Source organism: Undibacterium sp. Rencai35W, from assembly GCF_049340185.1.
In the GTDB taxonomy this organism is placed as follows: Bacteria; Pseudomonadota; Gammaproteobacteria; order Burkholderiales; family Burkholderiaceae_D; genus Undibacterium.
The window spans coordinates 115,343-172,416 of record NZ_JBMPPC010000008.1; the positions used below are offsets into that span (position 1 = coordinate 115,343).

Consider the following 57,074-nt stretch of genomic DNA (forward strand, 5'->3'; position numbering starts at 1 on the left):
GCTTTACCGCTGAACACGGAACCACCTACCAGCAGACCTGGAATACCGCGCCAGTTGAGCGCCGCATGCAGGCTCAGGTCGCGCGATTTGGCAAACTGACCTTCCTGATGAATACTGGCCAATGGGGATTCTGTGCCTTCGCTGGCGGCGGCGTCCCATTTGCTCAGATCAAAACCCGTAGTCAAACCGGCGTCCCAGCTCAGGCCATTATCATACGAACCGGACAAACCGATACCAACTTCACGCCAGGTCGTCGGGATAATCGCAGTCTCGACAAAATTGCGATGGACGCCGTAGTAAGCCGTCGGCTCATGGGTCGTATTCAGCAAACCCACTGGCATCAGGAACAGACCTGCCTTAGCGCGCAAATTGTTGTTCAGTTCGTGCTCAACATACAGTTGCTCGACTTCTGTCTCGCCCTTATCGCCGGAAGATGCAATCGCGTGCTCCCATTCAAACTCGGCCACCATTTTGGTTTTTTCATCGAAGCGATGGGTAATGCCGATCACCGCGCGCCCCACATCTGTCTGTGCTTGGTTGGTGGCATTAGTCGGACGTGAATAATTGATTTCACCATAGCTGCTGATCACGGTTTTTTGCGCCATGCTGCTGGCAGCCGAAGCCATCGTCGTACTAGCCGCAGTGGCTGCTGCCGCGTTATTAGCTACGGCGGTATTCACGGTATTGGTCAAGATTTCTTGTTTTTTCTCGACGCTATCGGTCTTCTTGCGTGTGGCAACCAGCTCAGCCTTGATGGCTTCAAGTTCTGCCGCGAGTTTTTCTATCTTTTGCAATAATTCAGCTTCACCGGCATGTGCAGGCAGCGCAACGGCACTGCCCAAAAAGGCGAGACACAGCGCTTGAGCTACTAAGGTCTTTTTCATCGTGGTCTTTCGTTTGGATAGGAATATTTTTTACAATCAGTCATACTCACGGCTTGTAGCCGTCGTTCAGGGTGCCGAGGAATTTAATCACGTCCTCGATCTCAGCCGGTGTCAGTGCAGCCGCCATACCGCGCTTACGGTTGTAGGGTACTTCGGTAACATTTACGTTACCGGTATATGCCGCGGGTAAGTCGTCAAATTTCAGGACGCTGCCATCGGCGGCGGTTGGATACCATTCTTCGGGATTGGTATCGCGACGTACATAAAAGCCGAGTGCGTCACGCAAATTTTTAAAACGTCCGTTGTGAAAAAATACTTTGCGCGTAGCGACATTACGTAATGTCGGCACTTTAAAAGCACCGCATAAATCGGTGCGTCCACTCAAATCACTACGGTCAGGTCCGCATAAGCCCAGGTCAAAATACGTCGCGTCAGCAGTCGCGGGGATCGCATAATTTCGCGGCACACCAATATTGTCGTAGGTAAAATCCGTGAACAACGGCGATGCACCGTCTGTCGATTTATTACTGCTATGGCAGGCCGCGCAATTACCTTTGGTCGGGTTATTAAACAAAGCCAATCCGCGCAATTCTGCATCATCAAGTTTGGCGCGTCCTGCCAGAAACTGGTCGTACTTGGAATCATACGGATGAAAATCCGCATCTTCTTTTTGATACGCCTGCAAAGAGAATTGAATACGATCAAAAGCGACATCGGGATTATCAAAAATCGCACTGCCAAACGCTTTTTTGAATTCTGCGACATACGCCGCGCGTTGCAGTTTGGCGACGACCTCGGCCCTGCTACCGTTCGCCATTTCGTGCGGCGCTAAAAACGGGCGTTCAGATTGTGCGGCAAGATTCAGTGCACGGCCATCGCGGTTGAAGCCGCCGGTAGGCGTGCCGTCTGCAGCAAAGAAAAAAGTCGGCGTCAGATTCAGATAGCGCAATGAAGGCACTGCACGAAAACCCGGAACATCCAGATTCGGCCCGCCCAGTTGGACACTGAGATCATTGCTTTGGGCGTGGGCATTATCGGGATTGTGGCAAGTCGCGCAGGATTGTTTGCCGGACGCAGACAGACTGACATCCCTAAAAATTTTTTCCCCCAAGGACGCTGCTGCGCTCATTCCGGCATCTGCACCGGGCGTGGTAATGGGTGAACTGCTACCTGAGCCGCCACCGCACGCAGTCAGGCTTAACGCCGCACCGAGCATCAATGCGGATAAGCTGGTTCTGCTCAAAGATAAAAAAGCCTTGCCTACGATAGCTGGTGAAGTCATCGTTTGTGAAGCCACAATTTGTAAAGCATGGTCTGGTCGACCGGCCAGAAACCGGGAGAAATGATGCGGCATTATTGGTTCCGTTGGATCGATGTGGAAAGACGCTCCAGAATCGATAATGTAAATGAGAATGATTCTAATTATAACAACGCAACCCCATGGGAACAAGAATAAGGCGAGAAAAGAAGTATTTTTGTGGTTTTATTATTAATGAGGCGGGGGAGAAATCTGCACAGCGGAATCTGAATATTGAAAGAGAACGTCTAAAAACCTCTAAATTGCAAAATCCTGTCGACAGGATTGACGTAACAACTAAGACCTCTCACCAAAGGAACACAGAGACACGGAGACACAGAGAAAAGCCGGAGTAGGTTTCCATGAAATACCAATTCAGGGGTTTTTAATAACTGTAAAAAACAAACCCGCATACTGGATGCGGGTTTCAAAGGCATTTCAGGCCAGAAGGCCCATGAAATAAGCGGGTTTGATTTAGGAATATCGAAAAACCTGTCTTATTACTGACGCGCCTTACCCAGATGCTGTAAGAAGAAGCTTTCGTATTTCTTGTGCAAGGCTTTCGGTTTCACTGCGCCGCCAAGTGCGTGTTCGCCGTCAGGGTCGAGGAAGAGATCGACCAGTCCCTCCTTACCATTTTCCAGCAAGGCACGATAGACGTTGACGGTGTCCTGATACAAGACGTTCGGGTCCTGCATGCCATGTACCAGTAACAGTGGCTTTTTCAAACCGGCGGTCAGTGGCAGCAAGGAAAAACGGCGCAATGACGCTTTGCTGCGTTCGGTCTTGCCGAGAGTACGACCGCTGTACCAGCTATTGTAATTTTCCCACTCGGTCGGTCCGGCACCGGCAATCCCTGCGGCGAAAGTATCGGGGCTGGTATACATCGTGTACTGGGTCTGGAAGCCGCCAAAACTCCAGCCAGTCAGGCCGATGCGTTTAGGATCGACGCCGAATTTTTTATCCATGTACTTGACCAGATCTTCGAGGTCTTCGGTTTGCGGTTTGCCCGGCTGTTCCCAGTTGGCATCGCTGAACTTGCGCCCGTAATTCGAATGTCCGCGGGGATCGACGGCAACCGTGACGTAGCCATGCTTTGCCGCCATGTACATGCCGAACACATAGGCGGTCTGCTGGAAGCTGTCAGTTTCGATAATGTGACGGTCATTCAGCGGGCCGCCATAGGTGTAGACAATCGCCGGACGCGTGTCTGCGGCATTCCAGTGAGGCGGCTTAAACACATAGGCTTGTATCGCATCACCATGACGGTTGAGATAACTGAAACGCTCCGGCTGCAACAGGCTGACAGCGTTCCACAGCGGATCATGGCTTTGGGTCAGGGTCTTGCGTACCGATGTTTTACCATCAGTAAGTTGCATCAGTTTCAGTTCAGGGCGACTACTCCATTGCCCTGCCACGCTGGCGACTTTGGTCCCGTCATCGGTGACCGCACTGACGCGATGGAAATCTCCCTGCAGTCCCAGCGCCGTCATCGCCCCGCTGGCAAGATCCACCCGGTACAAATTCATCGCGGCAAAATCATCCCGGTTGGCGAGCACAAACATGGATTTGCTGTCTTCGCTAAAACCCATAATGCTGTGGGCTTCAAAATCGCCCTTCAGCAGCGGGCGCGCCGTACCGGGCAGCGCAACATCGGTACTGATCACATACGGCTGACGGAAACCCTGTTCGTCCAATACCGCAATCAGGTTTTTGCCATCCGGGGTGAACTGCGGCGCGAGCACATTCACGACTTCATGCCCGACCTTGCCACGGCGCTCGAACACCAGTACTGGCTTGACGCCCTCTTCTGCTTTACCGACATAAATACGCAGTAATTCTTTTTCACGTTCCCAGGTGGAGAAGGTATAACGACTTGCGTCTTTGGCCCAGCTGACTTTACTCATCTCAAACCAGACGTCGCCTCCGGCATTGGTGAACACCGGCTCTGGCTGGCGCACATTAATATCACCGACACGACGGATGTATACAGCACTGGCCGGAACTTTACGCTTGTCGTCCGAGACTTCACGATCGACCTTCTTCGCTGTCGCAAAACGCGTGTTGTAGTTCATGATCTCTACCTGACGATCTGCTGGCGGTGCTGGCTTACCCGGCTCTGCTTTTTCTGGCGCAGTGGCAGAAATTGCCATCCATTGTTTGTTCTCGCTAAGGACGGTATCGACGATGCTGTATTTTTTCTCGGCATCATCAGGATGGATTAATTCATGGTTCAACTGGCGCACGGCGCTGCTGTCAAAGCGTGCGCTGTAAATACGTTTGTCATCCATGAACAGATAGCCGCTATCGTCAACCAGATACGAGAGAATGCGCTTGTTTTTTTCAGTCTCTGTCAGACGCTCCAGCTTGCCATCTGCGGCTTGCAGGCGGAACAAATCACCACGGTACTGGAAGATCAGTTCGTTCTTTTTTTCGGCCCAGACCAGCGCTTCTACGCCGGGATATAAATCGCTAGGTTTCAGCTTATCTTTTTCTTGTTTCTTTTTAAGCTCGTCCCGCAGCTCCCAGATTTCTTTGGCCTTGTCCTTGCTGCTGTCTTTGCTGGCCTCTTTTGCATCTGATTTGCTGTCTGACTTGTCGTCAGTACCGCTGGCTAACTTAGTGTCGCCTTTGGTGTCAGTCTTATCGGCCGTACTGTCTTTGGTGCTATCTTTTTTATCGGTATCGTTGCTGGCTTTAATGTCGCCACGTTTGATCGCTGCGGCGACGGCTGCTTTTTCTTTTGCAGCTTCGGCATCGGTTTCTTTTTTCTTTGCTGCGTCTTTGGCTTTTTTATCGGCGAGTTCTTTTTTTACGATATCGAGTGCCGCGGTTTCCCATTGCATCAGATCGACTTTTTCACCTCGCAGATAAGCGGCGTGCGCTTCTGCCTTGGCTTGACGCTCGGCATCTTCTTTGTCTTTTTGTACGGCCTTTTTATCAAATCTGTCCCAGACTTCGGGCGCATCAACACTCTTCATCACCGTAGGAGAAGTGACGCGTCTGGATTCACCGGTCTGAGTGTCATGCACATACAGATCAGAACCGTTTTCGCCGTAAGGATTCCAGACATACGCAAGGTAACGGCCATCGTGACTGAAACTGAGAAGACGGGCTGTTTGTCCAGCGTAGGGTTTGGCGCGGTACAGTTGTTCCAGCGTCAAGTCCGCAGGTTTTAGCGGCGTAACCGCAGCAGATGAACTAGCAGAGATGAGGAGTGCGGACGGCGTGGCCATCGCGACCTCTTGCGGCAGAGCCAGGGATACGGTACCCGCCCATGCCAGTGCAATGCTGGCGGAAAGTAATTTTGACGACATGATGATTCCTCTTTGCGATCTGCCCTGTTACTTGAGGACAGGAGAATAAAACTGCGATAACAATAAATATAAAAATAAGCCTGACCACAACAAAAAATGGACACCAAACGGTGTCCATTTTTGAAAATCAAGAAACTGATTTATTCGACATGCATTTCTTTAAGCAAGTTATTTGCTTTGTCGACATTCGTCATTTCCCACAAGATGTAACGCAGATCAACCTGGATATCACGGGTGTTCGCATCATTAAAATCCCAGTCAGAGATGATGGAATCCAGCGTGCCGTCAAATGCCAGACCGACTAGTTCGCCTTTTGCATTCAATGCAGCGGAACCTGAGTTACCACCAGTGATGTCGAGGGTCGCGAGGAAGTTAACCGGAACCGATTTCAGCTTAGCGTCGTAGTACTTGCTATCCGCACCGAAGTTACTCGATTTGATTGCATCGAGTTGGTTTTGCGGTGCATTGAATTCACCCGTGCCAGTCGCTTTTTTCGTAATACCATGCAAGGAAGTGAAGGCTGTCCAGCTCGTACCGTCGGCACCGTTTGGACGACCTGCAACCTTACCGAAGGTCACGCGCAGCGTGCTGTTTGCATCTGGATATACCGCCTGACCTTTGCTATTCATGAAAGCGATTTTTGCCTTCATGTAATTGGCATAGGCTTGCTGGATTTTGCCTGACATTTCTTCATCACGGGCTTCGCGTTTCAGGCTCTCGTCATACATCGCTACGGCAACTTTGATGAAGCTGTCGCCGCTTGCTTTGAAGTCGTCTGGCTTGCGTTCCAGCCAAGGCGCGCGTTCTTCTTTGGTACCAAGTTTGCTGCCTGCATACATGGTGTCCAGCAGTGCTTTGATCTCGGCTTCTTTCATACCGTCTTTGATACCAATCGCTGCATCAAAATTCGCATTGCGGTCTTTACTCGGCTGCGCTGCATACTTCGTCATGAAGTTCAGAACCAGAGCTTTATCCACGGCCTCGTCGTAGCTACGTTCAACTGCAGCAACGCCTGCTTTAAAGCGCGGTAAGTCACGTGTCTGGAAACCTGATTTACGCTCTGCATCCGGTTTGGTGGATTCATTGGCCAGACGATACAGGCTACGGGCTGAACTCAACAGACGCGGTGAAGAATATGCGAGCAAGAAATCACGGCGATTTTCTGCATCGCGTTCGGCGATGAGTTTTTCGATCGCATCGATATCAGCCGCATACATCTGCTTGCGTCCGGCATCGGCGTTGACCCAGGATTTCAACGCAGTGTGTTCTTTTTGCTTGCGTGCCAAGAAGTCGCTGCCAGCATAGCTGTCCAGCATACCCTGACGGTTTTTGTAGTAGTTATTGACGCCCGCAACCATGCCTGCGTATTTGAGTTTTTTGTCTTCGTTCCCTTTGGTCTCGCGTTCAATGATGGCGAGTTGTTCGCCTGAAGCTTTCACATAGGCAGGGTAATTCCAGTCAAATGTATTCGACACTTCTGATGGCAAACGATGACGGTTAGTACGGCCAGGATAGCCAGTGACCATCACGAAATCGCCTTCCTTGACGCCATCTTTCGCCAGACGCAGATAATGCTTTGGTTTGTAAGGCACATTGTCCTTGCTGAAATCAGCGGATTTGCCATCCTTGCTCACATACGCACGCAAGAAGCTGTAATCGCCCGTGTGACGTGGCCACATCCAGTTGTCGGTATCGCCGCCGAACTTGCCGACGCCTTCAGCCGGCGCATGCACCAGACGTACGTCCTTAATCTCTAATTGCTTGATCAGGTAGTACTCCAGACCACCATAGTAGGGATAGACATTGCAACGGTGACCAGCGTCTTTTTCGCATTCGGCAACCAAGGCTTTTTCATTTTTTTCGATCGCATCTACCCGTGCTTTGCCTACCAGTTTGGCGACTTCAGGTGAAATGATTTTGGTGCTGACGTTATTCACGTCCGTCGTGACAAAAACGCGGCTGCCTGGCTGGGCCGGCAATTCTTCTACCAGTGTTTTTGCCAAAAATCCGTTCGCCAGATAATTTTTTTCCGGTGTGGAGTTTTGCGCGATGCTGCCATAGGCGCAATGATGGTTCGTGATGACCAGACCCTGATCGGATACGAATGACGCAGAGCAGCCACCGAGGCTGACGATCGCACCCATCGGGAATTCAGTCAGTTTCGTCAGGGTTTTCGGATCCAGCTTCAAACCAGCCGCTTTTAATTGCGTAGCGACTGCTGGCAACTGTTGTGGCATCCACATGCCTTCGTTTGCATAAGCGACGCTCATGGCGCTGCTTAATGCAGTCAGCGTAGTGACTGCCGTCATTAATACGAGTGATTTTTTCATCTGGGTCTCGACATCTTTATGGGATTGTTGTTAAACAAAGAGGTGTGAAATTGAAGGTCTCAAATTCATAACATCGCAGTATCAGTTCGCTAAACAATGAAGTCAATACAATTACTTACATTTGATTTACCTGATTTTTCATGTGGAATCGATGCAAAAACCGGGATAATGAGGCTGTTTTCTTGAATTTATTATCAGACTGGTGAGGAAACCGGTTTTTTTAGCATTTTCCGGTAATTTTTTTGAACTATTCAAAAAATAATCGCTCTTAGGCTGCCGCCAGCAAGCCAGGTCAGAACGACCTGATTCCTTCCATTTTTGTTCCCGTTTTTTTTTGCTATTCGGCGCCTCGTTATGCGTACACGGCGTTTGATTTACGCAACAATACGAGGGGGCTACCCTGCCTCAGACTGTGTCTACATGATGTCCTTAATCCGCTCATAGCCGGTCCGGCTGATCGGAATCTGTTTGCCGGAACGCATCAGCGCGACATGACTGTCCTTGGTGTAGCGCTCAATGCCTTGTAATTGCTCGATATTGATCAGGTAAGAGCGATGTACCCGCACGAATTTTGCCGGATCAAGCTGGGCTTCGAGCTCGGATAGAGCCTGGGTTTTCAGGTAGGACTTTCCTTCGCTGACGATGCTGATGTAATCATCCTGCGCTTCGACATACTCAAGTTTATCGACAGGAATTACATGTACCTGACTGCGGTCGCGGATCAAGATCCGCTCAAGCTGCTTGCTGGTATCGGTCAGCATTTGCTGGATCGCGATACTCTGCGGCGTCACCGTCTGACCGAGCGATTTACGCGCCTGTGCCAGTGCTTCGTCAAAACGACTCTGTGAAAACGGCTTGAGCAGATAATCAACCGCATGCAGGTCAAATGCTTTCAGCGCGTATTGATCATAGGCCGTGGTGAAGATCACACCGGACTGACGCCCCGTCAGCTCCAGCACTTCCAGTCCGGTCAGCTTGGGCATCTGGATATCTAAAAATACCAGATCCGGATTCAGTGCGTTGATCTGTTTTACGGCATCGAGTCCATGCTCGGCCTCACCGATCACGAGGATATCCGTATGCTTGCTCAGGTACTCGCGCACCAGGCGGCGCGCCAGCTCTTCATCATCAACGATCAGTACTTGTATTGGGTTCATCATGTTCGCTCAATTAAGACCTGTGTTCAGTTACTAGCTGCGCTCAGTTAACCGCCTGTGGTACGGCGATCTCTACCAGGAAAGTATCATTGCTGCGGGTCCAGTTGATGCGGGCTTTATCGCCGTACATAGACTGTAAACGCAGACGGCTATTTTTGAGGCCGTGTCCATTACCAACCGTATCGCCAGGCACCGGATCAACGGGATTTTCAATCGTAATATGTAGCCAGTCGCCCCTGATCAGAGCGCGCACAACAATGACACCGCCCTCGGTCAAATCGCGAATGCCATGCTTGATCGCATTCTCTATGCAGGGTTGCAATAACATCGGTGGCAACAAGGCCATCTGTGCGGCATCGGCTATCTGGATATCGCTTTGGAGTTTTTTACCAAAGCGGATTTTTTCTATCGCCAGAAAATGTTCGCATAAACGTATCTCCTCATTAAGAGAAATCAGTTCTTTCTCAGAAGACGCCAGAGTCTGGCGAAAAAACTGCGCCAGCTCCAGCGTCATATTGCGTGCAGCCGCCGGATCAAGCGAGGTTAATGCGCTGATGGAATTGAGGCTATTAAATAAAAAATGCGGATTGATCTGTGTACGTAATACCTGCAATTCCGCATCCCTGGCCTGTACCCGCGACTCGGCAGCACGACGATCTGCCAGGCGAACATTCTCAAAGGCGATCACTACATCATGCGCAAAAATTGATAACAGATAGAGACAGCTACCGGCCGCAAACAACATCACCGACATCTGCGGTGTCACCGGGATCAGATTGCCTGGCAGCGTCATACTGCCCGCAACAGGTCCGAAGCCAATCAGCTGGCGTAAGGCGAACGCCAGATAATTCCAGGCGTAACACAGTGCCAGCCACATCAAGCCTGAGATCAGGGACGCTCCGCCGAAGATCACCAGCGTCAAAAAAAACTGCCGCTTCGCCATGGGCAGCGAGCGGCAGACGTAGTAAGCAGATGCCGCTACAAATCCGTAAATCAGACTGACCGGTATCGCAAACCCGAGCCCCGCCAGCCAGCTAGTATTCGCCGTCGTCACCAGCAGCGCAGTGATCACCACCCCCACCAACAGCCATGCCATCAGATACCACATCAGCTTACGCATAGTCGAGGTCATCGGTTTCATCATGACGGTCTGGCGAGTGAGTTAAAAAAGAGTCGTTGCGCTTGTCTGTATTATCTGGTGAGTGACTGCCTGATCAGTTTTTGATCTCGACACCGCCCATGACCACATAACCTTCGATCACTAAACGCTTGGTCGGCGCCATCGGTGGTACGGTTTTATCATCGATACCACCCATGATAGGAATACCGTTGCTGACGATAGTCCAGTCTGCCGGTACTTTTAAAACAATCCCGCCCCACATGGCAAAGACCTGCAATACTGCCTCTGACTGTATCGATGCCTGACGTAAATCGATCTCGACGCCACCCATCACAGCAGTCGCCTCACCACCACGAAAATCCTGTGATACCACGCTCATATTATTACCACTCATGAAAGCGATCGCATCAATTGTGGTATCCGTCATGGCGCTCATGTCGGACAAGCCGGAGATACCAGAGCCGTTGCCGCTATGTTCTTTTTGCTTACGTACACCTTTAAACACCACGGCCAGGCCAGCAATAATGATGAACATCGGCCACCAGTCACGCATCCGGAAATACACAATCCCCAGATTTGATAAGGTCATCAGCACACCCGCGGCAACCAGAGCGCCGCCGACGAGATAGCCGGAGTCATTACGGGTTTGCGATATTTTTAAGCCGCCAAAAGCGATGAATACCATAGGCCAGAACTGAATATAGTCGCGGGCATTGAACCAGTGCAGGTTATCCACCAGTGCCAGGACACCGAAGATCACGACGATGGCACCGAACAGGACGCGACGTTGGTTATGTGAGTTAGATGAACGGCTCATGATTGTGACTCCTTGTCAGAATTTGTCGTTGATTTGTTTGTCAGGTTATAGATACCGCTGATCAAGGTACTTGCACCGAAAGCGATGAGGATGATCGGCCAACTGGTTCTGAATGTCCAGCCCCATAATTCTGTCAAGCAGACATATAACCATAAACCGATGATGGCTTGTGTGGTGCCTTTCATGACTTGCTCAAAGGTACTGGCGCTCAGCATCTTCACCAGACCAACCAAAGCGACCAGCAGCGGCCAGCAATACCACCAGCGGATTTTTTCGCCGATGTAAGGACGTAAATCCAGTACGCCGAGGTGTTCCAGAAAAAACAGGCTACCGACGGCGATCAGTGCGATACCCCAAACGATATATTCGCGCTGTTTCTCATTGCGGACATCGTTTATGGTTTGTTGTAACTTGGTTTGCGTTATATCAGAGCACATCATGATTCCTTCCTTTATCCGGGTGCGGCTCGCTGTTGGCAAGTTCCGCAGAATTGAATTATTTGTTTATTGCGTCGACAGGCTCAAGATAATCGCTGCCGAATCAAATGTCTCGCGGATTTCGGCGAGTGACGGCGGTGCCTCGGTGAGCGGCGAAAAATCGGTGAATGACGCGCTCTTGGGTAGCGGGTAACAGGTAACAGGTAACAGGTGCACATCGCCGTTGCGCCGCCGATAGACAAGCAAATCATCTTTACGTAAGCTATGCTCAACCTGGTTTTTTACCCTTGTGCCCTATGATAGAAAATATTCTGCCATTTTTAAACGTCATCTCAACTGCGGCGAAAGCGATGCAGTGGTTCCGGGATGTGAGTGCAAAAAATAAAGGTGAGGTCCGCGCACTGATCGAAGAGATCAAAGAAAACTCCCGGCTGTGTTTTCGTGTTGTGCAGGACAAGGTGCCGCCTGCCGATGTGATTCCGGCGTTCTCTACGGTGGTGTTTGACCGTCTGAATGCGAGCGGCTTTGATTTTGATTCCGTACAACGCCATGCGATTCCGGCGTATGAGGGAATAGAGAAAAGTGATCTCGCGAGCTGGGCAGGCAAACCCACGGGCAAGCTGATTGAAAATATCTACGACAAGATCAAGGATATGCGCTCATTGCACACGTTTAAAGCGCAGGACAACCGGCTGTGGAGCCGGCGCATCCTGAACATTCATAAGCGAATTTTGCTCTTGTTGCGTCATACCCGCACCTGAGTCGAACCTTAGTCAAACTTGAGTCGCACCTGAAGCATTTGCTCAGTACGCTATACACGTATTACCTATAAATAGACGCAGCGCAGAGCGCTCCGGACTTATGCGATCCAGGCACCGTCGCGATAGACCACTTCATCATCCAGCAATACCGTCTCAGTGACGGCAAAGACATCGACATGGAAACGAGAGTCTTTGCGTTTGAGCTGCGGCTTGCTGTACACGCCATGCTTGGCACCCAGCGACAGATGAATGCCGCACATGCGCTCATAGGTACCGATATCGCATACCGTGCGCTCCGCCGAAAAAGCGCGATTCAAGCCGAATCCCAGTTCGCGCAGCCAGACCTCGCCTTCCACCGCCCGGATATTTGCCAGTACCTGATCAAACTCCGGTGTGGAATCTTCGACATCCACGACGCGCCCCTGGGCCACAATCAGCGTAATCGGCTTGGCAGGTTTATTGACCAGAAAACTGGTATCGCCAAACACAAAAATCCGCACGCGACCACTGACCGCCTCCAGATCCTGCGCCTCGGTAAACACCTCACCAATCGGAAACTGTCCGCCGACATTCGTCATGCCGCTGTAGTCGCCGATATTCAGCTTGGCCGACTCCAGAGGCGAGGCGAATACCAGACGCGCACCCTCGCCGCTGTCCACCACAGCGCTCTGCGCACGATCGATCTTGTCTTTCAGTGCACGACCGACGCCGCGAAAATACGCAGGATCATAGGCCAGACTGTCGATATAAATCAGCGCCTCTTGCTGCGTCAGACGTGACAGATGCAAATGCTCAATGACTTTCAAACCACGTTTAAATAATTCGACCCGTACCCGATAAGCATCGAGACGAAAACTCGTGGTCTGCACCAATACCACCAGATCAGACGGTGCCATGGTTTCAAAAATCGCGTGTATTTCGTCAGGACTGACCTGCTCAAAATCGACATACTGCGCATCCGGTAAACAACGTCGGTACGCCTCGCTCAATGCCAGCGTCAGACCGCAGCCGCTATCAGCCACAATCAGCGCCTTGTGTCCGGGACCATGCTCGATCGCCAGGGCCAGAATGTCGGCAATATGACGGGTTGCCGTCGCAATGGCCTGCTCGGGCAAGCTGCCGTGAATATCCGTGAGGAGGTCTTGAAGGTGCATGGTCATAATGAGAAGTGGTGCCAGAAGTCGGTCTGTCATTCCATTTTTTACATCGGATATTGCCGTGGCTCTCGCCTGAACACCAATGATATGGGAATGAAAAACACTGCCAGAGCAGCGTCAATTTTGCGCTAGCGCATTGTAATCGACAATCCTGATGTCGGTGCCACGCGACGGCGTACCGTGCATAAAATCTATCGAAATACCCTTTTTTGATAGGAAAAATCCGCTAACTCCGTCCTTATTTGGGTATTTCCACTAAAACATCATTCAAGTTATCGCTAATTCTGTCGTTAGAAGTGCTAATTCTTTAAGCAATATTGCGCAACACCTTTAGTAGAGTAGTATGAAACTGTTTCCCTTCACCCGAGTTACCCAGGTTCAGCCATCGGATCAAAGAACCGCTAACGGCGATACCGCCTCGCCAGCCAACGGCGAAACACCAGTCAAACCCGGCAGTACAAACGATGCCAACGACATCATCCGCAGCCTGCGCAGCGGCGGCGACCGTCGTCAGGGTGGTGATCGCCGTCGCAATGACAGAGCGCCGTCATCAGTTGCTGTCATGTTCGATACCCGCGCCAAAACCGTCAGACGCCGGGCCTCACGCCGCAGTGAAGATGGCGAACAACTGCAACATTTTTCCATCAAGATTTAGTCGCTCATCCTAAATTTATCGCGGCGCTCAAGCTCAAATTGGCGACACCCGCACTTGCTCAGCCGTTGAATTGCGCGGCTAGAAAAATGCCCGCAAAACGCCGCGATGCACTCAAGTAGGCGTTTTTAGAAATTCCCGCTTCACGAAACTTCCCAACTGTCGCACGCTGCGAGGATAATAGCGACTTCATTGCCTTTCGAAAGTCGCTATGTCCAAGTTGATCGCCCCTGTTCCTTTTCAATCCAAACGCCTGAAACGTAAGCAATTCGCCAGCACCGGCGACGTACATGTTCAAGGCGATCTAATCATTGCGACCCAGCTTCTGGTCGGTGGCGACTTGCTGGTCGACGGCGACCTCGAAGCAGAAGAAGTCTTTTGTCTGGGCAAACTCACTGTCACTGGCAACATCCGCGTCCAGTCGCTGTACGTCGGTCAGGCGCTCGACTGCGGCGGTGATATTGAAGTCGAATTTTTATTAAAGACCGGTTGCAGCGCCGAATGGATGGCTCGCATGCTCGAACTTGATCAGGCCAAAGCCAGCAAAGACGGCAGCAGCTACATGGATAAATTTGTACATCCGGCGATCCTGCAACGCGATGCGCATCATGAGATGTTTGGCGGCTTCGGCGATATTCAGGCGCTCGGCTATCTCGCTTGTGACGTGCTTGACTGCCACGGCAGCGTGCAGCTCGACGACGTGTTCGATGTGATCGAAGTCCAGTACATCGGCGGTCACCTGAGTGCCAGCGAAATCCTGATTGCGGGCGACGGCAATTGCAAAGGCGAAGTCTTTAGCGAAACCGATATCACCGTTACCGGCAGCCTGTTTGCGGGCAACGTCACTTGTCAGGGCAATCTGGAAACCGGCGCCATCATCAGTCAGAGCGATATCAGCACCTGGGGCAGCCTGCGCGCTACAGGCGAGATCAGCAGCCTCAACGGCGAGATCCACGCCGGTCGCTGGATCGCGACCAAAGCGACCATTTACGCCGCGCGTTATATCAAAGCTGGCGAATCCGTCGTAGCAGAAAAAGGCATCACCAGCGGCGACGACTTCGGGATTCTGGCAGGCACCACCTTACGCCGCTCGCTGTGGCCGACTCAGGGTTTTGTCTCCGCACCGACCAAGCCGCGTCACTTATTGTCCGGTAAATTTGTCGAAGACAAAAAGCTCAAGCACATCGACGCCCTGGAAAAAAAGCGCGACACCGAATTAGATTGGGAAGTGGTACGCCGCCTCAAGCGAGAATCCGAACTCGCCTGAAGAAACTACTCAAAAATCGCCACGATTCATCACAAGCAAAGCTCGCCATGACAAACTCACTGCGCCGATACCTGCTCGCTTACATCATAGCGGCAGTCGTATTTTGCCTCTGTGATTTTGTCTGGCTGACGCTGCTGGCCATCGATTTTTATCGTGCGCAACTGGGGCCGCTGATGCTGGCGCAACCGAAGCTCATTCCGGCCGCCGCGTTCTATGTGCTATATCTGTTCGGCCTGCTGGTGTTCGCGATCGCTCCGGCATTGCGCACACGTCAGTGGCAACAGGCGATGCGTTTAAGCGCGCTGCTTGGCGCGGTGGCGTATGGCACTTACGACCTCAGCAACCTCGCCACGTTACAAGGCTGGTCGGTATCGCTGACAGTGGTTGATATCTTATGGGGTGCGGTTGCCAGCGCGATCGCCGGTACTGCGGGCTATGCGGCGGGTCGCCTGATCAAAGACGCAGATGCTTAGAAAAAGCCGCCAAATTCACATACTCCCCATTATTTCTCTATAAATATGCCTTAATCCGCACTGTTTTATTAGGGATTTAAAATATACATAGGGAGAGTATGTGAAACTCCATAGACAAAACAGATCCCAGCCACGCTGTACGATCTTACTTACGCACCGACCAGTCGCTTAACAGTAAGCCATACAAAGCCGAATCCGACACCACCCCATCGACAAACCAGCGCTCACGTAAAAATCCCTCACGCTGAAAACCAAGCCGCTCCAGACTACGCGCCGACGCCGTATTCCGTGGATCAATATCCGCCTCAATCCGGTTCAGGTTCAATGCGGCAAACCCATAGTCCACCAGCGCCGTCAGCGCCTCATGCATATACCCGTTCCCCCAGGTATCGTAAGCCAGTCCATAACCAATCTCAGCGCGCCGACATTGCTCAACGAAACGGAACAAGCTACAAGTCCCCAGCAATTGCTGATCAGCCGACCGCACAATCCCAAACGATAAATACTCACCAGCAGGCAAGGCCTTCAAATCCCGCTCCACCAGATTAGTCGCCGTCTCCATCGTGGTCCACGGCGGCGTACTCCAATACGTCATGATCCGTGCATCAGAAAATATTCCGAACAAAGCAGGCGCATCGCTCATGCGCAAAGGCCGCAAATGCAGGCGCTCGGTTGTTAGTTGCAGATTATTGAAAGCTGGCATGGATGTTTGGTCTCGATTAAATTTTGTAGAAGCTCTTGTTGTATGGCGATGATTGCCTGCTTTTTACAACACAGTATCACTACCAGATTTGTTCAGAACACAGGGGCGATTAGCGTAGCCTAATCGCATACATGTCACCGTTACCAGACGGTCTGTCGGACATCCGCACATCCGCGAGCCATCAGGATTTAGTCTTCTTCGTCGCTTTCGACTTACCGGAACGATTGAGAGCGACGGCTTGGCGAATGAGTGTCATGAAAGCGGACTCGTCGATTGTGTCGCCCTCATGGATATCGACCGCACGGCGTGCGTTGCCGTCGAGACTGGCATTGAAAAGACTGGCCGGATCCTCTAGTGACGCGCCTTTTATAAAGGTCAGCTTCACTTTATCCTTGTAGGACTCGCCGGTGCAGATGATGCCGTCGTGCGACCAGACTGGTGTGCCCATCCACTTCCACTCTTCAACGACATCTGGATCGGCTTGCCGTATCAGCTCGCGTATTCTGGCTAGCGTTTCACCGCGCCAGTCGCCGAGTTCGGTGATTCTTTTTGAGATGAGTTCTGATGCGGGCTGGCTGTCGCCCGGGTCTGATTTTTTCATGTTCTCCGCTTTGAAGTTCAGGATATTTCTCAGTTGTACGGTATCGTTACCGGTGCCCTAGCACAGTGTAAGCAGACCTGGCGGGCGTCTCGGTTATTGCAAAGAATTCGCTGATTCACTGGCATGCGTAAGACAAACAATTGTAGCAACTTAATCAAGTTTTTCCAGACAAAATTAACGCCTCCTTGCATGCCGGAGTCAGCAAATGCAGCTACCCATGATTAAGCGGGAGAGCAAAAGCCCGGATGGGCACCGGATGCCTCTGCCACTACGCTGCCACGTCCTCCCGAGGATATTCTGAATTCTCCTGAAAACGCTGCTTACTTCAACACAGTGATCGAATCAACCAGCTTCACCTCATGCATCATATTCAGGTAGGCATCGAAATAGGGCTTGTGCGAAGCGCCGACGATGACCAGTACCCGCGCACCCGGTTGATTGCCGAAAGCGCTGCGGATATTCGCTACCATGCGCAGATTACGTGCTTCCCACCATGCAACATATTGGCGACCATAGAGTTCTGGTGAGTGCTGTTTTAAAGCACCGCCAAAATCAGCATTGATAAATGCCCGCCCGACCTTTGGCTGATTATAAAAACGGTATAAGTCCAATACATCTTTGCTGCTTGCCAAACTGCCTTCACGCTGTTTCGTTACACGCCCTTCAGGAATATCGATCTTGCTCCATAAAGTCTGTAAGGTGTCGCCCAATTTTGGACCTGCCAAATCCTGAATACTGTCAGCGGTATGATCGTCAGTCGCATAGACCCGCTCAAGCCCCAGGCGCGCTGCCAGCATGGTACCGATCTCATAGTTTTCATTCGGTTTCGTCTTGTCACGAGTTAAGACTTTTAACAAGGCCTCATCGACACCATCGCCAATTTTGCGCTCGGCAGGATCAAGGCGCTGCCATTGCACCAGTGCCGAAAAGCGGTCATTCGCAGCCAGGAATAAGGCCGCCAGATGACGGCGCTGCGCTGGCGTCGGCGTCGCTCCTTGCTGAGCACCCGCATGTGTTGCCGGCCAGGTTTTTAACACGGTCCTGATTTCTGCTAAGGCGGCAGGTACCGTCAAGCCGGTTGCTTTTTCGGCCGCTTCGGGATCCCAGCAGTAATCGCTAAACACATCGGGATAAGTTGCTGCATAACGTTTCAGGGTATCGCACTGCTCACCGGATAAGGCCTCTATCGTAATAATGTCTGGCTTAAATGCTGCCAGTTTATCGATCAGATCTGACAGCATCGCTGGTTTAAAATGATCGCCAAAACCGCTCAGATGCGGACTCCCCAACACCATGACCTGAGTAGGTTTGCCAGCGATGTCTTTTTTCCAGTCTCGCGGATCAAAATCTGCGGTCTGCGCCAGCGCGTTACCACAGACGAACAGCGCACCTACTCCCAGAGTTTTCAGCCATGTTGTCATTCTTCGCCTCCTGATTGAAACAATAAAAACTACAGAGTAGCAGCGCTAAACTAAACGACTGTATCGAAAGAGATGAAGTGCGCAATCGGGGCAACAGGCCGCTCGGAGAATGCACTGAGCGGTGGGAACAAGGCCGGCTTTATGGGCTGATCATTGGCTGATCAAGCGCCCGATCGCCGCCTTACGCTCTTTGGTATCGGATGGAAATCTAGGCGTGTAGGAAAAGAACCGGTTAGTATTTTTAAAGTTTCTCGCCCAGCCGACCAGCGCGCCGTCGGCGTCTGCATACAAGCGTATCGTGCCACGTCCCAGACCGGTGATTTTATTCGCGGGATCGGCGAGTCGCGTATCGTCTGAGCCCAGATACTCTGCATTGGAATCAATGATCGCGACCTCGTATTGCTCGGTGCCTTCAACAAGCGGATTGCGTGGCTCGATTTTTTTGGCCACGCTGTCGAGCAACATTACATGCCCTGTCGTACCAGTCTGCGCTTTGTCACCGGCATTCAGCATCGCATGCGCCAGCACGTCGCCAGGCCGTATCAGGCGCACGTCGCTGATCTGCTGAAAACCCTTACCCGTCTCAATCGAAAAAACAAAGTCCTCAGCAACCGGCCTTTTTCTACTCGGCGTCCAGTTCAAAAAGGCAAGCTGAGTCCGCACCGGATAATGTGCCCGCTCAATCACCGCCAGCAAAAATCCCGAACAATCCGCCCGCATCACATAATCGCTGGAAAATACATCTCCGGGAAAACTGACCGATTGGCCACCCAGAATGTAATGATTATTCGCAGGCTTGATATTCTCAGCCAGTTCGCGGGCAATCAGCAGATGTCTAGGTAATGCCGTAGCAGTTTCTTCAGCATAGGAAGCTAAGCAAAAAACTGAACTCAGAAGCAGGCAGGCGAATGCTGCTTTCTTCCATCGATGGGTGAGGCGCATTAGGTGGATCTCGCTTGAGTACATGGTTTTATTTGCTAAGTTGAATTAAGCCGAACCCCGGAACGCTTGAGGCCGAGATCAATGACGATACGTCCCGGTAAACATCCACTCCGCTACCAGCAGATTTGGAACTCAGCTAAGCCAAGCGATGACGGGTTAGGCAATCTCAAAGGGGATGCCAGCGATCATCAATGACGGCAAATAGATACGTAAGGTAACTGCGGCTAGTGTAAGCGGGCGTTACGTACCACCCATTTGAGTAGTTCAACACAGTTCGTAGCAGGTCGTCACAACTCATAGTAGTGCGCGGCAAACGGCTAGGACGACGTCACTGATGCGCTTCGACATGTCTGGCAAAATTGTTCAAAATTGCCTGCCAGCCCTGGCGCTGCTGATCGATTGAATGTTCAGATTCCGTATCGAAGCTCACGCGCACGGCGACACCATTTGAAACGGGTGCGAACTCGACAATCCCCGTACGGTCCCCAAACGTATATTCAATTAATTCATTCTGCACGATCTTGGTATAGGTTCCGGCAAAATCAAAACCAAAGCTACCGTCCTTTGCCTCCATACGCGAGGAAAACACACCGCCAACGCGTAAATCAACACTGGATCTGGTTGTGTGCCAGTCCTCAGACGCCGTGTTCCACTGCTTGATGTCTTCGGGCGTTGTATACGCGCTCCAGACCTTAGCAATAGGAGCGTTGACGATGGTTTCTACAGTAATTTTCATGATGTCTTCTTATGTAGTAGTAACTAAAACAAAAGTGCCGGAATCGCTAGAAAAATCCTAGGCGCTATCAACTTGATCTTCATCTTGAGTTTACGTTTCAGACCATGAGTGCCCAAGCGTACATGCCAAGCGTGGTCAGTCCAGACAAGCGATCACGCTCCGGCATTTGCCGTGCTGTTTTGCGGCCTACTGTCCCGGAGGTGGCTGCCACAGTTCGACCTTGTTCCCCTCGGGATCCATGACCCAGCCGAACTTGCCATACTCGGAATCGTCCGCCTTCTCCAACACATTGCATCCCTCATCCCTCAACGCCTGAAGCACAGCGTCCAGGTCATCGACGCGGTAGTTGATCATGAAGGCCGACTTGCTGGGTGCGAAGTGCGCCCCATCAGCGGCACCGATAGACCACACCGTCGTCCCGTTTGTCGGATTGCCCGCGGCATCAGCCCAGGTGAACGCGGTACCACCCCAGTCCTGCACGTCAATACCCAAGTGCCGCTTGTACCAGGCGCGCAACTCGACCGGATTATTCGCGTTGAAGAAAATTCCTCCGATACCTGTGACTCTTTTCATGTAAGTCTCCTGAATGCGGTTAAGTTGAAGCAGTGGGTATTTATGAGGTACGTACTAACCTGTCAGCGGAAGTCAGGTTGATAGGATTAGGTATCAACGCGGACTGCAAAAACCTTAAGGAGAATATTGCGAAGGCTTGCCTTGATCCATTGGTCATTTTCCAATCTGTACCAGTGGTTTACAAAGGTGGACAGATACCACGGCTTATAGGACGACATATAGCGATTCGCTAGATCCTTGTCGATGTCATATTGATCGATCAAGGCAGCCCATCTCTCAAAGAATTGATAGATTGTAAAAAAGTGGAATTCCTTCGCCTCCGGGTCATCTAACGGATGCTTATCTATTGATGTATTTGGTCGACCTTCGCCGTCGATGTATGCCCGTGTGGCCAGATTCTCAAGAGTTCTGAGTGCCTGAAGATTTGACTCCCCCTTGGCTTCAATCCAGCGACTTACGAAGATTCGACTATCGCGTATATCTTTGGAATGCCATTCGAGGAAAAGTTCCTGGGCTCGCTTTCTCTTCCCGTCTCGTCTATCTTTGAGACGGCTATAGACATGGCCCAAAACGAATAGAAATCCAGATACGGCTATGGACACGTAAGTCAACTCTGCAGGCGGAATACGAAGCACATATTTGCCAACAAAATATGCACCAACGGACAGGAAAATCCCAATGCATACGACGGCTATTTCCAGAAGGTACATGTTAAGTCTTATGCGCATAATATTTTATGTCCTTATCAATTGAGTTGTGAGTCAATATAAGCGTCAGGCCAACTGAAAACATCATTAGCGTCTGACATCAAGCTTAAGCCGCAAACCTCACCGCGTAAGGCGGCAGCAGCACCATCAACAAAACCGCTTACCGGACCTCATGGCGCCTGATCTAATAATTGGTAAAGGCGTGGAGTTCGCTTGCGCCAAATACCAGACGCCAGGTCAGCGAAATGCTGATGGCAAAAGATGGACACGGCATAGACCTTATTGCGCGGATTCGTTTTCTCGATCAGGGTAAAATTTCCCTTTAGGTAAGCTTCGGTCTGCATGAGTTGCTCTCGCAGTGCAGGCTGCTTCTCGGCCATTTCAGCCCAATAGTGTTCAGCTCTCTCGATGTCGTGCGCCTCCGCCGTCTGCCACCGCTTTAGCTGACCAGCCATTTCAACAGCTTGATCCGGCAATCGTGCCGAGCACTCACGCAATAACACCTGAGCCGAAAAGACGTTGGTTTTCATCATCCCTACCGCCTGACTTGGATTATCTGCATCGGAGTAACCCAGAGTCTGGGCGACTGCTTGTGCAGGAATCTGCGCTGCGGTGACAAGAACTACCAGCGTTACCATTCGAATAAATTGCATAGGTTCTCCAAAGGTCTGGCGACGACATAAGCGGTGCCCGCCGCTCATGTTGGTTTGAGCGAGGAACAACACCGGGCGTCCGCTTGATCTCATGATAAAACGGCTGACTTAGTCGCTTTTGAAAACACGAGGAAAGCAAATAGCACTTCAATCAATCCGCCGAGTCCTGCGGCAACAACGGGCGTTATCGCTAAGAACAAAACAAGATTTGCAGTAACAATCAGGCTCACGCCCATCACCCAGAAAATTGATCTGCCATACATACTGGCAAAGATCAGGTAACGGCTTCCAATCGTTGCCATCATTGCGGGAAAAAATAATTCTGGCTTTAGCAGGAACAGACCATAGGCCATCGCGCAGCAAAGGATCAGCCAAATTGTCGACGCCATGCCAAGCTGGTTCAATGCGTTGTCTTTGCTTGTCTTCGCGGGACGCCCCATCGCCTTTGTCACAAGGAGGCTCATGGGATAAATAAATACCCCGCCGATGAGAAGAGTCCATACAGCCTTGTTTATCCCGAGCTGATAGCACACCAATGTGGCGGCAATCCACACTAAGCCAGATACCAAAACGCCAGGCGCGCCATCATAGTGGGCGTGGCGCATCTCGTGTTGCTGCTCTTCGGTGACAGATAGTTTCATTAATTTTTCCTGTGATCTGAGGTAATGGTGAACGGATGACTAGGCGTGCGTATGGCTATTCCGGCTTTTATTTCTTTGCTAGACCGAATTCTTAAAGCGACGACTCGAATATTCACAGCGAGCCCATTGCATTTTGCATTTTGTTTCCCGTAGCGCTAAATTGAATGACGGAGTGCATCAGTGCTGAAAAAGGATTAGACATCATTACCCAATAGCCTTGAAGCACGCAGTTGGTCTGGCAGGCCGTCGTGATCTCCAAGCTCTCTTGACGGTGCATCGTGCCACCAGTCGGCTGGCTTGAGGTCTGCGCGGCGCGAGGGGTTGAGTGGATAGACAATGCGATTGGTGGGCTTTGCGGGTTCTCCTCCGACCAGGAGTAACGCGTCTTTCTCGCTGTTGTTGATGAAGCAGTGGCTAATCCCCGTGCCAGCGGGGAACGCTGCCAGGTCACCCGTGCGCATGGGATGAAGTTCTCCGTCTATCCAGGCGTCGACCTCGCCATCAATGACGTAGACGAACTCTTCCTCATCTGATTCAGCATGAGGCCATGAAGAACGCTTGCCGGGTGGCAGACGCTGTAGGTTGATGCCAATGCGGACCAGGCCTGCGGCGCGGCCAACGGCACGAACAGGCGCCATCTCCTCGTCGCTTTGCGGATAGACGTGGCTACGTTCTGGCAAATCGTCAGTCGACACGATGAATGGAGGACGTGAATTCATGACTCTCTCTGGGCGCATACACATGACGCCTGACTTGTTTAAAAGTAAAAAAACCGACGTTAACATGTTGGTGCAAAATCAGCAAGACGGATGTAAGCGTCTCAAAAGCGAATGCTGATGCTTTCTTTTTGTTGTAGGCACTTGGACACACACGGTGCAACGAGATTTGTACGCCGGTGACTACGCGACCTAACTATTCCTCGTATGTTCTGATTTCTAGCAGGTGCTTGTTTGGGTCGTTGAAATACAGCGTTGGTGCGCGGCCTCGTGCGCCGGATTCTTCGCCGGGTCCGGTGTTCGTCCCGACGGCGTGGAATGTGGGACCGTAGGCGATACCGGCGGATTGGATGCGCTGGAATATGTGGGTGAAATCGTCGCGTGAGACCGCAAATGCATAGTGCTCCAGGCCGGGGGTTCCCCATGGGGCGAGCTGGATCTGAAATTCGGGGTTCACCCGGATCAGCGTGAACGGGCCGTCGGTGCCCTCGGCGGTAAATCCAAGAATCTCGGTATAGAAGGCGATGCTGCTCTGGAGGTCGTTGACCTTCATGATGATGTGATCAAGCGCTGGCATGATGCGTCTCCTCTCATTGCTGAACTGCGTTGGCATGTGCGTATGATTGAGCGGCAGCGCTTGGTTAGTGCAAGCTCGTTGCCAACTTATTGCAAACTGGTCGCAACTTCATTGGAAGCTTATTAGAAGATCACCGAGATATCGCTGCTGTGCATGGCATTCTACGCATAGCGGTTGGTGAGGTCAAAAAGGCATGATGATCATGGTATACGTAACCGGCCTCAAGCCGCACTGTTCATGCGGGTTTCCAGCCATGAGCCTGAAGACCCGCGCCAGTATTGCGCGCCAGGCCAGGTCAATTTAAAACCTGTAATTAAATATCTACCGGATCAATCTCGACCGACCATTTGACGCGGGATTTCAGGGCGCGCAGGTCGGTGATCCAGTTTTTGACGAAATATTGCAAGGCGGGACGGGACGTGGATTCGACCAGTAGCTGGGCGCGGTCGACGTTGGCGACGCGGGTCATGGTCATGGGGATGGGGTCGTTGACGGTAATGCCAGGATCGACCGCGAGGGCGGCGGCCTGATGCAGGAAGTCGAGGGCGATTTGCAGCTCTTTGGCTTCGGCACGTAGCAAGGCCTGGTAAATAAATGGCGGCATGCTGGCTTGCTCACGTTCTTCGAGCAGGTCGTTGGCGAAGCTGTCGTAGTCGTGCGCCATCAGGGCGTGGTACAGCGGGTGGTCGGGGTAGCGGGTCTGGATCAGGACTTCGCTGAGGTTGCCGCCTTCCTTACGGGCGGCACGTCCGGCGCGTCCAGCGACTTGCATGAGCTGGGCGAAGAGGCGCTCGCTGGCGCGGTAGTCTTGCGAGAACAAGGCTGAGTCGGGATTGAGCGCGGCGACCAGCGTGAGGTTTTTAAAGTCATGGCCTTTGGCGACCATTTGGGTGCCGATCAGGATGTCGACCTCGCCGCGATGCACGGTGTCGAAGGCAGCTTCGGCACTGCCTTTGAGCCGGGTTGAATCGGCGTCGATACGAAATACTCTTGCCTCAGGGAAAATTTGAGCAAGGCTTTCTTCAATTCTCTGGGTGCCGCGACCGAGCGGTTGTAAGTCAATATTGCCGCAAGTCGGGCAGGATCTTGGGATGCGTTGTTCTAAACCGCAATGATGGCAGCGCAATTTGCGATCAAGTTTGTGCATGACCAGATGCGCCGTGCAGCGGGTGCAGTTGCTGATCCAGCCGCAGGCATCGCAGGCGATGACGGGTGAATAACCACGCCGGTTAAGAAATAGTAGTGATTGCTCACCTTTCTCTAAACGCAGGCGGATAGAGGTGACTAACCGTTGCGTCAGGCCTTCGCTGGGTTTTTCGTGTTCGGTGTTGATGATCTTGACGACGGGTAATACCGCGTCTTTGACGGCACGCTCGGTCAGGCTGAGCTTGCGATAGCGCAAGGTTTTGGCGTGCAACCAGCTTTCTAAGGACGGCGTGGCGGAGCCGAGTACAACGGGAATATCGAGCTGACGCGCGCGCCAGACGGCAAGGTCGCGGGCCGAATAGCGCAGGCCTTCTTGTTGCTTGTAAGAAGGATCGTGCTCTTCGTCGATCACGATCATTTTCAGTTGTGGCAGCGATGCGAGAATCGCCAGACGGGTGCCAAGGATGATGCGCGCCTGGCCGAGATGCGCGGATAGCCAGTGACGTACGCGCTCGCCTTCGGCCATGCCGCTATGCAAAGTGGCGATCTGGATGCCCGAAAAACGCTGACGCAGGTGGTTCTCTAATTGCGGTGTGAGGTTGATTTCTGGCACCAAAATCAGGACTTGCGCATCGGGGCTTTGCGCCAGCACTTTGGCGGCTGCCTGTAAATACACTTCGGTTTTGCCGCTACCGGTAACGCCGTAGAGCAAATGCGGGGAAAACTTCCGGGCGCTGGCGATCGCATCCACCGCTAGTTGCTGCTCGGCATTGAGCGCGGGTTCTGGGTTGGGGCTGCTGTCTTGTGGCGTGGCGTCTTTGGCGACTTTTTTGAGATTGCGCTCCAGTGAGCTGACTTTGGCAGCGCGGAGGTTCTTTGGCAAGGCGGGCAAGGCAACCTCGCCCAGCGGGCGCTGGTAGTAATCGGCGGCAAAGCGGCACAGGTCCAGCCAGACAGCGGGCAAGGGCGTGAGCTGGGTGCGGACTTCGAGCGCGTCTTTGAGCTTGTTCGCGGGGACGTCGGTGTGATCGCTGATGCCGACGATCAGTCCCATGACTTCCTGGCGACCAAACGGGACCAGCACGAGCTGCCCAATTTGGGGCGTGGCTGGCGTGGCGGAGGCGCCGATATCCGCCCCAGTTTCGCGCAACGGCCATCGATAATCGAAGCTGGTGTCGAGGGGCGTGTCAAGCACGATTTGGAGGATGCAATGTTCCACGAACTTAATGTAACTCGTGAGGATGTGCGCTAACTAACGGTTTCATAAGTGCTTTTTGACATATCCACAGATTCTGTGGATAACTTTGTGGACAAAGGTGTATTGACATGGCTTTGCGCTAGGTTTTATGCGGGTTTCAATAAACTGCCCATTCTAAAAGCAAAAATAAATTCTTTTAAAATCAATGACTTGCAAAAGCACATAAAGTCTTGAAAATAAATTTTCGCGATTTTTTTATTCTCCTCATATTTGTGCATAACTAACGAAAAGTGTGCATGTAAATGAGGATTTTGTTGCGTCTATTTCATTGGTTCTGCCAGCGATAATGGGCTGGCAGGCGCATGAATAGTAGGTGTTGCATAGCACCATGACGAAATATCAAGCGATCCCGAGACTTATCATTTTGTGATGGCGAATTTACCATCCCTGATATGAGCCTGATTTGTGGATTACGCTATATTTTGGCGCTGCTGGCGGCTATATTCATGCACGGTATCGACCAGCACACTCACCGCATCCGGTGGCGTGAATTGCGAGATACCGTGCCCCAGATTAAACACATGACCATGACCTGTGCCAGGTGTGCCGTAGGCTTGCAGGCTGCTGATTACTTGCTGGCGAATCTGGTCATGATCAGCAAATAATACGGCCGGGTCGAGATTGCCTTGCAGGGCGACTTTGTCACCGATGCGGGCGCGGGCTTGTCCTAGGTTCACGGTCCAGTCAAGACCGACCGCGTCGGCACCGATGCCAGCAATCTGCTCCAGCCATAATCCGCCACCTTTGGTAAAGACAATCGCCGGAATCCGCTGACCGTCTTTTTCCCTTTGCAACTGATTGACGACGTCTTGCATGTAGTTCAGTGAAAAACGCTGATAGGCACCGTCTGCCAGCGCACCACCCCAGCTGTCGAAAATCATGACGGCTTGGGCACCGGCATCAATCTGCGCATTGAGGTAGCTGGCAACGGCGGTCGCATTGGTTTTGAGGATGTGCTCCATCAAGTCGGGGCGCTTGTACATCATGGTTTTGACGGTGTGGAACTCGCGCGAGCCCTGCCCTTCGACCATATAGCAAGCGAGTGTCCACGGGCTGCCGGAAAAGCCGATCAGGGGAACGCGGCCATTCAGGGTACGGCGGATTTGGGTGACGGCGTCAAACACATATTGCAGGCTGCCTGGCTCCGGTACTTTTAAGGCGAGGACATCTTTTTCGTCTTTGAGCGGACGTTCGAATTTAGGTCCTTCGCCTTCTTCAAAATATAAGCCGAGGCCCATGGCATCCGGCACCGTCAGAATGTCGGAGAACAGGATTGCAGCATCCAGCTCGAAACGGTCTAGCGGTTGTATCGTGACTTCGGTCGCGAAATCAGGGTTCTTTGCCAGGCTCATGAAGGATCCGGCACCTTTGCGCGTGGCACGATACTCAGGCAAGTAGCGACCCGCCTGGCGCATTAGCCATAAAGGCGTGTAGTCGGTCGGCTGGCGTAACAAGGCTTTGAGAAACGTGTCGTTCTTAAGTACGGCAAAGGGTGTGGACATAAATACTTTCGATAAAACAGATACGGGAATGCCGGGCGCAGATCGTCGCTAAAAACTAAAAAAGTCCATGCCAGATGTGCGACAGGTTTGGACTAGCGGGCAGAATTATTGCGGTAAACCGACATTATCGCCTATGCACAGGATGCTGGCATCTGATCTGACACAATCTCTTGAAAACGAGGCTGATTTTCATAGAAATTTCAGCATAGAAACTGTGGATAACTTTGTGGATAGATTTACTCAAGCTGGCCTGGCAATACCAGTAATAAAGTAAGCGGTGAATATTGCTATTTAACACCTTGTTTTTATTCACTATTTCCTTTGAACTATTGTGATAGCTTCTATTTATGAAAATAAATTACTTATTCAGAATGTGTATAAGTTTCTTCTCTCAAGGATTTCTTCCGCTATTTATTGCTCGGTTTGTCTGCGCGTTTAAATAAGCATTTGTCAATTGCAATCCCCATGCCTGTGTGCCTTTAACAGATGGATGGTAGCCGTCGTGCGCCATCAAAGTCGTATCCTGAATATCGAGATCGGTGGGTACATGTAGCAAGCCTGGTCGCTCTGTAGCAAGCTGACGAGCCACTTTATCCAGTGACCGGGCTTTAAGCCCTAGTACCATCCTCAAGGGCTGCGGCAATGCCGGGAACGCATGCATAGGCGGTACGCCGGAAATCAGGATAAGTTTGGGTGAGAGACGCTTCTCTAGTGCATCGATCAATTGCGTGAGGTTCGCGCGAAAAGCCGTATTCGATCTGAAGGCCGTCGTGTCGTTGACACCAAAGGCGATCAGCAAAATGTCAGGGCTCGGGGATGCGTCGGGCAATTGCGGTAGCAAGGTCGCGATTCCTTCGGCGATATCTGCACCATTTTTACCCAGCGCCTGCCAGGCGACATTGGTTTTTAGCTGAGCCGATAATTGCTGTGCAAATTGTCCGGTAATTGATTGCTCATAGGTATCTACGCCCACACCGGCAACCGTCGATTCGCCGATACTGATGAGCCGCAGAGTCTGGTCGTTTGCATTGTTAGCCCCGGTGAACGTGCAAAGACCGTGGGGCGATCCGCTTGCCTCGGGCAGGCGTGGTGTATTTGCTCTGGTTCGCTTGCCCTGCCAACTCAGCAACGGTAGCAGAGGTAATGCAATCAGCTCAGCCAGATAGGCACCCGGCATGGCTCAGACCACCTTGATTTTGCTTAATTCCGGATTGCCTGGCGGATAGCTTAACTTCAGGCTGACTAATTTCTCCTGCACGATATTAGCGATGGCAAGATTGCGCTGAGTTTTAGAATCTGCTGGAATCACATACCAGGGAGCATGATCGGCATCGGTTGCCATAATCACTTTTTCGTACTGACGTTGATAGCTGTCCCAAAAGCCGCGCTCGACCAGATCTTGCGGATCGAATTTCCAATTTTTAGCCGGATCAGCTAGACGCTCTTCAAGTCGTTCTTTTTGTTCTTTGGCTGAGATATGCAGAAAAAATTTGAGGATGACCGTCCCAGTTTCTGACAGCATTCTTTCAAAATCCCGAATCTGTGCGAGCCGTCGTTTGCATTCGGCATCGTCAATCCAGTCATGCACGCGAGTAATCAGCACGTCCTCATAATGACTGCGGTTGAAGATCACTATTTCTCCATTAGCCGGGACTTGCTGATGAATCCGCCATAAGTAGTCATGCTCTTTTTCTACCGTCGTCGGCGCCTTGAATGCCGCCGTACGTGCACCGAGGGGGTTAACCTGACCAAATACGCCGCGTACTGTGCCGTCTTTGCCAGAGGTGTCCATGCCTTGCAAAATAATAAGCAATTTATGCTTTTTCTCTGCGTACAGTATCTCTTGCATGACCGCGAGATCTTCCGCGATCTTTATCGTAGCGAGCTTATCGGCAGCTTTACTGTCGAGCTTGGCGTCTTTGCTGCCAGGCATCAACCTTAGTGAGGCATTGTCGTCCTGCAAAACCAATTTTTCTTTACTGCGAAATAACTGACTGACGCTCATGGAGACTCCGGTGGACTTTGATACTTATTCAGGATAACAGCATGTGGTCGATTTTGATGCAGCGATCCATGATGACCATGAGACCGGCATTGCGTGCTGTATTCGCAGCGAGATCGTTGATTATGCCTTGCTGCATCCAGACCGCTTTGGCGTTCACAAAAATCGCTTCTTCAATAATGTCGGGTATCAACTCTGCACGACGAAAGCAATCGACTATGTCGATCTGGGTAGCTGTTTTTTGTATGGCCTGGGTCAGGCTCTCATAACAGGGCAAACCTAAGATCGTGTTACCGGCTTCCAGCGGATTAATCAGCAGCAAAGTGTAATGATGACTTTGCAGATAAGCGGCAACCTGATAGCTAGGCCGTTGCGGATTGGCGGAAATACCGACAATGGCAATGACCTTGCTATGCTGTAGTAATTGCGTAATCTGTGCCTGCTCTGACATCATGTAAGCTCCGCAAAATGTGGTCTGCTCGTGATTAAGCGCAAAAGAAAACAAAAAGGCAGCCTGAGCTGCCTTTTTATTGTACTGCGTGCTGACTGAATGAGATGATTACGTCCTGTATCAATCAGCTTGCTTTAACTTTAACGCTTGGAACGCAATTTATGAATTGCCGCCAGTTGCGCTATTGCCGCTGCGAGTTCAGCCTGTGCTTGCGCATAGTCAATTTTAGAATCTTTATTGACCAAGGCTTCTTCTGCCATTTTCTTCGCTTCGTTCGCTTTTGCCTCGTCCAGATCTTTACCGCGAATCGCAGTATCGGCCAAAACGGTAACCGCATCCGGTTGCACCTCAAGCAAGCCACCGGCGACGAAGACAAACTCATCTTCTGCCTGACCTGTGATCTTGATGCGCACCGCACCTGGCTTGATGCGAGTGATCAATGGCGTGTGCTTTGGATAGATACCCAACTCACCAGCCTCACCCGGCAACGCGACGAACTCGGCTTCACCGGAGAAGATCAGCTCTTCTGCGGAAACCACGTCAACGTGAATAGTGTGTGCCATATCGGACCTTTTCATTCGATCAAAAAACGAAGGGTGTAACTCGTGGTTATGTAACTACGCAGCTTGTCACACCCTAAGGCTTATATTACGCAGCCATTTTCTTCGCTTTTTCGATTGCTTCGTCGATAGTGCCTACCATGTAGAACGCTTGTTCTGGCAGGTGATCGAGTTCACCGGAAGCGATCATTTTGAAGCCCTTGATCGTGTCTTTCAGTGACACGTATTTACCTGGGGAACCGGTAAATACTTCAGCAACGTGGAAAGGTTGAGACAGGAAACGTTGCATTTTACGTGCACGTGCTACCAACAACTTATCTTCTGGTGCCAACTCGTCCATACCCAGAATCGCGATAATGTCGCGCAATTCTTTGTAGCGCTGCAAAGTACCTTGAACAGCACGAGCTGTTTCGTAGTGCTCTGTACCAACTACTTGCGGGTCCAGCTGACGTGATGTCGAATCCAGTGGATCAACCGCTGGGTAGATACCCAGAGAAGCGATATCACGGGACAACACAACGGTGGAATCCAAGTGAGCAAACGTGGTTGCTGGAGATGGATCGGTCAAGTCATCGGCTGGAACATACACGGCCTGGATCGATGTGATCGAACCAGTTTTAGTCGATGTAATACGCTCTTGCAGACGGCCCATTTCTTCAGCCAGTGTAGGTTGATAACCCACAGCGGAAGGCATACGACCCAGCAACGCGGATACTTCAGTACCGGCCAGTGTGTAACGGTAGATGTTATCGACGAAGAACAACACGTCTTTACCTTCGTCACGGAAACCTTCAGCAATCGTCAAACCAGTCAAAGCAACGCGCAGACGGTTACCTGGTGGTTCATTCATCTGACCGTACACCATCGCTACTTTGGAGTTTTCTGGATTTTCCAGATCAACTACTTTTGCATCAGCCATTTCGTGGTAGAAGTCATTACCCTCACGAGTACGCTCACCCACACCGGCAAACACGGACAAGCCACTGTGTGCTTTAGCGATGTTATTGATCAGTTCCATCATGTTGACGGTTTTACCCACACCCGCACCACCGAACAAACCAACTTTACCGCCTTTTGCAAACGGGCAAACCAGATCAATCACCTTGATGCCGGTTTCCAGCAATTCTTGCGATGGTGACAGTTCATCGTAAGCCGGAGCTTTACGGTGAATCGATGCAGTAGTTTCACGGCTGACCGGACCACATTCATCAATTGGATTACCCAATACATCCATAATACGACCCAGCGTTGCTTTGCCGGTTGGTACCATGATAGGTTTACCAGTATTCGAAATCATCATGCCGCGACGCAGACCATCAGAAGTACCCAGAGCAATCGTACGGACAATGCCGTCACCCAATTGCTGCTGAACTTCCAATGTCAGTTCGGAGCCTTCCATTTTCAAGGCATCGTAAATCTTAGGCATCGCGTCACGTGGAAATTCAACGTCCACAACAGCGCCGATACACTGAACGATTTTGCCATTAGCCATGTTCGTTCCTTCAATAATATTAAAATTCGTTTAGACCGCTGCCGCGCCGGCGACGATCTCGGAAAGCTCTTTGGTAATCGCAGCTTGACGGGTTTTGTTGTAAACCAATTTCAGTTCACCAATCACATTACCTGCATTATCACTGGCTGATTTCATCGCTACCATACGAGCCGATTGTTCAGATGCCATGTTTTCTGCCACTGCTTGAAAAATCAGCGCTTCCACATAACGTACCAGCAATTCATCAATCACCGCGTTTGCATCTGGCTCGTAGATATAATCCCAAGTATGGGTATTTTTATCTGCTGCCAGTTTGTCGGCCGTCAGGGGCAATAATTGCTCCAGCACCGGCTCTTGCTTCATGGTGTTAATGAACTTGGTGTAAGACAGGTAGACTGCATCCAACTTACCGTCCTGATATGCATCCAGCAACAATTTCACTGGGCCAATCAGTTTATCCAGATGCGGTGTATCGCCGAGTTGCACTGCGTGCGACACGACTTTAGCGCCAATCCGGTTCAGGAAGCCGAGACCTTTATTACCAATTGCGACCGCTTCAATTTTTGAACCCTTCGCTTCGAGTTCACGCAACTTGCTAGTGACCAAACGCAATACGTTCGTATTCAGGCCACCGCACAAACCTTTGTCTGTCGTCACAACGATCAGTCCGACCTTCTTGGACTGATCTTGCTGGACCATGAAAGGATGCGTGTACTCAGGATTCGCTTGTGACAAATTCGAAGTGATATTACGAATCTTCTCACTGTAGGGACGTGCTGCACGCATCCGGTCTTGCGCTTTACGCATTTTGGATGCGGCGACCATTTCCATCGCCTTCGTGATCTTTTTCGTGTTTTCTACACTTTTGATCTTGCCACGTATCTCTTTACCTGAGGCCATCGGTTCTTACTCCTTCTGCTCGAGTTAAGAATCAATACGCGCCAGATTTTTTGAAATCAGCAACAGCTGCGGCTAAAACGGCTTCGCCATCTTTGTCGAGTTGCTTGGTTTCTTCAATCTTAGCGAGCAATGCTGCGTGGCTAGTTTTCAGGTAGTTGTGCAGACCAGCTTCGAAAGCCAATACTTTCTTCACTTCGACGTTATCCAGGTAACCTTTATTCACTGCGAACAGGGAAGCGGCCATCAGGGAGATCGACAAAGGAGCGTATTGCGCTTGTTTCAGCAATTCAGTAACGCGTGCACCACGATCCAGTTGCTTACGTGTGGACTCGTCCAGATCGGAAGCAAACTGCGCAAACGCAGCCAATTCACGATACTGCGCCAAGTCAGTACGGATACCACCGGACAGGTTTTTGATGACCTTAGTCTGAGCAGCACCACCAACACGTGATACGGAAATACCAGCGTTAATCGCAGGACGGATACCGGCGTTAAACAAGGAAGTTTCCAGGAAGATCTGACCGTCGGTAATCGAAATCACGTTGGTTGGAACGAAAGCAGAAACGTCACCTGCTTGTGTTTCAATGATAGGCAATGCTGTCAAGGAACCTGTTTTACCTTTGACTTCACCTTTAGTGAAGGCTTCAACGTAGTCAGGATTCACGCGAGCTGCGCGTTCCAGCAAACGTGAGTGGAGGTAAAACACGTCACCTGGGTATGCTTCACGACCTGGTGGGCGGCGCAGCAACAAGGACACTTGACGGTAGGCCACAGCTTGTTTGGACAGATCATCATAAATGATCAGTGCATCTTCGCCGCGATCACGGAAATATTCACCCATTGCGCAACCGGAGTAAGCGGAAACGAACTGCATCGCTGCAGATTCCGCTGCTGTCGCAGCAACAACAATGGTGTATTCCATCGCGCCGTGTGCTTCTAAAGCGCGCACAACGTTTTTCACGGAAGACGCTTTTTGACCGATCGCTACATAGATACAGGTAACGTTCTGGCCTTTTTGATTGATAACAGCGTCAATCGCTACGGCTGTCTTACCAGTCTGACGATCGCCAATGATCAATTCACGCTGACCACGACCAACCGGAACCATCGCATCAATTGATTTGATACCCGTTTGCATAGGCTCAGAAACAGATTGACGGGCAATAACGCCAGGAGCGATCTTTTCGATCGGTGCTGTCATTTTTGCGTTGATAGGACCTTTGCCGTCGATAGGTTGACCCAGTGCATTCACGACACGACCACGTAATTCCGGGCCGATAGGCACTTCCAGAATACGGCCGGTACATTTCACTGTATCGCCTTCGGAGATGTGCTCGTAGTCACCGAGAATAACGGCGCCAACGGAATCACGTTCCAGGTTCAATGCCAGACCAAATGTGTTGCCTGGGAATTCAAGCATCTCACCTTGCATCGCGTCAGACAGACCGTGAATGCGGCAGATACCGTCGGTAACGGAGATAACCGTACCTTGATTACGAACTTCAGCGCTGGTGCCAAGGCCTTGAATCCGGCTCTTGATCAGCTCACTGATTTCTGATGGGTTGAGTTGCATACTAACTCCTAAAATTGTTTCAGTACTTGCTCGTGCAATTTACGCAGCGAATTTAAGCTGTTAAGGCGACTTGCATCTGTTGCAGCTTGGCACGAACCGACGTATCCAACACTTGATCACCAACCACGATACGCACGCCACCGATCAGGGAATTATCCACTGTGACGGTCGGGTGCAATTTGCGGCCAAATTTCTTTTCCAGCGTTGTCGCCAGATCGCTTACCTGGGCTGCCGATAATTCAAATGCGCTGATAATTTGAGCATCTGCTGCGCCTTCTTGCGCATTTTTCAGAGCTTGAAATTGAGCAGCGATTTCAGGCAACAGGGTTAAGCGATCGTATTCAGTGAGCACATTGACGAAATTCTTCGCCTCGTCGTTCACCGGGGATTTCAACACGGACAAGAAAGCCTCAGCTGTTTGATTAGCGGAGACTTTTGGATTGTGAGCAAGAGCGACTACATCTGGGTGTGCTGCAGCTTGCGCCATCTCGGCAACCAGTTCCGACCAAGCGGACAGGTTACCGGACTGAGCAACACGGAACAATGCTTCTGCGTAAGGACGAGCGATCGTTGCGAGTTCGGCCATGATTACAGCTCGATTTTCAGTTGGTTCAACAAATCAGCGTGGGCTGATGCGTTGACTTCACGTTTCAGAATTTGCTCTGCGCCTTTGACTGCCAAAGTGGCAACCTGGTCGCGCAATTCTTCACGTGCTTTAGTCACTTGATTATCGGCTTCTGCTTTAGCTGCGGCAAGAATGCGTGCGGCTTCAGCGGAGGCTGTATTTTTAGCTTCTTCGACGATCAGTTGAGCGCGTTTTTCTGCGTCAACGATACGCTTTTGACCTTCATCACGAGCACCGGCCAATTCGGCTTGCACACGTTTTTCGGCTGCTTGCATCTCTGCACGACCGCGATCGGCTGCTGCTAATCCGTCCGCGATTTTTTTCATGCGCTCATCAATGGCGCCGATCACTGGGGGCCAGATGAATTTTGCAGTCACCAGAGCAAGGATGAAAAACACCCCGGCCTGATACCACATTGATAGATTAAGATTCATAGTTGTTTCCTTATCAGATCGATCGTTCCGCAGACAAAGTCTGCGGTAGGAAAAGGAAAATCAATTAGCCTTTGAACGGATTTGCAGTTGCGAAGAACATAGCGATACCAACACCGATAATGAACGCAGCATCGATCAGACCAGCCAACAACAACATTTTACCTTGCAGTTTTTCCATCAATTCTGGTTGACGAGCAGATGCTTCCAGATATTTACCACCCATCATAGCGATACCGATACATGCACCCAAAGCGCCCAAACCGATAATCAAGCCACAAGCCAAAGCAACGAAAGCGACGTTAGTCATGAGAAAACTCCTTAAAAGTTAAAAATTAAAATACCAAACCAAATAACAAAACCAAAAACGATAGAAACCTGAAACTCAAATTAATGCGCTTCGTGAGCCTGACCCATGTACACCAAAGTCAGCATCATGAAAATAAATGCCTGCAAAGGTACGATCAAAATATGAAAGACTGACCAGGCCGTACCAAGAACCAGATGACCGATACCACCAGCGATAGAATCAGAAGCACCCAGCAAAGCTGCGATCAGTAAGAACAACAATTCACCGGCAAACATATTGCCGAACAACCGCATACCGAGTGAGAAAGTTTTGGCCGCATATTCAACCAGATTCAAGGCCAGGTTGAATGGGAACAACATTGGACCAAACGGCGCACTGAACAATTCTTTGATAAAACCACCGACGCCTTTAATCTTGAAACTGTAGTACATCATCAGCGCAAATACGCCAATCGAGATGCCCAGAGTACCATTCAGATCTGCGGTTGGAACAACGCGGTGGTGAGTTTCTGAGCTGATGCCAAGCGCAGGGAACAACCATTGTGAGAATAAATCGACTGGCAAAAAGTCCAGTGAGTTCATCAAAACGACCCAGACGAATACTGACAATGCCATTGGTGCGATGAAACTGGTGTTGCCATGGACAATACTTTTTGCATTGTTATCGACCATTTCAAACAACATCTCTACAGCACATTGGAAACGTCCTGGCACACCGGATGTTGCTTTGCGAGCCGCCAGGTACATCACCACGATACCGATCAGACCACAAACTACAGACCAGACCACTGTATCAATATTGACGTAGGACATATCCCATAAAGATTCTTGAGGAATATGCGAATTCGTTAAATGTCCCAGATGATGGGATATATATTCTGACGCGGTTGGGGCGTTCTCAGTTGCGCTCATGATCAATGCCTAAAGAGTAAGATGAAATAACTTTTCAAGACCAAGATGAAGGCAGCGACGAACGCCAGCCAATTCACATCATGGTACAAGTAAACAGTTGCTGCCATGAGCGCAACTGTTGACGCAATTTTGACAAATTCACCGATGAAGAATGTCATCGGGTTCGCGCCTCCGGGCTTTTTGGCACTGGCATAAAGCCGTGCAGCAAACAAAGCATTGGGAATTGCGCAACACAAGCCGCCTAATAATGCGGATATTCCGGAGGAAGTGCCAGCGATTAACGCTGCCAGTACGGCAACCACAATCGTTGCCAGTAGTTGCAGCAGGACGATACGCGCCATGCTATTTCCTCTTTATTTTGCTGATGGTACTTGATAAGAACTAAAAAACCACCACCTCGTTTGAGCCAACGCAACTACGCGCCAACCAAAACCACGGAATTATACGTGGTAGTGCATCTTATCGTCAAACGTTTGATGCAATGCATCAAAATGAGACATTGATGCTTTTCAGTGTTTGTTAATCAGCTCGGCAAGCCAATGCTGGCCTTGCTCCCAGGCTCCTAAGCCAGAATCTCCGTTGATGTGTCCTTTTGCACCAATACAGTGAAATTCAGCATGCCAGGCTGTTGCCCAGTCTCGGGCAACAGCGAGATCACACCAGGGATCGTTGTTTGATGCAACCACCAGAACATCCAGCTTGAATGCCGTTCTGGGCATAGGAGCAAAACTTTTTGCCGGAAATTCAACACGCTCTACGTCAGGTGGCGCGACCAGAAGAGCCGCCTTAATCCGGTCCTTCTGCTCAATACCTGGCATTCCCAGACTAAGCCACCATGCAGCAAGTGCACAACCAAGACTGTGGGCAACCAGCACGACAGGTCCATCAATTTGATTAATGGCTTCAGTCAATCCGGTCAGCCATGCCTGACGGTCAGGTTGATCCCAGTTTTGTTGCTGAACCCGTATAGCTCTGGGGTATTGTTGCTCCCAGAGGCTTTGCCAATGGGATGGGCCAGAGTTGTATAAACCGGGAAGCAAGAGAATATTCATCGTTTGTGGCGATTTTATTGACCGCGAATCTTTAATATGACGCCGTCAAGACTGTCGAGATCGGCAAAATCAATGATCATTTGCCCGCGCCCTTTACTGCCCATTTTTAAAGTAACCTGTGTGGCGAGCAAATCAGACAACTCTTCTTCCAGGCGAGTGATGTCACGTGATTTTTCGGTTTTGTCGCGTGTTTTGGCTGGCGCGCTCATTTCTGCGGTGGTGCGAGTGACGAGTTTTTCAGCATCTCTCACCGACATACGTTTAGCAACCACCTGGTTGGCGAGTTGTATCTGTGTCGCTGCGTCCGTCGCTAAAAGCGCGCGCGCATGCCCCATATCGATGTCGCCCGCCATCAGCATGGTTTGAACCGGTTTTGCTAAGTTCAATAAACGCAATAAATTAGATACCGCACTGCGCGAGCGCCCTACTGCATTGGCCGCCTGCTCATGTGTAAAACTGAAATCAGTGATCAACCGATGAATGCCTTGCGCTTCTTCAAGCGGATTCAGATCTTCGCGTTGAATATTCTCAATCAAGGCCATCGCCGCAGCGGCCTGGTCATCGACATCTTTGACCAGGACAGGCACTTCGTCCAGACCGGCCATTTGCGATGCGCGGAAACGGCGTTCACCCGCAATGATTTCGTAGCGGGTAACGCCATTTGTCTGACCGATTGGCCGCACCAGAATCGGCTGCATCAATCCTTGTGCTTTGATCGAACTGGCCAATTCAGTCAAGGCACCTTCGTCCATGCGGGTTCTGGGCTGGTATTTACCGGCTTGCATCTGGCTTATCGGCAGACTGCTTGGCGCACCGGCAACCGTTGGCACAGCCTCACTAAAATCACCGGCACCATCGAACAAGGCTTCCAAGCCGCGTCCCAACCCCTTTTGCTTTTTCGTTGCCATTACTTTGTATCCGACTGAGTTTCTAACAATTTAATTCTTTCAACCATCTCGGCGCCAAAAGCGATATACGCCTGCGCACCTTTCGAGGCTGGGTCAAACACCACACCTGGCATGCCATAGGATGGTGCTTCTGCGAGACGCACATTACGCGGAATCACCGTCTTGAAGACTTTATCGCCAAAGTGCTGCTCCAGTTGATCGGAGACTTGCTGCGACAAGGTCATCCGAGGATCAAACATGACGCGTAACAGACCGACGATTTTCAGGTCGGGATTCAAATTCACGGATACTTTTTTAATCGTATTCGCCAGGTCAGACAAACCTTCCAATGCATAGTATTCGCACTGCATAGGAATAATCACACCATGTGCTGCACATAAACCGTTCAGCGTTAGCATGGATAAAGCAGGTGGGCAATCGATCAAAATGAAATCGTAGTCAGCGCTCACTTTGCTCAAGGCATCACGCAGACGTTTATCTCTGTTTTCCAACTCAACCATTTCGACTTCGGCACCGGCTAACTCACGGTTCGCCGGCAACACGTCAAACTGCCCCGCTTCGGAACGCTGACGTGCCGTGGCGACATCCGACATCCCTAGCAGAACCTCATAAATCGATGCGGTCAATTTGGCTTTATTGATCCCCGCGCCCATCGTGGCATTGCCCTGAGGATCCAGATCCACCAGCAAAACCCGCTGATCAAGTTTGGCAAGTCCTGCGGCAAGATTGACCGTCGTCGTCGTTTTACCCACGCCGCCTTTTTGATTGGCGACACAAAAAATTTTGGCCATAGTCACTTTAAATAAGCTTACGTGAGAAAGAAATCAAAGCTCAGCAGTCATTTTGTGAATGAATACCAGATGCCGCTCTGCATCCATGCCTGGAACAGATAAAGGCTGTATTTTCTGTACTTGCCAACCTTTTGGCATACGCTCGATTTCCTGGTCGGGCGACACCCCTTTCATGGCGATGTAAATACCACCGTCTGCCAGCAAATGCTCCGACCAGTTAATAAAATTATTCAATTCTGAAAAAGCACGCGAAGTGATCACGTCAAATTTGTCTGCGAGCTGCAACGATTCCACGCGATTGGTGTACACCGTGACGTTGCTCAGTCCTAATTCGGTTTTTGCCTGGTTCAAAAATGCCGTCTTTTTACTCACGGTATCGATCATGGAAATACGGATATGAGGATAAACAATCGCCAGTATCATCCCAGGCAGACCACCGCCTGCTCCGACATCCAGAACATTGCTGGCATCTTTAAACGCGGGAGCGGCGGACAAGGAATCCAGCACATGCTGCTTCACCATCTCTTTTGGATCGCGAATAGATGTTAAATTATAGACATTATTCCATTTTGACAACAATGCCAGATAGGCAATCATCTGGTCAAGCTGCCCATCACTCAGGGTTAGAGGCAAAGCCTTAACACCCTCCGCTAACGAAGCTCTCAATGCAACGGCATCAAATCCACTCATATGTCCTCACCTGCAACACTCAATTCAGGCGCTGACGCAAAGCCTTTAAAACCACGTTTTTTTAAATGCACCAGAAGCAGCGAAATTGCAGCCGGCGTTACACCGGAGATGCGACCGCATTGCCCGAGAGTTTCCGGTTGATGCTTATTTAACTTCTGTTTAACTTCGATGGAAAGACCACTCACGTCGAGGTAATCAAATCCGGCGGGCATTTTTAAATTTTCAAAGTGCGCATGACGCTCTACTTCTTTTGCCTGCCTGTCGATATAACCAGAATATTTGACCTGAATTTCAACCTGCTCTTTCACCGCATCATCAGTGACGCCCGGACCAGCTAATGCCTGACCTTCACTACCCTGCATGCTCATCAAATTTGCATAAGTCACGTGCGGACGACGCAATAAGTCCGCGAGTGAATATTCACGCTCCAGCGCTTTGCCCACAATACGCTCTGCTTCTGCGTCGGCCACAATACGCGGATTAACCCAGGTCGACCGCAGCCGCTCCATTTCACGTGAAACAGCCTCACGCTTTTTCTCGAACATCTGCCACTGGGCGTCACTGACGCAACCAAGCTGACGTCCGATTTCAGTCAAGCGCATGTCTGCATTATCTTCACGCAGACTCAGGCGGAATTCGGCGCGGCTGGTGAACATACGATAAGGTTCTTGCACACCCTTAGTAATCAAATCATCGACCAACACGCCAAGGTAAGCCTCGTCGCGGCGGGGCACCCAAGCATCACGGCCTTGCGTCATCAAGGCGGCGTTCAAACCGGCCAGCATTCCCTGGGCAGCGGCTTCTTCGTAACCAGTGGTGCCATTGATTTGCCCCGCGAAAAACAAGCCCTGAATTTGACGTGTCTCTAACGAGGTTTTTAAACCACGCGGATCAAAATAGTCATATTCAATCGCATAGCCAGGACGCAGGATATAAGCGTCCTCCATGCCACGCATAGACCGCACTAACTCCAACTGCACGTCAAACGGCAAGCTCGTTGAAATACCGTTTGGATAAAATTCGTTGGTGGTCAGCCCTTCCGGCTCAAGGAAAATCTGATGTGATTCTTTGCTGGCAAAACGATGAATCTTGTCTTCAATCGACGGACAATAACGCGGCCCCACTCCTTCGATCACACCGGTGTACATCGGGCTACGATCCAGACCAGCCCGAATAATGTCGTGAGTACGCTCATTCGTATGGGTAATCCAGCATGGCAACTGACGCGGATGCATCGCCACATTGCCCATGACAGAGAACACCGGAATAGGATCGAGATCACCCGGCTGCTCTTGCATGACCGAAAAATCAATACTACGACCATCTATTCGTGGTGGCGTACCAGTTTTCAAACGACCTTGTGGTAAAGCCAACTCCTTTAAACGGTTCGACAAGGAAACCGCAGGGGGATCACCAGCACGACCAGCAGAATAGTTATTCAGGCCAACATGAATTTTTCCGTCCAAAAAAGTCCCCGCCGTCAGCACCACCGAACGGCTACGAAAGCGGATGCCGACCTGCGTTACAGCACCAACCACCCGGTCGCCTTCAACCAGCAAATCATCCACCGCTTGCTGGAACAGCCAGAGATTCGGCTGATTCTCCAGACGGCTACGTATCGCTTGCTTGTACAAAATCCGGTCTGCTTGTGCGCGGGTTGCCCTTACTGCAGGCCCTTTAGACGAGTTCAAAATACGGAACTGAATACCCGCCTCGTCGGTTGCAATTGCCATGGCACCACCCATTGCATCCACTTCCTTGACCAAGTGACCTTTTCCTATGCCGCCAATAGACGGGTTACAAGACATTTGACCTAAAGTCTCAATGTTATGCGTCAGCAACAGGGTTTTTTGCCCCATGCGGGCTGAAGCCAAAGCCGCCTCAGTCCCGGCATGACCGCCGCCAACCACGATGACATCGAATTCTTTTGGATAATACATAGGAAATATCTGCTTTTTTTGGATTTCTCAGGGAGGCACGATTATAGAGGTTTTTTGCTTAAATTCTTCGCTGATCAATAATTTCAATCGAATCGATCATTAGATGTTTCACGTGAAACATCTAATTTAAGGTCTTGAAATCCGCGAGTCTATTTATTGAGAAATTTTGCGAGAGCCGGCATAAATGCCAGAAGCAAGCCGAGCAACACTAACAGCAAAGAATAACGAGAGTCCAGATAATCCAGCAAAGACGTCTTTTTCTTTACCTGCACAACTGGCTTTGGCTGCTTTGGCTCCGGGAATTTTTGTATCACTACTGGCGGTTTTTTTATGGTTTGCTCTGGCAATTTACTGGCAACTACTGCTTGAACCTTAGGCTTAGGATGAGGCTCAGACTCAGAAGCAACAATCGTTTTGACCGGTACTTCTTTAATCAATACTGGTTCCGATGGCACTGATTTTTCTACGGGCAAAACTACTGGCTGAGGCTGAGCTTGAACCTCAGAGGGCGGTAACGTCAGCGGCAGATAAAAATCAACCTCGGATAACTGCCCTGCCTGCTCAGGCTCGGGTGTATGCGCTGTCTCAATTCTTGTGGAAACCTTTTCCTGAGTATAGATAATCGGTTCTTCCAAGCGATCAATCGTATTCTCAATCAAATCGGGATACGGCGGCACAGGCTCACCAACCTCCACCTCCTCAACCTCGTCCAGGGGCACTAAGCCCTGGGCGCGTAAATCGTCAGTGCCATACTCCTCCTCTGGCTGAAAGGAGAGCACCGAGACCGGGTCAGAATCCTCCTGGCGCAAGAAGCGATCCATCGCATCTGCCTCAACAATATCAGGCAACTGATTATCCAGCGGAAACATCACTTCATACAACAATCCCTTGTCCGACAAACTCCTCAGTGCGCGGTCAAATCGTTCTTTTACCAGACTTTTTAATTTAGCCCTCAACTCGGCATAAGAGCTAACGCCATCAGCAATAATCAGTACCAGGCGTTCACTTTGCGTCAAGCCATGCTGCTTATTTTTAATTTCTGCCTTACCTAAATCCGTACGCTGAAATATGACTGCATCTGAATATGCCACGTCCGTCCCTTTATTATTGTTTCACGTGAAACAAATCGTTATCTAATAAAACCATCGTAAGTTGTTTTGCAAATCAGCGCCAGCACTACCAGCAAGAACATCTTTCGGACGAAGCCGCTGCCATATTTAATTGCCATGCGGCTACCAGACAACGATCCTAACACTCCACAAACCGCCATGGCTAAACCTGTTTGCCAAATAATGTGTCCGCTGTAACCAAACCACAACAAAGCCGCCGCATTGCACGCAACATTGATGATTTTAGCAACAGCGGAAGCGCTCAGGAAGTCATATCCGAACAAACGGACGAATAAAAACATTAAAAAACTACCCGTACCAGGGCCGAAAAAACCGTCGTAGAAGCCAATGCCACCGCCCACCAACATCGCCATCCAACGTTCTTTATCCGCATGAAATAAAGGCGTATGGGACGTACCGAAATCTTTTTTCCTAAATGTATAAAGCGCCACCGCCACCAGAATGAATGGCAAGGCCTTACGCAAATAAGTCGGCGGCAAATGAGTTACCGTAAATGCTCCGGCAAACGATAAGATGAATGCCACCAAGGCAGCAGGCAGCACCATCGCCCAGCGCACCTTCACTGTCTTCACATAATTCCGCGCGGCAACCGTGGTTCCCCAAATTCCCGCGAGCTTACTGGTGCCTAATAAAGTTGCAGGGGCTACATTCGGCAAAGCGACGAATAGAGCCGGGAGTTGTATCAGGCCACCACCACCAACCACTGCATCAACCAATCCAGCAAAAAAGGCGGCACCACCAAGCAATAAGATATCTGTCATTTTTAACAATAATTACGCAAAGCCAATCTTTATCGGATGGCAAATAGTTGAATTCTATTCAAGGCAACAGCATAGCAAGTCTTGCTACAATAAGGCTCAAGAGGAGAAGCCTGACCATGAATAATTTTGATTTTCGTACCGTCCCCTATCTCATCAGCCAGACCGGCGCTGCCAAGCAATTGGGCGATATCATCACGCAGCATTATCCGGAGATCAAACGGGTATTAATAGTGACAGATGCAGGCTTTTTAAGGACTGGTCTGATAGCGCCGGCGATGGCGAATCTGGAACAACGCGGCTTGCAAGTCAGTGTATTTGCCGACGTAGTCGCCGACCCGCCAGAATCGGTAGTGCTTCAAGCCGTCAGCAACGCAGAAAAATTAGAGATCGAACTGGTCGTCGGCTTTGGCGGCGGCAGCTCCATGGACGTGGCAAAGCTAATTGCCGTTTTGTCAGGCAGCACCCAAGCGCTCGGCAGTATGTACGGCATCGGCAACGTCAAAGGCCAGCGCCTGCCTTTGATCCAGATTCCAACGACAGCAGGCACCGGCTCTGAGGTGACACCTATCTCCATCGTCACCACCGGGGCAACGACAAAAATGGGCGTAGTCGCTCCGCAACTGTATGCAGACATCGCCATTCTCGATGCAGAACTGACGATAGGACTCCCGACTAAAGTCACGGCGGCAACAGGTATCGATGCCATGGTACATGCGATTGAAGCCTATACCACCAAGCACAAAAAGAACCCCTTGTCCGATATGCTGGCACGTCAGGCTCTGACTTTGCTTTGGGGAAATATTGACGAAGCCTGCAAGAACGGTAGCAATCTCGCCGCACGCCAGGCCATGTTGCTGGGAGCCATGCTGGCGGGACAGTGCTTTGCCAATGCGCCGTGCGCCGCGGTACATGCCCTCGCGTACCCGATCGGCGGCATCTTTCATGTCCCGCATGGTCTGTCTAACTCGCTAGTCTTGCCGCACGTATTGCGCTTCAACGCACCAAATGCAGCCGGGCAATATGCCGAGCTCGCCAGCATCATTGCACCAGACGCACAAGGTAGTGACGAGGCCCGCAGTTCAGCCTTGATCCATGCGATGGAAGCACTGGCGCAACGGGTCGGGATAGAAACGCAGTTGCGGCAAGTCGGCGTCACGGTGAATGACCTCGACCAGCTGGCGAACGACGCCATGTTGCAGACCCGTTTGCTAGGCAACAACCCGAGAGAAGTTAGCTTAGCCGATGCCCGCGCGATTTACGCTGCAGCGCTATAAAGCCTGTGACGTAAAAAGCGGAAAATGAGAATGGTGGCTGGACACGCAGTATTGACGCGCCTCTCCAGCCTGCCCTGCCAGAAGGCGCGTGGATAGTGCGGCTCAGGGCTGCTCAATGTACAACCGTACTATTCTGACTGCCTTAACGCCTCTGCACCCTGCATCGGCCCGACCACCAAACCCTGCATGATCAAAACCGGTCAGTTTCTGAGCTCTTCGACGTATTTCAGATACGTCGTATCAGTGGCGTTAACAATGTCCCAGGCGCGCCGGTAATGGCCGCTGGGAAGCTGGCTGTCTATCGCGATAAGCTGCTTCAATATGTCGGGTTCACCAAGCTGTATCAGGACCGCTTTTTGTAGCGCAAGCAAATGAAGATGTGAGCGCACTCGTTCGTGTTCAGCCGCGTGCTGCGCGAGCAAACTGGAGTTACTCAAGGAGTAAGAGCTTAATAACACATGCAATAGTTCGTGGAACAGAGTATCTGCTTTGTAGCGTAACGGTACAGGTGTTGCCGTAAAGCTCTTCAATGTATATCGCATATTGATACTGACACCGACCATCGATTGCGATGGCAGATCGCACAGCGACAAGTGCGTATCGATATCCGCAGGAAAAGACCTACCAGTAATCGTCTCAGCAGCCAGAATCATGCGGGGACCATGCTCTTGCCAGATCCCTTCGAACTCCGCTTTACGCAAGCTCAGTTCTGCTTTCCATTCATCCTTGATCGTAGCGTTACGCAAAAATGAACACGCAGAATCCATCGTCGGATTATAGAGAATATGCACTTGCGCCTGAGTCGCACAAGCCGGTTCAACAACTAGCAAGAATAAAGCAAGGACGAAAATAGACCGGATCATTGAATACGCTTTCACATGGCTCAAAAATTAAAGCAACCGTCATCATTACGGTAATTGATTTTATATTACTGTTTTAATAGTAATCAATATCGCCGACAGGATCCTGTTATCGGTCTCGCCGTATCAAAACCTGCCACACTTCTTTCTTCCTCCAGACATAGACTTGAGCAAGTGGGCACGCAGGCTGGTACAGACTTCCCCCAATTAGGTATTTTATTTTTAATAGTATACATTTCTACAAATAAGTAGAATAATCTACTTTATGAAATGGATACTACTCATTACCAGCCTCCCTACCGAGAACGCCACCGTCAGGATGCGTGCATGGCGAGCGCTTAAAACCTCTGGTGCCGTCGTTTTGCGTGATGGCGTTTACCTCATGCCCGACCGTTCTGGCTGCAAAGCAGCGCTGGATGTCATTGCCGCAGATGTGATCTCTGGCGGAGGGACGGCATCAGTCCTGCGTGTTGAAGAACCAGATACAGCAGACTTTGTCAGTTTATTTATACGCAATGACGAGTTCAGTACGGTACTGGCCGATGTCGCTACAGTACAAGACACTCTGTCGGGCGACACCGTGCAAGACGTATTAAAACAAGCGCGCAAGCTACGCAAAGCGTTTGCGGCAATTGCCGAGATTGACTTCTTTCCAGGAGAAGCGCAGGCGCAGACCAATGCTGCCCTACTAGAACTGGAACTCAATATCGCCCGGGTCCTGGCTCCGGATGAACCCCACGCAATGACAGGATCGATTACTCGCCTCACTATCAGTGATTTTCAAGGACGCAGCTGGGCTACACGCTGTCGTCCTTGGGTAGATCGTCTTGCTTGTGCCTGGCTGATACGTCGCTTTATTGATCCACAGGCCAGGCTGCTTTGGCTGGCATCGCCTGACGATTGTCCGGCGGATGCGTTGAGTTTTGATTTCGACGGGGCGACATTCAGTCACGTGGCGAATCGTGTCAGTTTTGAAGTCCTGCTAGAAAGCTTTGGACTGGATTCCCCAGCGTTACGGCAGTTAGGTGCTTTAGTGCATTACCTGGATGTAGGCGGTGTCCAGCCACCGGAGTCCGTCGGCATAGAAAGCGTGCTGGCAGGCATGCGCACCGCAATCACCGATGATGACCAGCTGATGCTGGCGGCGAATAGCGTGTTTGACGGTTTATTGGCGAGCTTTCAATCAGGCAAAGTAGCACTGGAGAATCCACGTGACTGATCCGGCTCCATCGCTTACACCAAGCCATATGGGCAATACCAGCGATACCAGCTACACACTGTGGCAACTGATTGTGTATTTTTTGCGCTTAGGCGCGCTTGGTTTTGGTGGGCCAGTCGCCTTGGTCGGCTACATGCACAGGGATCTGGTCGGTGAACGCCAATGGATCACCGAGGACGATTACAAAGAAGGGCTGGCCTTAGCGCAGCTTGCGCCGGGGCCGCTGGCGGCACAGTTAGCGATTTATCTGGGTTATGTTCATTATCGTATTCTCGGTGCAACGCTGGTGGGTATCGCCTTTGTACTTCCTTCGTTTTTGATGGTGGTAGGACTAGGCTGGGCGTACGTGCATTTTGGCGGTTTGTCCTGGATGCAATCGGTATTTTATGGTGTGGGTGCGGCAGTCATCGGCATCATCGTCATGAGTGCAAAAAAACTGACGCAAAAGAGTGTGGGAAAAGACAAATTGCTATGGGCGATTTATCTCTTACTTGCCATCGTAACGGTGATCACAGAATCAGAAATCGCCTGGTTATTTATTGCCGCCGGTGTCTTAGTCTGGTTCTTGCGCGCACCACCTGCATGGCTGCGTTCGGGCAAATTACATGCGGCAGGTTTAACGCAAGTGCCGCTAGCCTTTGCCCTGTTGGGCAATATCGAGTTGTCAGTACTGTCGCAGATCGCCGTGTTCTTTGCTAAAGCGGGGGCGTTCGTGTTTGGTTCTGGTCTCGCTATTGTTCCCTTTTTGTACGGCGGCGTAGTGACAGAACACCACTGGCTGACTGACAAACAATTCGTTGATGCGGTTGCGGTTGCCATGATTACACCAGGTCCTGTGGTGATTACCGTTGGCTTTATCGGCTATCTGGTGGCGGGTTGGTCAGGCGCAACGGTTGCGGCTCTGGCGACGTTTTTACCCTGCTATCTGTTCACCATTATCCCGGCACCGTATTTTAAAAAGTACGGCAAAGTCCCCGGCGTTCTGGCCTTTGTCGATGGCATTACTGCCGCCGCCATCGGCGCGATTGCTGGCTCTGTGATCGTGATTGCCAAACGCTCGATTATTGATATTCCTACTGCGCTGATTGCACTGACGACGATCGTGTTGTTATGGAAATTTAAAAAACTTCAGGAACCTGTCGTCGTCGCTGTCGCCGCGATTCTCGGGTTGTTGATCTATCCCTTACTTCCGCACTAGCTGACAAACTGATTCACTCACTTACCCACGTATTGATTAATAGTGAAAGGCATCACCATGGAAATGAACTTACGCCCGCTTGCAGCTGAACTGAGTCAGCTCAAAGGCCTGAGCAGCACACTGATCGCTAGTCACCATCAAAATAATTACACGGGTGCAGTCAAACGTCTCAACGCAATTCGTCATCAGCTTAGTCAATTGGACTGGCATCAGACTGCCGTATTTATGGTGAATGGTTTAAAGCGTGAGGAACTGATCGCCGCGAACTCCGCTTATCTGCATGAATTGTATTTTGATGTACTGGGAGGTGACGGTGTATTACCTTCATCGGGCTTATCCAGCGCTCTGGAAAGAGACTTCGGTTCAGTTGGTCAATGGCAGACCGAATTTACGGCATTAGCCAAAGCCATGGGCGGCGGCTCGGGTTGGGCACTGCTGTCATGGTCAGCACGGGAAGGTCGCTTGCTGAATCACTGGGCTGCGGATCATACACAATTGCTGGCAGGCGCAACGCCTGTATTGGCACTCGATATGTATGAGCATGCCTATCACATTGATTTCGGTGCGAAAGCTGCTGCTTATGTTGATACCTTTATGCAGAATATTCGCTGGGAAAGTATTTATCGGCGGTATGGAGCCGCCGTTGCGGCGGATGCCGCTGTCTGGGCAATTGATGTTGCTGCCAGCAAGCAGATAAAACCTGAGACGCAAATCATTGACGTAAGGCGGGCGCAATTTTTTGCTGAAGGCAAGGATATGCTGCCAGGTGCGCAATGGCGTGACCCGTCTCAGGTCGGGCATTGGAGCAAGGAGCTCAATCCATCTCAGCCCGTATTGATTTATTGCGTGCACGGACTAGACATTGGCAGATCAACGGCCTTGTCCTTACGCGCGCGTGGCTTTGATGCGTGCTTCCTCACTGGCGGGATAGAAGCCTGGCGTTTGGCAGGACTGCCTTTACAAGCCAAGGAGAACTGACATGCAATGGGTTACCAGAGAACGTCCAAAGATCGACCGCATAGCCTGTCCCTGGTTAATCGCACGCTTCATCGATAAGGCGCCTGAATTCCTCTATGTTCGTGCCAGTGAAGTCGTCAGCACCGCAGCGAAGACCGGCGCAATTCCTTACGACATCCCTGGTGTGGAACTGACACATGTCGATGATTTATGCAGTTTTGATGCCTTCCTCGGCAAGTACCAACTCGAGGACGCGGCGCTGCAACAACTGGCAGTGATTGTCCGTGGAGCCGACACCTCACGACTGAATTTGACGCCGCAATCTGCGGGCTTGTACGCAATCTCATTAGGCCTGTCGCAGAATTGTAGTGACGATCATGAAATGCTACAACATGGAATGGTGATGTACGACGCACTCTACGCCTGGTGTAAAAGCAGTCAGCAGGAAACGCATCACTGGCCTCCTGTAACAGCAGCTTAAAAAAAGCCCCGCACAGTGCGGGGCTTTTTGTTTGCTTATCTGACTCAGCCGTAATTTAACTAGTCTTAGTTTTTCCCGATCGGCTCAGCCACGCACCCAGTTCGCCCACGATGCCTTTACGGAACGCCAGTACACAAACGATGAAAATCAATCCCGTCACAATGGTCACTGAATCACCGAGGCTGCGGAACCAGTCAACCGACGTGAGATCCGCGATCAGGTTGCCCAGATCGCCGAGTTTGTTTTCTAAAGCGATAATGATGATGGCGCCGACAATCGGCCCCGCCAAGGTGCCTAAACCGCCCACCAGGGTCATCAATACGACCAAGCCCGACATTGTCCAGTGCACGTCGGTCAAGGTCTCAAAACCGAGTACCAGCGTTTTGGTGGCACCTGCCAAACCTGCCAGCGCCGCAGATAGGACAAAAGCCAGCAACTTGTATTTATCCACGTCGTAGCCCAACGAGATTGCGCGCGGCTCATTTTCTTTCACCGCTTTCAATACTTGACCAAACGGCGAATGGATCGTCCTTACCACCAGTGCGAATCCGGCAATCGCAATCGCCAACACCACATAGTACAAAGTCAGATCAGAACTCAGATCCAGAGTGCCCAGCAACTTACCGCGCGGCACACCTTGCAAACCATCCTCACCGCCTGTGAATTTGGCCTGTAAAAAAACGAAATACAGCATTTGTGCCAGCGCCAGCGTGATCATGGTGAAATAAATACCTTGGCGACGAATTGCCAGCAAGCCCATCACCAGACCAATCAAAGCCGCAGCACCCACGCCCAAGACAATACCCAGTTCCGTCGGTAACCCGGCATCACGGATCGCCCATCCAGCGACATAACCCGCACCACCGAAAAAAGCCGCATGACCAAACGATAGCAGGCCGGTAAAACCAATCAGCAAGTTAAATGCGCAAGCGAATAAAGCGAAGCACAGCAGCTTCATCAGGAAGACCGGATAAATCAATAACGGCGCTGCCAGCAGGACGGCGAATGCGATGCCGTAGCCAATTTTTTTATTCATAAAAGCTCCGATTATTTTTCTTTGCCGAACAAACCGGCAGGGCGGATCATCAAGACAATTGCCATCACGATGAACACCACCGTCGCAGACAGTTCCGGATAAAACACGCGGGTCAAGCCTTCGATAATGCCCAGGCCAAGCCCCGTCAGGATAGAGCCTAGAATAGAACCCATGCCACCAATCACAACCACCGCGAATACCGTGATAATCAGGTTCGATCCCATCAGGGGTGACACTTGTATCACCGGTGCCGCCAGCACGCCTGCAAACGCCGCTAAAGCCACGCCAAAGCCGTAGGTCAGGGTTACCATCAAGGGAACATTGACGCCAAAGGCTTCTACCAGTTTAGGATTCTCAGTACCGGCCCGCAGATACGCACCGAGCTTGGTTTTTTCAATCACAAACCAGGTCGAGAAACAGACAGTCAGCGAGGCCACTACTACCCAGGCGCGATAGTTAGGCAAAATCATAAAACCGAGATTGGTCGCCCCCATCAGCGCATCGGGTACTGAATAAGGCTGTCCCGAGACACCATAGAAAGAGCGGAATAAACCTTCGAGCAGCAAGGTCAGGCCGAAAGTCAGCAGCAACCCGTACAGATGATCGAGTTTATATAACCAGCGCAACATAGTTTTTTCGATGACGATGCCGAAGATTCCCACTAGCAAAGGCGCCGCAATCAGCATGATCCAGTAATTAATACCGAAGTAATTCATGCCCATCCATGCTAGAAAAGCGCCCATCATATACAAGGCACCATGCGCAAAATTGATCACATTCAGCAGACCGAAAATCACGGCCAGACCGAGTGACAACATGGCGTAAAAAGAGCCATTCACCAACCCCAGCAGCAACTGGCTGAGCATCGCTTGAAGCGGGATACCAAATATTTCCATGGCACTCTAAAGAAAAATACCCCGAACAACCGGGATAGATAGCTGATTCAAAAAAACTGATGCAGACCGGATAAAACAGATCTGCCCAAGCTCACCTTTAAGCAAATTTGCGTCCCCCGTCTACAACATAATTTGCGTTCTTGCTGCCACCTCATCTGTCACGTTGTTAACAACATGGTTGACGGATAACTTCAAACCGGCCAATCCGTTTGCCTGCCCCTCCCCCTTCTCTTGCTTAAGGGAAAGGGGGCCAGCCCCTGGCTGGACCGGCAGGCTGAGATACGCTGACATGAGAAGAAAAAGGTTTCAGCACATACTTGTTTTTACTTACACCCAATTACTTCCAGGCAGCGCACTTACTTTCCGCTTTGGTCGTGAATGCCTGTTCACCCGGAATAGTCTGTACCACTTTGTAGTAATCCCATGGATACTTGGACTCAGACTGGGACTTCACCTGCATCAGATACATGTCATGAATCATGCTGCCATCGCCGCGGATCGTGCCGTTTTTGGCATACATGTCATTGATTTTCATGCTGCGCAATTTTGCCAATACTTTATCGGTATCATCGCTGCCCGCTGCTTTCACAGCATTCAGATATTGCAAGGTAGCGGAGTAATCAGCAGCTTGCAGGCTCGACGGCATTTTTTTCATTTTGCCGAAATAGCGACGTGCCCAGGTGCGGGTTTCTTCATTCGCATCCCAGTACCAGCTATCCGTCAGATACATACCCTGAGTCAGGTTCAGCGTCAGGGAATGGACATCATTGATGAACATCAGCAGACCCGCCAGCTTCATGGTTTTGGTCACGCCAAACTCATTCGCGGCTTTAATCGCGTTAATGGTGTCGCCGCCGGCATTAGCCAGACCAAGAATTTGCGCTTTAGAAGCTTGCGCCTGCAATAGGAAAGACGAGAAATCCGATGCCGACAACGGATGACGCACTGCGCCTGCCACAGTACCGCCAGCCGCTTTCACGACGGCAGTAGTATCACCTTCCAACGATGCGCCGAATGCATAATCCGCTGTCAGGAAATACCAGCTTTTGCCGCCTTGCTTGACGACTGCAGAGCCTGTGCCTTTGGCGAGTGCCACCGTGTCATATGCATAGTGGATGGTATAAGGTGTGCATTCTTCATTGGTCAGACGCGCTGTGCCTGCACCAATGGAGATAAAGGTCTTTTTCTTTTCCAAAGCAACTTTGGACATAGCCAGACCTGTGCCGGAATTGGTACCGCCAATCAGCATGTCAACGCCGTCGCGGTCGAACCATTCACGCGCTCTGCTTGCTGCGATATCCGCTTTGTTTTGATGATCAGCCGTCACGAGTTCGATTTTTTTACCCAGAACCGTGCCGCCAAAATCAGCAATCGCCATCTTGATCGCTTCAGCGCCACCTTGGCCGTCGATGTCGGAATACAGGCCAGAAACGTCGGTAATAAAACCGATCTTGACGACATCGCCAGAAACCTGTGCAGAGGCGGTGCCGGATAATGTTGCCAGTGCGGCAGAGACCGCCAGTGCTGCTACTTTATATGTTGTTTTCATGTGTCTTCTCCAATCATTTTTATCAATTTGAACTGCTTATATAGTATGAAAACTAAGTACAAAAACTAAGTACGGAAATTAACTCAACTACCCACCACCCTTACTTGTCACCAAACTGGTTCGCTATCTAATCACACACCCAATAATTCGTTCAGCACCGACATCTTGTCCTGCAACTCGGCTGCGGCAAAAGTTTCGACAATTTGCCCGTGCTCCATCACATAAAACCGGTCTGCCAGCGGTGCTGCGAAACGGAAATTCTGTTCCACCATAATGATCGTATACCCCTTGGCTTTGAGCGTCGTAATCATGCGCGCCAGCGCCTGCACGATGACCGGTGCCAGACCTTCCGAAATCTCATCCAGCAGTAACAGGCGCGCGCCGGTACGCAGGATACGCGCCACTGCCAGCATCTGCTGTTCACCACCGGACAAGCGCGTACCCTGACTGTTTTTACGCTCCGCCAGGTTCGGAAACATCGCGTAGATATCATCGATCGACATACCCTGATCTTTGCTTGAAACCGACGGTGGCAGCATCAGGTTTTCTTCGGTCGACAAAGAGGAGAAAATGCCGCGTTCTTCGGGACAATAACCAACCCCCAGGTGAGCGACCTTGTAGGTAGGCAGGCCAATTGCCTCGACCCCATTAATCTTGATCGAGCCTTTGCGTGCACCGGTCAATCCCATGATGGCGCGCATCGTGGTGGTACGGCCCGCACCGTTGCGACCCAGCAGTGTCACGACTTCGCCGGGATTCACGACCAGATTGACGTCATGCAAAATGTGCGATTCGCCATACCAAGCTTGCAAATTCGTGATCTGTAACGCTGGTGTTGTACCGGATGTAGTAGAACTCGCGGAGGTATCCGCTGACATAGTTGCGACACTCATGCGTGTGCTCCTTCGAGTTCGGCTGAGGTACTGCCCATATAAGCTTCCATGACTTTCGGATTTTTAGACACTTCTTCGTAGCGCCCCTCCGCCAGCATGGCACCGCGCTGCAAGACAGAAATCTTGTCGCAGATACCGGAGACCACGCTCATATTATGTTCCACCATCAATATGGTGCGCCCTGCCGATACCTTCTTGATCAGCTCCGTCACGCGGTGTACATCCTCATGTCCCATGCCTTGCGTCGGCTCATCAAGCAGCATCATTTCCGGCTCCATCGCCAGGGTCGTGGCGATCTCCAGTGCACGCTTGCGTCCATAAGGTAAATCAACGGTAATCGTATCGGCAAATTCCGTCAGATCTACCTGCGCCAGCAGCGCCATCGCCTGATCATTGAGGCGCGCCAGACTTGCTCCGCTCCTCCAAAAATGGAAAGACGTACCAAGCTGGCGTTGCAAGCCAATCCGCACATTTTCCATCACGCTCAGATGCGGAAACACCGCCGAAATCTGGAACGAACGGATGATGCCCTGACGTGCAATCTGTGCCGGCTTGGCTGCCGTGATATCGCGACCGTTAAACAGGATCTGTCCCGAGGTCGGCACCAGAAATTTGGTGAGCAAATTAAAACAGGTAGTTTTACCGGCACCGTTGGGGCCGATCAATGCATGAATATGTCCACGCTGCACTTGCAGGTTAACATCGCTTACTGCGGTAAAGCCCTTGAACTCTTTGGTCAAATGCTTTGTCTCTAGGATGACATCGGTCATCTGGTCTCCTTTTTGCCTGCGTAGTTTCATTACGAACTGCACTATGACAACCCTGTTGGCTTTTTATTTTTTAATGACCAAAGGGGCTTCTTATTCTTTTTTTAGCGATTTTTATCGCGTTTTTATCACCTTTTATATTACCCATCGCCGCAAGTTTTCAACAATACGGTATAACTACTGTAAGTACTAACCACAGGATTTGATCCGTGTTTTCTTGAAGTATTAAAACATAGTATCTTCAGATGTCCCATGAAGATAGGTCTGTTTCGATCTCTGCTTCGATCTCTGCTTCGATCTCTGTTTAAAGTTCGATTTACTGGCCTCACCGAAACATTATTCAGGCACAGCAGCCAGTATCATTCTGGCGGCTTTTTCTGCAATCATCAATGTCGGTGAATTGGTATTGCCCGAGGTAATCGTCGGCATGATGGATGCGTCAGCAACCCGCACACCACGCAGGCCCACTACCCGCAATTCGCTGTCGACTACTGCCTGCGTATCCGAGATCACGCCCATCTTGCAAGTACCAACCGGATGAAAAATCGTCGTCCCGATGTCGCCTGCAGCACGGGCTAACTCTTCCTCGGTACGGAACTGCGCACCAGGTTTCATTTCCTCTGGAGCATATTTTTGCAAAGCCGGTGCAGCAACGATTTTGCGCGTCAGTGTCAGCGAGTCAGCGGCAATTTTTCTGTCCTCGGCCGTGCTCAGATAATTCGGCGTAATCTTCGGTGCGGATAAAGGATCGCTGCTGGCGATGCGTACATGGCCGCGCGATGTCGGACGCAGATTGCAGACGCTCGCCGTAAAAGCAGGGAAGGGATGCAGAGGGTCGCCAAATTTCTCTAGCGTCAACGGCTGTACGTGATATTGCAAATTCGGTGTGGCCTGACTCGCATCGGAGCGGGTGAACGCGCCTAGCTGGGACGGTGCCATCGACATCGGGCCGCTCTGTCTGAGCAAATATTCAAGCCCGATACTAGCCTTACCAAGCCAGCTATTCGCCATCATATTCAGCGTCTTGGCACCACTGATTTTAAATGCAGAACGGATTTGTAAATGGTCTTGCAGGTTTTCACCCACACCCGGCAAATCATGTACCACTGGCACACCCAACTGGTGTAAATGGGCGCCGTTTCCGATGCCAGATTGCTGAAGAATCGCCGGAGAGCCGATCGCGCCAGCTGCCAGTAAGACTTCGCGGGCGGATTCTGCGGACCACTCCCTACCACCACCGATAAATTCTACGCCGCTACAGACCTTGCCCTGCGCACTGTCCGTGAATTGCAGACGTTTGACCTGGCAGCCCGTCATGATGGTCAGGTTGCCGCGTCCTGCTGCTGGCTTTAAAAATGCCTTGGAGGCGTTCCAGCGTATGCCGCGTTTTTGGTTCACATCAAAATAACCGCAGCCGTCATTGTCGCCACGGTTGAAGTCCTCAGTTTTCGGGATGCCGACCTGAGATGCCGCCTCACGGAATGCATCCAGAATCTCCCACGACAATCTTTGCTTTTCGACCCGCCATTCACCGCCTGCGCCGTGCATTGCGCTGGCACCGCCATAATGGTC

The 57,074-nt window shown here is 50.9% G+C and carries 58 protein-coding genes (2 of these 58 running past the window's edge); 10 read left to right on the forward strand and 48 right to left on the reverse strand.

The features are described from left to right. From ACO0K3_RS16820 to ACO0K3_RS16855, 8 genes are all read right to left on the reverse strand, one after another. On the reverse strand, positions 1-884 hold the 5' portion of the coding sequence (locus ACO0K3_RS16820; RefSeq protein ID WP_422986579.1) for a hypothetical protein. The gene continues 454 nt to the left of window position 1, outside the view; 884 of the gene's 1,338 nt are visible here — the first part of the coding sequence; the start codon lies at positions 882-884; its stop codon lies beyond the left edge, outside the window. Positions 885-930: 46 nt separating this feature from the next. Beyond that, positions 931-2,238 carry a cytochrome-c peroxidase gene (locus tag ACO0K3_RS16825; protein WP_422986581.1) on the reverse strand — a complete coding sequence of 436 codons (1,308 nt, stop codon included), beginning with the start codon at positions 2,236-2,238 and terminating at the stop codon, positions 931-933. A 443-nt stretch (positions 2,239-2,681) separates the two neighbouring features. Then, the gene (locus ACO0K3_RS16830; protein ID WP_422986583.1) at positions 2,682-5,498 is read right to left on the reverse strand and encodes a prolyl oligopeptidase family serine peptidase; all 2,817 of its coding nucleotides are present in this window, start codon (positions 5,496-5,498) and stop codon (positions 2,682-2,684) included. Between the two features lie 140 nt (positions 5,499-5,638). Continuing rightward, positions 5,639-7,828, reverse strand: coding sequence for a S46 family peptidase (locus tag ACO0K3_RS16835; protein ID WP_422986585.1), 2,190 nt, complete (start codon positions 7,826-7,828; stop codon positions 5,639-5,641). A 416-nt stretch (positions 7,829-8,244) separates the two neighbouring features. Then, complete coding sequence (locus tag ACO0K3_RS16840) at positions 8,245-8,988, reverse strand: LytR/AlgR family response regulator transcription factor (protein WP_422986587.1); 744 nt, start codon at positions 8,986-8,988, stop codon at positions 8,245-8,247. A 40-nt stretch (positions 8,989-9,028) separates the two neighbouring features. Further along, positions 9,029-10,129 (reverse strand): sensor histidine kinase, encoded by a 1,101-nt coding sequence (locus tag ACO0K3_RS16845; protein WP_422986589.1) that lies wholly within the window; start codon positions 10,127-10,129, stop codon positions 9,029-9,031. Positions 10,130-10,199: 70 nt separating this feature from the next. Beyond that, entirely contained in the window at positions 10,200-10,922 is a 723-nt protein-coding gene (locus ACO0K3_RS16850) for a LiaF transmembrane domain-containing protein (RefSeq protein WP_422986591.1), read from the reverse strand. Beyond that, on the reverse strand, positions 10,919-11,362 hold the full coding sequence (locus ACO0K3_RS16855) for a LiaI-LiaF-like domain-containing protein (RefSeq protein WP_422986593.1): 444 nt from the start codon (positions 11,360-11,362) through the stop codon (positions 10,919-10,921). Before ACO0K3_RS16855 ends, ACO0K3_RS16850 begins: the two co-directional genes overlap by 4 nt. On the opposite strand from ACO0K3_RS16855, the gene ACO0K3_RS16860 reads away from it, so the two are divergent. Together ACO0K3_RS16860 and ACO0K3_RS16865 are read left to right on the forward strand one after the other, a co-directional pair. Then, the gene (locus tag ACO0K3_RS16860; protein WP_422986595.1) at positions 11,361-11,552 is read left to right on the forward strand and encodes a hypothetical protein; all 192 of its coding nucleotides are present in this window, start codon (positions 11,361-11,363) and stop codon (positions 11,550-11,552) included. The two genes, ACO0K3_RS16855 and ACO0K3_RS16860, sit on opposite strands and share 2 nt — an antisense overlap. A 103-nt stretch (positions 11,553-11,655) precedes the next feature. Further along, the gene (locus ACO0K3_RS16865; protein WP_422986597.1) at positions 11,656-12,120 is read left to right on the forward strand and encodes a hypothetical protein; all 465 of its coding nucleotides are present in this window, start codon (positions 11,656-11,658) and stop codon (positions 12,118-12,120) included. Positions 12,121-12,218: 98 nt separating this feature from the next. Here the strand turns inward: ACO0K3_RS16865 and ACO0K3_RS16870 are convergent, their stop codons facing one another. Beyond that, positions 12,219-13,274 (reverse strand): hypothetical protein, encoded by a 1,056-nt coding sequence (locus ACO0K3_RS16870; protein WP_422986756.1) that lies wholly within the window; start codon positions 13,272-13,274, stop codon positions 12,219-12,221. Between the two features lie 346 nt (positions 13,275-13,620). Here ACO0K3_RS16870 and ACO0K3_RS16875 point away from each other — a divergent pair, with 346 nt between their 5' ends. The 3 genes from ACO0K3_RS16875 (at position 13,621) to ACO0K3_RS16885 (ending at position 15,669) form a co-directional block, all read left to right on the forward strand. After that, a complete protein-coding gene (locus tag ACO0K3_RS16875) occupies positions 13,621-13,932 on the forward strand; it encodes a hypothetical protein (protein WP_422986599.1) in 312 nt (103 codons plus the stop codon). 208 nt (positions 13,933-14,140) lie between these two features. Next, positions 14,141-15,196, forward strand: a complete 1,056-nt coding sequence (locus tag ACO0K3_RS16880; protein ID WP_422986601.1) for a hypothetical protein — start codon at positions 14,141-14,143, stop codon at positions 15,194-15,196. Positions 15,197-15,243: 47 nt separating this feature from the next. Continuing rightward, entirely contained in the window at positions 15,244-15,669 is a 426-nt protein-coding gene (locus ACO0K3_RS16885) for a DUF2177 family protein (RefSeq protein WP_422986603.1), read from the forward strand. A 145-nt stretch (positions 15,670-15,814) separates the two neighbouring features. On the opposite strand, the gene ACO0K3_RS16890 is transcribed toward ACO0K3_RS16885, so the two are convergent. The 32 genes from ACO0K3_RS16890 to ACO0K3_RS17045 all read right to left on the reverse strand — a co-directional run bounded on the left by ACO0K3_RS16890 (position 15,815) and on the right by ACO0K3_RS17045 (position 44,372). Next, positions 15,815-16,372, reverse strand: a complete 558-nt coding sequence (locus ACO0K3_RS16890) for a GNAT family N-acetyltransferase (RefSeq protein WP_422986605.1) — start codon at positions 16,370-16,372, stop codon at positions 15,815-15,817. Positions 16,373-16,553: 181 nt separating this feature from the next. Further along, positions 16,554-16,973: a DUF1801 domain-containing protein gene (locus ACO0K3_RS16895; protein WP_422986607.1), complete on the reverse strand. Its 420-nt coding sequence runs from the start codon at positions 16,971-16,973 to the stop codon at positions 16,554-16,556. Positions 16,974-17,293: 320 nt separating this feature from the next. After that, positions 17,294-18,394, reverse strand: coding sequence for a DUF5694 domain-containing protein (locus tag ACO0K3_RS16900; protein WP_422986609.1), 1,101 nt, complete (start codon positions 18,392-18,394; stop codon positions 17,294-17,296). 150 nt (positions 18,395-18,544) lie between these two features. Beyond that, on the reverse strand, positions 18,545-19,336 hold the full coding sequence (locus ACO0K3_RS16905) for a hypothetical protein (protein WP_422986611.1): 792 nt from the start codon (positions 19,334-19,336) through the stop codon (positions 18,545-18,547). Positions 19,337-19,664: 328 nt separating this feature from the next. Beyond that, on the reverse strand, positions 19,665-20,072 hold the full coding sequence (locus ACO0K3_RS16910; RefSeq protein WP_422986613.1) for an SRPBCC family protein: 408 nt from the start codon (positions 20,070-20,072) through the stop codon (positions 19,665-19,667). Between the two features lie 186 nt (positions 20,073-20,258). Further along, a complete protein-coding gene (locus ACO0K3_RS16915; RefSeq protein WP_422986615.1) occupies positions 20,259-20,645 on the reverse strand; it encodes a VOC family protein in 387 nt (128 codons plus the stop codon). An 86-nt stretch (positions 20,646-20,731) separates the two neighbouring features. Beyond that, on the reverse strand, positions 20,732-21,355 hold the full coding sequence (locus tag ACO0K3_RS16920; RefSeq protein ID WP_422986617.1) for a hypothetical protein: 624 nt from the start codon (positions 21,353-21,355) through the stop codon (positions 20,732-20,734). Between the two features lie 167 nt (positions 21,356-21,522). Beyond that, positions 21,523-22,005, reverse strand: coding sequence for a hypothetical protein (locus tag ACO0K3_RS16925; protein WP_422986619.1), 483 nt, complete (start codon positions 22,003-22,005; stop codon positions 21,523-21,525). Between the two features lie 89 nt (positions 22,006-22,094). Beyond that, the gene (locus ACO0K3_RS16930) at positions 22,095-22,646 is read right to left on the reverse strand and encodes a DUF7010 family protein (RefSeq protein ID WP_422986621.1); all 552 of its coding nucleotides are present in this window, start codon (positions 22,644-22,646) and stop codon (positions 22,095-22,097) included. Between the two features lie 194 nt (positions 22,647-22,840). Continuing rightward, positions 22,841-23,365, reverse strand: coding sequence for a cupin domain-containing protein (locus tag ACO0K3_RS16935; protein WP_422986623.1), 525 nt, complete (start codon positions 23,363-23,365; stop codon positions 22,841-22,843). A gap of 193 nt (positions 23,366-23,558) precedes the next feature. Continuing rightward, entirely contained in the window at positions 23,559-23,939 is a 381-nt protein-coding gene (locus ACO0K3_RS16940) for a VOC family protein (RefSeq protein WP_422986625.1), read from the reverse strand. A gap of 313 nt (positions 23,940-24,252) precedes the next feature. Further along, positions 24,253-26,304: a primosomal protein N' gene (locus ACO0K3_RS16945; protein WP_422986627.1), complete on the reverse strand. Its 2,052-nt coding sequence runs from the start codon at positions 26,302-26,304 to the stop codon at positions 24,253-24,255. Positions 26,305-26,753: 449 nt separating this feature from the next. Continuing rightward, positions 26,754-27,845 (reverse strand): uroporphyrinogen decarboxylase, encoded by a 1,092-nt coding sequence (gene hemE, locus ACO0K3_RS16950; protein WP_422986629.1) that lies wholly within the window; start codon positions 27,843-27,845, stop codon positions 26,754-26,756. A 391-nt stretch (positions 27,846-28,236) separates the two neighbouring features. Next, positions 28,237-29,022 (reverse strand): SGNH/GDSL hydrolase family protein, encoded by a 786-nt coding sequence (locus ACO0K3_RS16955; protein ID WP_422986631.1) that lies wholly within the window; start codon positions 29,020-29,022, stop codon positions 28,237-28,239. Positions 29,023-29,025: 3 nt separating this feature from the next. After that, positions 29,026-29,850, reverse strand: a complete 825-nt coding sequence (locus ACO0K3_RS16960) for a PPK2 family polyphosphate kinase (RefSeq protein ID WP_422986633.1) — start codon at positions 29,848-29,850, stop codon at positions 29,026-29,028. A 28-nt stretch (positions 29,851-29,878) separates the two neighbouring features. Next, positions 29,879-30,301, reverse strand: a complete 423-nt coding sequence (locus ACO0K3_RS16965) for a CoA-binding protein (RefSeq protein WP_422986635.1) — start codon at positions 30,299-30,301, stop codon at positions 29,879-29,881. A gap of 137 nt (positions 30,302-30,438) precedes the next feature. Then, the gene (locus ACO0K3_RS16970) at positions 30,439-30,861 is read right to left on the reverse strand and encodes a F0F1 ATP synthase subunit epsilon (protein ID WP_422955268.1); all 423 of its coding nucleotides are present in this window, start codon (positions 30,859-30,861) and stop codon (positions 30,439-30,441) included. 85 nt (positions 30,862-30,946) lie between these two features. Further along, the gene (gene atpD, locus ACO0K3_RS16975; RefSeq protein ID WP_422955267.1) at positions 30,947-32,350 is read right to left on the reverse strand and encodes a F0F1 ATP synthase subunit beta; all 1,404 of its coding nucleotides are present in this window, start codon (positions 32,348-32,350) and stop codon (positions 30,947-30,949) included. 30 nt (positions 32,351-32,380) lie between these two features. Beyond that, positions 32,381-33,250 carry a F0F1 ATP synthase subunit gamma gene (gene atpG / locus ACO0K3_RS16980; protein WP_422955266.1) on the reverse strand — a complete coding sequence of 290 codons (870 nt, stop codon included), beginning with the start codon at positions 33,248-33,250 and terminating at the stop codon, positions 32,381-32,383. A 31-nt stretch (positions 33,251-33,281) separates the two neighbouring features. Further along, positions 33,282-34,823 (reverse strand): F0F1 ATP synthase subunit alpha, encoded by a 1,542-nt coding sequence (gene atpA, locus ACO0K3_RS16985; RefSeq protein ID WP_422955265.1) that lies wholly within the window; start codon positions 34,821-34,823, stop codon positions 33,282-33,284. 52 nt (positions 34,824-34,875) lie between these two features. After that, complete coding sequence (locus ACO0K3_RS16990) at positions 34,876-35,409, reverse strand: F0F1 ATP synthase subunit delta (protein ID WP_422986637.1); 534 nt, start codon at positions 35,407-35,409, stop codon at positions 34,876-34,878. Positions 35,410-35,411: 2 nt separating this feature from the next. Further along, entirely contained in the window at positions 35,412-35,882 is a 471-nt protein-coding gene (locus tag ACO0K3_RS16995) for a F0F1 ATP synthase subunit B (protein ID WP_422986639.1), read from the reverse strand. A 64-nt stretch (positions 35,883-35,946) separates the two neighbouring features. Then, positions 35,947-36,189: a F0F1 ATP synthase subunit C gene (atpE, locus tag ACO0K3_RS17000; RefSeq protein ID WP_110254369.1), complete on the reverse strand. Its 243-nt coding sequence runs from the start codon at positions 36,187-36,189 to the stop codon at positions 35,947-35,949. A gap of 80 nt (positions 36,190-36,269) precedes the next feature. After that, complete coding sequence (atpB, locus tag ACO0K3_RS17005; RefSeq protein ID WP_422986641.1) at positions 36,270-37,100, reverse strand: F0F1 ATP synthase subunit A; 831 nt, start codon at positions 37,098-37,100, stop codon at positions 36,270-36,272. Between the two features lie 2 nt (positions 37,101-37,102). Continuing rightward, entirely contained in the window at positions 37,103-37,441 is a 339-nt protein-coding gene (locus ACO0K3_RS17010; RefSeq protein ID WP_422986643.1) for an ATP synthase subunit I, read from the reverse strand. A gap of 168 nt (positions 37,442-37,609) precedes the next feature. Beyond that, complete coding sequence (locus ACO0K3_RS17015; RefSeq protein WP_422986645.1) at positions 37,610-38,152, reverse strand: RBBP9/YdeN family alpha/beta hydrolase; 543 nt, start codon at positions 38,150-38,152, stop codon at positions 37,610-37,612. 14 nt (positions 38,153-38,166) lie between these two features. Beyond that, entirely contained in the window at positions 38,167-39,060 is an 894-nt protein-coding gene (locus ACO0K3_RS17020; protein WP_422959413.1) for a ParB/RepB/Spo0J family partition protein, read from the reverse strand. Then, positions 39,060-39,851 carry a ParA family protein gene (locus ACO0K3_RS17025; protein ID WP_422959412.1) on the reverse strand — a complete coding sequence of 264 codons (792 nt, stop codon included), beginning with the start codon at positions 39,849-39,851 and terminating at the stop codon, positions 39,060-39,062. Before ACO0K3_RS17025 ends, ACO0K3_RS17020 begins: the two co-directional genes overlap by 1 nt. A 33-nt stretch (positions 39,852-39,884) precedes the next feature. After that, positions 39,885-40,541, reverse strand: coding sequence for a 16S rRNA (guanine(527)-N(7))-methyltransferase RsmG (gene rsmG / locus ACO0K3_RS17030; protein ID WP_422986647.1), 657 nt, complete (start codon positions 40,539-40,541; stop codon positions 39,885-39,887). After that, positions 40,538-42,481 (reverse strand): tRNA uridine-5-carboxymethylaminomethyl(34) synthesis enzyme MnmG, encoded by a 1,944-nt coding sequence (gene mnmG / locus ACO0K3_RS17035; RefSeq protein WP_422986649.1) that lies wholly within the window; start codon positions 42,479-42,481, stop codon positions 40,538-40,540. The genes rsmG and mnmG overlap by 4 nt, the downstream gene beginning before the upstream one ends. A 149-nt stretch (positions 42,482-42,630) precedes the next feature. After that, positions 42,631-43,572, reverse strand: a complete 942-nt coding sequence (locus ACO0K3_RS17040) for a hypothetical protein (protein ID WP_422986651.1) — start codon at positions 43,570-43,572, stop codon at positions 42,631-42,633. Positions 43,573-43,610: 38 nt separating this feature from the next. Next, on the reverse strand, positions 43,611-44,372 hold the full coding sequence (locus ACO0K3_RS17045) for a sulfite exporter TauE/SafE family protein (RefSeq protein ID WP_422986653.1): 762 nt from the start codon (positions 44,370-44,372) through the stop codon (positions 43,611-43,613). 116 nt (positions 44,373-44,488) lie between these two features. On the opposite strand from ACO0K3_RS17045, the gene ACO0K3_RS17050 reads away from it, so the two are divergent. After that, on the forward strand, positions 44,489-45,646 hold the full coding sequence (locus ACO0K3_RS17050) for an iron-containing alcohol dehydrogenase (protein ID WP_422986655.1): 1,158 nt from the start codon (positions 44,489-44,491) through the stop codon (positions 45,644-45,646). A 200-nt stretch (positions 45,647-45,846) separates the two neighbouring features. On the opposite strand, the gene ACO0K3_RS17055 is transcribed toward ACO0K3_RS17050, so the two are convergent. Beyond that, positions 45,847-46,509 carry a hypothetical protein gene (locus tag ACO0K3_RS17055; RefSeq protein ID WP_422986657.1) on the reverse strand — a complete coding sequence of 221 codons (663 nt, stop codon included), beginning with the start codon at positions 46,507-46,509 and terminating at the stop codon, positions 45,847-45,849. 262 nt (positions 46,510-46,771) lie between these two features. Here ACO0K3_RS17055 and ACO0K3_RS17060 point away from each other — a divergent pair, with 262 nt between their 5' ends. Genes ACO0K3_RS17060 through ACO0K3_RS17075 form a run of 4 tightly spaced genes read left to right on the forward strand, consistent with a single transcriptional unit; the run spans position 46,772 to position 50,361 of the window. Next, the gene (locus ACO0K3_RS17060) at positions 46,772-47,725 is read left to right on the forward strand and encodes a chromate resistance protein ChrB domain-containing protein (RefSeq protein ID WP_422986659.1); all 954 of its coding nucleotides are present in this window, start codon (positions 46,772-46,774) and stop codon (positions 47,723-47,725) included. A 28-nt stretch (positions 47,726-47,753) separates the two neighbouring features. Then, on the forward strand, positions 47,754-48,923 hold the full coding sequence (locus ACO0K3_RS17065) for a chromate transporter (protein WP_422986758.1): 1,170 nt from the start codon (positions 47,754-47,756) through the stop codon (positions 48,921-48,923). A 57-nt stretch (positions 48,924-48,980) separates the two neighbouring features. Further along, positions 48,981-49,901 (forward strand): Fe-Mn family superoxide dismutase, encoded by a 921-nt coding sequence (locus ACO0K3_RS17070; protein ID WP_422986661.1) that lies wholly within the window; start codon positions 48,981-48,983, stop codon positions 49,899-49,901. Position 49,902: 1 nt separating this feature from the next. Beyond that, entirely contained in the window at positions 49,903-50,361 is a 459-nt protein-coding gene (locus tag ACO0K3_RS17075) for a chromate resistance protein ChrB domain-containing protein (RefSeq protein ID WP_422986663.1), read from the forward strand. Between the two features lie 55 nt (positions 50,362-50,416). On the opposite strand, the gene ACO0K3_RS17080 is transcribed toward ACO0K3_RS17075, so the two are convergent. From ACO0K3_RS17080 to ACO0K3_RS17105, 6 genes are all read right to left on the reverse strand, one after another. Next, positions 50,417-51,397: a branched-chain amino acid ABC transporter permease gene (locus ACO0K3_RS17080; protein WP_422986665.1), complete on the reverse strand. Its 981-nt coding sequence runs from the start codon at positions 51,395-51,397 to the stop codon at positions 50,417-50,419. 11 nt (positions 51,398-51,408) lie between these two features. Continuing rightward, the gene (locus tag ACO0K3_RS17085) at positions 51,409-52,293 is read right to left on the reverse strand and encodes a branched-chain amino acid ABC transporter permease (RefSeq protein ID WP_422955250.1); all 885 of its coding nucleotides are present in this window, start codon (positions 52,291-52,293) and stop codon (positions 51,409-51,411) included. 337 nt (positions 52,294-52,630) lie between these two features. Next, on the reverse strand, positions 52,631-53,842 hold the full coding sequence (locus ACO0K3_RS17090; RefSeq protein WP_422959403.1) for an ABC transporter substrate-binding protein: 1,212 nt from the start codon (positions 53,840-53,842) through the stop codon (positions 52,631-52,633). A 131-nt stretch (positions 53,843-53,973) separates the two neighbouring features. Then, positions 53,974-54,735, reverse strand: coding sequence for an ABC transporter ATP-binding protein (locus ACO0K3_RS17095; RefSeq protein WP_422986667.1), 762 nt, complete (start codon positions 54,733-54,735; stop codon positions 53,974-53,976). Further along, a complete protein-coding gene (locus ACO0K3_RS17100; RefSeq protein ID WP_422955247.1) occupies positions 54,732-55,505 on the reverse strand; it encodes an ABC transporter ATP-binding protein in 774 nt (257 codons plus the stop codon). Before ACO0K3_RS17100 ends, ACO0K3_RS17095 begins: the two co-directional genes overlap by 4 nt. Before the next feature lie 333 nt (positions 55,506-55,838). Beyond that, positions 55,839-57,074, reverse strand: partial view of a GMC family oxidoreductase gene (locus ACO0K3_RS17105; RefSeq protein ID WP_422986669.1) — the 3' portion only. Its footprint extends 393 nt past the window's final position; the window shows 1,236 of its 1,629 coding nt (coding positions 394-1,629); its start codon lies off the right edge, out of view — the gene reads right to left on this strand; it ends in the stop codon at positions 55,839-55,841.

What these genes read in the sequence shown, in the direction of transcription:
- ACO0K3_RS16825 (WP_422986581.1), bottom strand. Translation starts at nt 2,238, where the DNA reads ATGCCGCATCATTTCTCCCGGTTTCTGGCCGGTCGACCAGACCATGCT.
- ACO0K3_RS16830 (WP_422986583.1), bottom strand. Translation starts at nt 5,498, where the DNA reads ATGTCGTCAAAATTACTTTCCGCCAGCATTGCACTGGCATGGGCGGGT.
- ACO0K3_RS16835 (WP_422986585.1), bottom strand. Translation starts at nt 7,828, where the DNA reads ATGAAAAAATCACTCGTATTAATGACGGCAGTCACTACGCTGACTGCA.
- ACO0K3_RS16840 (WP_422986587.1), bottom strand. Translation starts at nt 8,988, where the DNA reads ATGATGAACCCAATACAAGTACTGATCGTTGATGATGAAGAGCTGGCG.
- ACO0K3_RS16845 (WP_422986589.1), bottom strand. Translation starts at nt 10,129, where the DNA reads ATGATGAAACCGATGACCTCGACTATGCGTAAGCTGATGTGGTATCTG.
- ACO0K3_RS16850 (WP_422986591.1), bottom strand. Translation starts at nt 10,922, where the DNA reads ATGAGCCGTTCATCTAACTCACATAACCAACGTCGCGTCCTGTTCGGT.
- ACO0K3_RS16860 (WP_422986595.1), top strand. Translation starts at nt 11,361, where the DNA reads ATGATTCCTTCCTTTATCCGGGTGCGGCTCGCTGTTGGCAAGTTCCGC.
- ACO0K3_RS16855 (WP_422986593.1), bottom strand. Translation starts at nt 11,362, where the DNA reads ATGATGTGCTCTGATATAACGCAAACCAAGTTACAACAAACCATAAAC.
- ACO0K3_RS16865 (WP_422986597.1), top strand. Translation starts at nt 11,656, where the DNA reads ATGATAGAAAATATTCTGCCATTTTTAAACGTCATCTCAACTGCGGCG.
- ACO0K3_RS16870 (WP_422986756.1), bottom strand. Translation starts at nt 13,274, where the DNA reads ATGCACCTTCAAGACCTCCTCACGGATATTCACGGCAGCTTGCCCGAG.
- ACO0K3_RS16875 (WP_422986599.1), top strand. Translation starts at nt 13,621, where the DNA reads ATGAAACTGTTTCCCTTCACCCGAGTTACCCAGGTTCAGCCATCGGAT.
- ACO0K3_RS16880 (WP_422986601.1), top strand. Translation starts at nt 14,141, where the DNA reads ATGTCCAAGTTGATCGCCCCTGTTCCTTTTCAATCCAAACGCCTGAAA.
- ACO0K3_RS16885 (WP_422986603.1), top strand. Translation starts at nt 15,244, where the DNA reads ATGACAAACTCACTGCGCCGATACCTGCTCGCTTACATCATAGCGGCA.
- ACO0K3_RS16890 (WP_422986605.1), bottom strand. Translation starts at nt 16,372, where the DNA reads ATGCCAGCTTTCAATAATCTGCAACTAACAACCGAGCGCCTGCATTTG.
- ACO0K3_RS16895 (WP_422986607.1), bottom strand. Translation starts at nt 16,973, where the DNA reads ATGAAAAAATCAGACCCGGGCGACAGCCAGCCCGCATCAGAACTCATC.
- ACO0K3_RS16900 (WP_422986609.1), bottom strand. Translation starts at nt 18,394, where the DNA reads ATGACAACATGGCTGAAAACTCTGGGAGTAGGTGCGCTGTTCGTCTGT.
- ACO0K3_RS16905 (WP_422986611.1), bottom strand. Translation starts at nt 19,336, where the DNA reads ATGCGCCTCACCCATCGATGGAAGAAAGCAGCATTCGCCTGCCTGCTT.
- ACO0K3_RS16910 (WP_422986613.1), bottom strand. Translation starts at nt 20,072, where the DNA reads ATGAAAATTACTGTAGAAACCATCGTCAACGCTCCTATTGCTAAGGTC.
- ACO0K3_RS16915 (WP_422986615.1), bottom strand. Translation starts at nt 20,645, where the DNA reads ATGAAAAGAGTCACAGGTATCGGAGGAATTTTCTTCAACGCGAATAAT.
- ACO0K3_RS16920 (WP_422986617.1), bottom strand. Translation starts at nt 21,355, where the DNA reads ATGTACCTTCTGGAAATAGCCGTCGTATGCATTGGGATTTTCCTGTCC.
- ACO0K3_RS16925 (WP_422986619.1), bottom strand. Translation starts at nt 22,005, where the DNA reads ATGCAATTTATTCGAATGGTAACGCTGGTAGTTCTTGTCACCGCAGCG.
- ACO0K3_RS16930 (WP_422986621.1), bottom strand. Translation starts at nt 22,646, where the DNA reads ATGAAACTATCTGTCACCGAAGAGCAGCAACACGAGATGCGCCACGCC.
- ACO0K3_RS16935 (WP_422986623.1), bottom strand. Translation starts at nt 23,365, where the DNA reads ATGAATTCACGTCCTCCATTCATCGTGTCGACTGACGATTTGCCAGAA.
- ACO0K3_RS16940 (WP_422986625.1), bottom strand. Translation starts at nt 23,939, where the DNA reads ATGCCAGCGCTTGATCACATCATCATGAAGGTCAACGACCTCCAGAGC.
- hemE (WP_422986629.1), bottom strand. Translation starts at nt 27,845, where the DNA reads ATGTCCACACCCTTTGCCGTACTTAAGAACGACACGTTTCTCAAAGCC.
- ACO0K3_RS16955 (WP_422986631.1), bottom strand. Translation starts at nt 29,022, where the DNA reads ATGCCGGGTGCCTATCTGGCTGAGCTGATTGCATTACCTCTGCTACCG.
- ACO0K3_RS16960 (WP_422986633.1), bottom strand. Translation starts at nt 29,850, where the DNA reads ATGAGCGTCAGTCAGTTATTTCGCAGTAAAGAAAAATTGGTTTTGCAG.
- ACO0K3_RS16965 (WP_422986635.1), bottom strand. Translation starts at nt 30,301, where the DNA reads ATGATGTCAGAGCAGGCACAGATTACGCAATTACTACAGCATAGCAAG.
- ACO0K3_RS16970 (WP_422955268.1), bottom strand. Translation starts at nt 30,861, where the DNA reads ATGGCACACACTATTCACGTTGACGTGGTTTCCGCAGAAGAGCTGATC.
- atpD (WP_422955267.1), bottom strand. Translation starts at nt 32,350, where the DNA reads ATGGCTAATGGCAAAATCGTTCAGTGTATCGGCGCTGTTGTGGACGTT.
- atpG (WP_422955266.1), bottom strand. Translation starts at nt 33,250, where the DNA reads ATGGCCTCAGGTAAAGAGATACGTGGCAAGATCAAAAGTGTAGAAAAC.
- atpA (WP_422955265.1), bottom strand. Translation starts at nt 34,823, where the DNA reads ATGCAACTCAACCCATCAGAAATCAGTGAGCTGATCAAGAGCCGGATT.
- ACO0K3_RS16990 (WP_422986637.1), bottom strand. Translation starts at nt 35,409, where the DNA reads ATGGCCGAACTCGCAACGATCGCTCGTCCTTACGCAGAAGCATTGTTC.
- ACO0K3_RS16995 (WP_422986639.1), bottom strand. Translation starts at nt 35,882, where the DNA reads ATGAATCTTAATCTATCAATGTGGTATCAGGCCGGGGTGTTTTTCATC.
- atpE (WP_110254369.1), bottom strand. Translation starts at nt 36,189, where the DNA reads ATGACTAACGTCGCTTTCGTTGCTTTGGCTTGTGGCTTGATTATCGGT.
- atpB (WP_422986641.1), bottom strand. Translation starts at nt 37,100, where the DNA reads ATGAGCGCAACTGAGAACGCCCCAACCGCGTCAGAATATATATCCCAT.
- ACO0K3_RS17010 (WP_422986643.1), bottom strand. Translation starts at nt 37,441, where the DNA reads ATGGCGCGTATCGTCCTGCTGCAACTACTGGCAACGATTGTGGTTGCC.
- ACO0K3_RS17015 (WP_422986645.1), bottom strand. Translation starts at nt 38,152, where the DNA reads ATGAATATTCTCTTGCTTCCCGGTTTATACAACTCTGGCCCATCCCAT.
- ACO0K3_RS17020 (WP_422959413.1), bottom strand. Translation starts at nt 39,060, where the DNA reads ATGGCAACGAAAAAGCAAAAGGGGTTGGGACGCGGCTTGGAAGCCTTG.
- ACO0K3_RS17025 (WP_422959412.1), bottom strand. Translation starts at nt 39,851, where the DNA reads ATGGCCAAAATTTTTTGTGTCGCCAATCAAAAAGGCGGCGTGGGTAAA.
- rsmG (WP_422986647.1), bottom strand. Translation starts at nt 40,541, where the DNA reads ATGAGTGGATTTGATGCCGTTGCATTGAGAGCTTCGTTAGCGGAGGGT.
- mnmG (WP_422986649.1), bottom strand. Translation starts at nt 42,481, where the DNA reads ATGTATTATCCAAAAGAATTCGATGTCATCGTGGTTGGCGGCGGTCAT.
- ACO0K3_RS17045 (WP_422986653.1), bottom strand. Translation starts at nt 44,372, where the DNA reads ATGACAGATATCTTATTGCTTGGTGGTGCCGCCTTTTTTGCTGGATTG.
- ACO0K3_RS17050 (WP_422986655.1), top strand. Translation starts at nt 44,489, where the DNA reads ATGAATAATTTTGATTTTCGTACCGTCCCCTATCTCATCAGCCAGACC.
- ACO0K3_RS17055 (WP_422986657.1), bottom strand. Translation starts at nt 46,509, where the DNA reads ATGATCCGGTCTATTTTCGTCCTTGCTTTATTCTTGCTAGTTGTTGAA.
- ACO0K3_RS17060 (WP_422986659.1), top strand. Translation starts at nt 46,772, where the DNA reads ATGAAATGGATACTACTCATTACCAGCCTCCCTACCGAGAACGCCACC.
- ACO0K3_RS17065 (WP_422986758.1), top strand. Translation starts at nt 47,754, where the DNA reads ATGGGCAATACCAGCGATACCAGCTACACACTGTGGCAACTGATTGTG.
- ACO0K3_RS17070 (WP_422986661.1), top strand. Translation starts at nt 48,981, where the DNA reads ATGGAAATGAACTTACGCCCGCTTGCAGCTGAACTGAGTCAGCTCAAA.
- ACO0K3_RS17075 (WP_422986663.1), top strand. Translation starts at nt 49,903, where the DNA reads ATGCAATGGGTTACCAGAGAACGTCCAAAGATCGACCGCATAGCCTGT.
- ACO0K3_RS17080 (WP_422986665.1), bottom strand. Translation starts at nt 51,397, where the DNA reads ATGAATAAAAAAATTGGCTACGGCATCGCATTCGCCGTCCTGCTGGCA.
- ACO0K3_RS17085 (WP_422955250.1), bottom strand. Translation starts at nt 52,293, where the DNA reads ATGGAAATATTTGGTATCCCGCTTCAAGCGATGCTCAGCCAGTTGCTG.
- ACO0K3_RS17090 (WP_422959403.1), bottom strand. Translation starts at nt 53,842, where the DNA reads ATGAAAACAACATATAAAGTAGCAGCACTGGCGGTCTCTGCCGCACTG.
- ACO0K3_RS17095 (WP_422986667.1), bottom strand. Translation starts at nt 54,735, where the DNA reads ATGAGTGTCGCAACTATGTCAGCGGATACCTCCGCGAGTTCTACTACA.
- ACO0K3_RS17100 (WP_422955247.1), bottom strand. Translation starts at nt 55,505, where the DNA reads ATGACCGATGTCATCCTAGAGACAAAGCATTTGACCAAAGAGTTCAAG.